Origin of the sequence: Sphingomonas sp. DC4900, assembly GCF_049896485.1 — a bacterium.
GTDB lineage: Bacteria > Pseudomonadota > Alphaproteobacteria > Sphingomonadales > Sphingomonadaceae > Sphingomonas > Sphingomonas aquatilis.
On the sequence record NZ_JAFCUK010000010.1, the window covers coordinates 57,672 to 114,593 of the forward strand.

The following is a 56,922-nucleotide window of genomic DNA, read 5'->3' on the forward strand; positions in this document are numbered from 1 at the left end:
GGACGCGGTCGGACAGCTTGCCCGCCATGAAGCCCGCATAATCGGCGAAGGCCTGGGCCGTATCGCGGTTCTGCCAACCGCCGGGCAGCGCTTGCGGCAGATCCCAGTGGAACAGGGTGACGTTGGGCTGGATCCCCGCCGCCAGCAAGCCGTCGATCACGCGGTTGTAATAGTCGATGCCCTTCTGGTTCGGCTTGCCGCGACCGTCGGGAAAGATGCGCGACCAGGCGATCGACAGGCGATAGGCCTTTACGCCAAGGGCCTTCAGGAGGGCGATGTCGTCCTTGTAGCGGTGATAGCTGTCACAGGCGACGTCGCCGGTGTCGCCATTGGCGACCTTGCCCGGCGTATGCGAGAAAACGTCCCAATTCGTCTGCCCTCTGCCGTCCTCCTTCACCGCGCCTTCGATCTGATACGAGGCAGTGGCGCAGCCCCACAGGAAATCCTTGGGAAAGCTGAGGTCTTGCGGCTTCATCGGATCGGCGCCCGCGACTGTCGCGAAGCCATTCGCCGCCAAGCCGGCCGCGCCGCCCAACATGCCCCTCGTCAGAAAATCGCGGCGATCCATGCTCCCTCTCCCATCGTGATATCGTTAGCATGCAGGTGTGTCAGAAGATTCGCCCGATGGGAAGCGGGCAACCGTTCGTCTGACTGTAGCCTTTTCTCGCTCCGATGATGGCGTTACCATTGCCGAAAGGGCGTCACCGTCGAGCGCCGATTATTGAGGGGGCCTGTCATGAAACCACTGTTTACCTTGCTGCTGACCGCCACGAGTGCCGCGGCCGGTGCCGCGCCCCGGCTCGATGGCGTCCTGACCGACCATGGTGTGATCCAACGCGGCCAACCCGTCGACCTGTCGGGCGATGCGGCACCCGGCGAAACGGTTATGGTGACGCTCGCCGGGCACAGCGTCACCGCCCGCGCCGACCGCAGCGGCCGCTTCGCTGCTCAGCTTCCCGCGCTGCCCGCCGGCGGCCCCTATGACCTGACCATCGCCGCTCCGAGTGGCGCCGTGGTCGTACGCGACCTGCTGGTGGGCGATGTGTTCCTCTGTTCGGGGCAGAGCAATATGGAGATGACGGTCTCGAGCGCGCAGGACATGATCGCCGACGCGCATGCCCCCGCCGACGACAGACTGCGGCTACTCACCGTAGCGAAGGTGTCTTCCGCGACGCCTCTGGCCCGCTTTGCCGACCAGCCCCGCTGGGTCGCGGCGACGCCCGAAAGCGTACCCGGCTTCTCGGCCGCCTGCTATTACATGGTGCAGGCGCTGCGCCGCACTGCCGACGTGCCGATCGGCGCGATCCATTCGAGCTGGGGCGGGTCGCGGATCAGCGCGTGGATGAGCGACGCCGCGCTGCGCCGTGCCGGCATGGCGGATGCTGCCGATCTGCTGGCGCTGTACGCGCGCGATTCCGCCGCGGCCAATGCGCGCGCGATGGCTGCGTGGGAGGCGTGGTGGCGGAAGGGATCGGGCGATGCCGCAGGACACGAGCCTTGGCAGCCGGGGGCGCGGCTCGACTGGCGGTCGGTGCCGTCGATGACCAACTTCGAACAGTGGGGGGTGCCCGAACTCGCCGATTATAACGGCATGCTCTGGTATAGCCGCGACATCGACGTCTCGGCCGAGCAAGCGCGGGGCGCGGCGACGCTGACGCTGGGCGCGATCGACGATGCGGATCGGACCTGGGTGAATGGCAAGGGAGTTGGCGGTAGCAGCCTGGCATCGCAGATGCGGGTCTACGCCTTGCCCGCCGGTACGCTGGCCGCTGGACGCAACGTCATCACCGTCAATGACGACGACGTCTATGCGCTCGGCGGGATGACCGGCCCGACCGAGGCGATGCGGATCACCTTTGCCGATGGCAGCAGCATTCCGCTGGGCTCTGGGTGGCGTTACGCGATCGCCAAGCGATTGAACGGTGCGGCGCCGCGCGTGCCCTGGGACGACATCAACGGTGCGGGCACGCTGTACAACGCAATGATCGCGCCGTTGGGGCAGACGCACGTCGCGGGCATCGCCTGGTATCAGGGTGAATCGGATACCGGCATTCCGGGATACGACCGGCGCCTTGCCGCCCTGTTTGCCGACTGGCGCACGCGGCTGGGCAGCCCGCAGGCGGCATGGGGCGTCGTGCAGTTGTCGTCCTACGGCGCGGTCCCTAGCGCGCCGAGCGAGAGCGGCTGGGGTGAGGTGCGCAATGCGCAACGCGTGGTTGCCGAGCGCGACGGACGTGCGGGCATCGCGGTATCGCACGATATCGGCGATCCGCTCGATATCCACCCCGGCGAGAAGCATGCCGTGGGGCAGCGGCTCGCCCGCGTCATGCGCGCCATCGTCTACAAGGACGCGATCGGCGCGTCCGGGCCAGCCATCGCGACGGCCCGTGCGAGTGGCACCGGCATGGCGTTGCGGTTCACTGGCGTGACCGGGGCGCTGCATGCGCGGGGCGCCGCGCAGGCGATCGGCTTTGAACTGTGTGACGCTGGCCCGGGCACGTGTCGCTTTGCCGCGGGCACGGTGGGTAACGACGGCGTGATGCTGTCGGGCGACGGCAAGCCCGTCACGCGCGTGCGCTACGCATGGGGGGACAGTGCGATCACCAACCTGACCGACGATGCCGGGCTGCCGGTCGGGGCGTTCGAGATACCGGTGTCCTGAACGCCGGTCCGCCATCCCGTCATTCGCACGATTGATGGCCCTATCGTCAATTCGGATTTGCGATTGGTGGCGCGAGCGGCTTTATCGGCGCGATGGATACTTCGACGACCAATCCGCTGCTCGATACCGATGCGCTGCCCCGTTTCGCCGAGATCACGCCCGAAATGATCGCGCCTGCGCTGGACGTCGCGCTGGCCGAGCATCAAGCGACGGTCGCCGCAATCAAGGCGGCGAAGCCCACCGATTTCGCGTCCGTATGGCTCCCCTATGAGCGGGCGAACACGCGCATCGACGCGATCTGGTCTGCGGTGTCGCACCTGCACGGCGTCGCCGACACGCCCGACATTCGCGCGGCGCACGCCGAAGCGCAGCGTCGGCTGACCGAACATAGCATCGCCGTCGGGCAGGACCGAGACTTCTATGACATCCTCGTCGGCCTGACGACATCGCCCGATTTCGCCGCCCTGCCGGTGGCCGATCGTGTCGCGGTAGAGCATGCGGTGCGCGATTTCCGCTTGTCGGGCGTGGCGCTGGATGCCGGGGATCGCGACCGCTTTCGCGACATCTCGGTCGAATTGTCGGCGCTGTCCAACGCCTTCGGCAGCGCGGTGCTGGATGCGACCGAAAGCTGGAGCGAGCACGTCACCGACGCGGCGCTGCTCGATGGCGTGTCGGACGCGGACAGGACGATGTTTGCCGCCGCCGCAAAGGCCAAGGGGCTCGACGGCTGGCTGGTCACGCTGCAGCAACCCAGTGTCAACGCCATCCTGACCTTCGCGACGAACCGCGATCTGCGGGCGCGCGTCTATCGCGCGTCGGCGACGCGCGCTTCGGATCAGGGGCCGGATGCCGGAAAGTTCGATAATTCGCCGCGCATCGCCCGCATCCTGGAGCTGCGGCATGAGGCTGCCCGGCTGCTGGGCTATGCCGATCCCGTCGAATGGTCGCTCGCCACCAAGATGGCACCCAATGCGGGCGAGGTGCTGGCCTTCCTGCGCGACCTGGCGCGCCGGGCCAAGCCGGCCGCGGAGCGGGACCTTGCCGAGTTGAGGGCGTTCGCCGCCGCGGAGCTGGGCATCGCCGACCTGCAGCCCTGGGACGTCGGCTTCGCCTCGAACAAGTTGCGCCAATCGCGCTATGCCGTCGACGAGCAATTGGTGCGCGCCTATTTCCCGGTCGAACGCGTCGTGGCTGGGTGGCAGGCGCTGCTGACCCGGCTGTTCGGCGTTACGCTGGTCGAGCGTCATGACGTGTCGCTTTATCACCCGGACGCACGCTACTTCGACGTGATCGACGAGGGCGGCACGGTGCTGGCGGGGATGTACCTTGACCTCCACGCACGCGCCGGCAAGCGGGGCGGCGCCTGGATGAGCGAGGCACGGCCGCGGCTGCATGACGGCAATACGATCGCCAATCCGGTGGCCTATCTGGTGTGCAACTTCCCGCCGGCGAGCGAGGGGGCGCCGGCGCTGCTAAGCCACAACGACGTCACCACCTTGCTGCACGAGACGGGCCACGTGCTCCACCTGCTGTTCACGCGGGTGAACCGGCCGAGTATCGCCGGCACCAACGGGTTCGAATGGGACGCGATCGAGCTGCCCAGCCAGCTGATGGAAGATTTCGCCTGGGATGCCGATGTGCTGACCGGCATGTCCGGCCATGTCGCGACCGGCGAGCGCCTGCCGCAGGACCTGTTCGACCGGATGGTGAAGGCGCGGCATTTCCAGGCGGGGCTGTTCATCGTCCGCCAGGTCGAATTCGCGTTGTTCGATCTGCTGCTCCACCTTGGCACGATGGGCTCGGACCCGATTGAGGTGATCGAGGCGGTGCGCGACGAGGTGGCGGTGATCCGCCCGCCGGCGTGGAATCGCTTTCCGCATGCGTTCAGCCACATCTTCGCGGGCGGCTATGCCTCGGGCTATTACAGCTATCTGTGGGCAGAGCTGCTGGCCGCCGACGGCTTCGACCGCTTCCGTGAGGCGGGCCTCGTCGACCGCGCGACCGGGGACCTGTTCCGCGAGGAAGTGCTGGCGCGTGGCGCAACCCGGCCGGCGGCGGACAGCTTCCGCGCGTTCCGTGGTCGCGACCCCGATCCGGTCGCGATGCTGGTGCGGCACGGCCTGCAATGATGCGGACGCGGACCGACCGAACCTGGCTGGCCGAGGCGGTGCGGAGGATCGAGGCGGACTTCAACCGCTCCGCCGATACGCATCTGATCCGCGTCGACCTGCCGCGCTTTCCGGGCATCACGCTGTATCTGAAGGACGAAAGCTCGCATCCGACCGGCAGCCTGAAGCATCGGCTGGCGCGTTCGCTGTTCCTCTACGCCCTGTGCAACGAGTGGATCGGGCCCGACACCTGCGTGATCGAGGCGTCGTCGGGCTCAACCGCAGTGAGCGAAGCCTATTTTGCGCGGATGCTGGGGCTGCGGTTCATCGCGGTGGTGCCCGCCAGCACCGCGGCGCCGAAGCTTGATGCGATCCGCTTCCACGGCGGCGAAATCCATACGGTCGACGACCCACGTGCGATCTACGAGGCATCGCACCGGCTCGCTGCGGAAACCGGCGGGCATTTCATCGACCAGTTCACCTATGCCGAGCGCGCGACCGACTGGCGTGGCAACAACAACATCGCCGAATCGATCTTCGCGCAGATGGCGGCGGAGGAGCATCCGGTGCCGTCCTGGGTGGTGTGCGGCGCGGGAACGGGCGGCACGTCGGCGACGATCGGGCGCTTCATCCGCTATTGTCGCTATGACAGCGAATTGTGCGTCGCCGACCCCGTGCATTCGGTCTTCCACCGCCATTTCGCGGATGCCACGGTAACCGCCTTGCCCGAAGGCTGCGGTTCGCGGATCGAAGGGATCGGCCGCCCCCGCGTCGAGCCGAGTTTCGTGCCGAGCGTCATCGACCGTATGATCGCGGTCGAGGATGCGGACAGCATCGGCGCGATGCGTGCGCTGTCGGATCGGCTGGGGCGGCGGGTCGGCGGATCGACCGGCACCAATTTGATCGCCTGCATGACGTTGATCGACGACATGGCGGCGGCGGGCCGCACCGGCAGCGTCGTCACATTGCTGTGCGACGGGGGCGAGCGGTACGGCTGCACCTATTATGACGATGCATGGCTCAGCGCCCATGGTGTCCATTGGGAAGCCGCAGCGGCGCGAACCGCTGCGTTCCTGGGGTCGTAAGGCGGCTTACACCTTGGCGGCGCTCGACCCGCCTTCGGCGTACAAGCTGGCATAGCGGCGGGTGATCGTCGGCAAAGCGTCGTCGATCCATGCCGCCATCCGCTCTTCCTCGCCGAGCGATTGCGACAGCAAGCTCGTCGCAGCGCTGAACCCACCATCGTCGGCGAGGGTCAGCAGCGACTTGTACGCTGCGATTTCGAAATGTTCGAAGGCGTAATTGGCGAAGCTGTTCTTCAGGATCTCGTCGCCCGCCGGAACGTGGGCGATCGCCGCCATGGTGCCGGACAGGCTGAGCGCCGCCTCCTTCAACAGCGAACCGCTGGTGTCGAACCCTTCGAGCAGTTCGTCGAGCCGGGCGATCTGCTGGTTGGTTTCCTCGATATGGCGGCGGAGCTGGTCGGCGATTTCAGGATAATGTTCGATGCGGCTGACCTGCGGCGTCATGATCGACAGCGCTTGCTTTTCCACGGCGTGCGCATTGCGCAGGCCGACGATGAAGAGGTCGCGCAGGCGGTCCGACTGGGCTGTCATGGCGTGCTGTCTTTCGATCGTTGAAGGGAACGATCGATCAACGGACGGATGCAGCCTAAGTCCCGGCGCGATATAGGTTTTTCTAGTTGATCAGGATCAGGACGGCGCCAGCAGAACCTGCCCGGCGCCGTCCCGAAAGCCTAGGCCGCGACCGGAGCCTCAGTCAGCGCCGCGCGGATCGCATCGACCGCGTCGGCGGCCTTGCTGCCATCGGGGCCACCGCCCTGCGCCATGTCGGGACGACCGCCGCCGCCCTGCCCGCCGAGCACCGCCACCGCCTTACGCAGCAGGTCGACCGCGCTGACACGCCCGACCAGATCGTCGGTCACGCCGACCGCGATCGAGGCGCGGCCATCGTTCACCGCGACCATCACCGCGGCGCCCGACCCGCCGAGGCGCTGCTTGGCCTCGTCGACCGCTCCGCGCAGCCCCTTGGCATCGAAGCCGTCGAGCACCTGGCCGATGAAGGCGACGCCGCCGACCTGCTCCGGCCCCGCCGGGCCACCGGCACCGCCGCCCATGGCGAGCGCCTTCTTCGCCTCGGCCAGCTCACGCTCCAACCGGCGTCGTTCGTCGAGCAGGGCTGCAACGCGGGCGGGCACCTCGTCGGGCGTGGTCTTGAGCGTCGCCGCCGCCTCGCGCAGGCGTTCGTCGCGGCCGACCAGATAGGCGCGCGCCGCCTCGCCGGTCAGCGCCTCGACTCGGCGGACGCCGGACGACACCGCGCCCTCGCCCACCACCTTGAACAGGCCGATGTCGCCGAGCGCGTTGACGTGGGTGCCGCCGCACAGCTCGATCGAATAGGTCTTGCCGCCATCCTCGGTGCCCATCGACACGACGCGGACTTCATCGCCATATTTCTCGCCGAACAACGCCATCGCGCCTTCGGCGATCGCCTCGTCCGGGGTCATCAGCCGCGTGGTGACGGTGCCGTTGCCGCGGATCTGTGCGTTGACCGCGGCTTCGGCGTCGGCGAGTTCGGCCGGCGTCATCGCGACCGGGTGCGACACGTCGAAGCGCAACCGCTCCGGCGCGACCAGCGAGCCCTTCTGCGCGACATGCGTGCCGAGACGCTGACGCAGCGCCTCGTGTAGCAGGTGCGTCGCCGAATGGTTGGCGCGGATCGCGGCGCGGCGGGCGACGTCAATCTGCAGCTTCACCGCATCGCCGACCGTGATCGACCCGGCCTCGACCACCGCATGATGGACGAAGATCCGGCCCAACTGTTTTGACGTTTCGCTGACGGTGGCGCGCAGCCCCGCATCGGTCGAGATCGTACCGCTGTCACCGACCTGGCCGCCGCTCTCGCCATAGAACGGCGTCTGGTTGACGATGATCGCGACGGTGTCGCCCGCATTCGCCGTGTCGACGCGTGCGCCGTCCTTGACTAGCGCGACGACTTCCGCCTCGCCGATATCGGCCGAATAACCGATGAATTCGGTCGAGCCGGTTTCCTCGGCGATGTCGAACCACAGATCGTCCGACGCCTTGGCGCCAGAGCCCTTCCATGCCGCCCGCGCCGCGCGCTTCTGCTCGGCCATCGCCGCATCGAAGCCCGCGCGATCGACGTGCAGGCCCTGCGTGCGCAGTGCGTCCTCGGTCAGGTCATAGGGGAAGCCATAGGTGTCGTAGAGCTTGAACGCAGTTTCACCGGCCAGCGTATCGCCCTCGCCCATGCCCGCGGTCGCCTCGTCGAGCAGCTTCAGCCCCTTGTCGAGCGTCTTGCGGAACTGCGTTTCTTCCTGGCGCAAGGTCGCCTCGATCAGCGGCTGGGCGCGGACGAGCTCGGGGTAGGCCGCGCCCATTTCGGCGACGAGCGCCGGCACCAGCCTGTGCATCAACGGCTCCTTGGCTCCGAGCAGATGCGCGTGGCGCATCGCACGGCGCATGATCCGGCGCAGCACGTAACCGCGCCCTTCGTTTGCCGGCAGCACGCCGTCGGCCACGAGGAAGCCCGACGAGCGCAGGTGATCGGCGATGACGCGATGCGACGCGCGCCGCTCGCCCTCGGCATCGGTGCCGGTCAGCGAGGTCGATGCGGCGATCAGCGCCTTGAACGTATCCGTGTCGTAATTGTCGTGGACGCCCTGCAGCACCGCGGCGATCCGCTCCAGCCCCATGCCGGTGTCGATCGACTTCTTGGGTAGTTCGCCAACGATCTCATTGGCGTCCTGCTCATATTGCATGAACACGAGGTTCCAGATCTCGACGAAGCGGTCGCCGTCCTCATCCGGGCTGCCGGGAGGGCCGCCGAAGATATGGTCGCCGTGATCGTAGAAAATTTCCGAGCACGGGCCACAGGGTCCGCTGTCGCCCATCGCCCAGAAATTGTCCTTGGTGGCGATGCGGATGATCCGCTCTTCGGGCAGGTACTTCGTCCAGAGGCCGTACGCCTCGTCGTCGGTATGATAGACGGTGGCGGTGAGCTTTTCGGCCGGAATGCCCCAGACGCTCGTCAGCAGCGTCCAGGCGTGGTGGATCGCCTGTTCCTTGAAATAGTCGCCGAACGAGAAATTCCCGAGCATTTCGAAGAAGGTGTGGTGCCGTGCGGTGTAGCCGACATTGTCGAGGTCGTTGTGCTTGCCGCCGGCGCGCACCGACTTCTGGCTGCTGGTCGCCGTGACGTAGGGGCGGGTTTCCAACCCCGTGAACACATTCTTGAACGGCACCATGCCGGCGTTGACGAACATCAACGTCGGGTCGTTCTGCGGCACCAGCGGCGCGGATGGCACGACGGTGTGGCCCTGCGACGCGAAGTAATCGAGGAAGCCGCGGCGAATATCGTTGGTCGAGATCATAGGCGTCGTGACTTAGGCGAGAGCGCCCCTCCCCTCAAGCATGATCGGCGGCCCAGCGCAGGCCGCCGGGCAGATCGATCGCGGCAAAGTCCATCTGCAAGACGCGGCGGCGAAGGCCGGGCGCGCTGCGCGCCGACGCGTGCAGAATCGGTGTGGCGTAGAACCAGACCCTGCCCGCCTCTGCGAGGCACGTCGCAGTGCCGCATCGGGCAACGACGTCGGAAACCGCGTCTTCGGCGACAAACCCCAGCCGGTGCGATCCCGGAGCGACCTCCAGCGGTGCATTGTCGGGCCCGACGGGATCAAGGTGCACGCGTACGGTCAGCATCGTGTCGAGCACATCGATCGGTGGCGAGACATGCAGCCGACCCTGTTTGACCGTCCATGGCCCATAGCCGGGAACATCGAGGCGCTCGGCAACCTCGATCGTGCGATCCTGATGCCAGCCGAGCGCCCAATTGCTCGCGTCGCGCTTGTCGAACAGCAGCGCCCGTACCGGTCGCGCCGCGGAACCGATCAAACGCCGGACATCGTCGTGGATCGCGCGGCAGGCGCTCAAGCGGGCTGCGTCGTCCGGTGCGATGCGCAAACCCGGACGATCGGCAGGCATGGCGTCGAACAGGCGCTCCAGTTCGGCGAGCGACGCAGCGTCGAGCCGTCCGGGCCATAGGGTGAAACCCTGCTCTGCCAGCGCCTGCTTCATCCGAACGGCTGCTCGATCGCGTGGGGCGGCGTGCTGAACCAGCGGGGGCCGTCGGTGGTCATGTGGAAGCAGTCTTCCAGGCGGACGCCGAACTTCCCGGGGAGGTAGAGGCCCGGTTCGTTCGAGAAGCACATGCCGGGTGCGAGGCGGGTCGTTTCGCCGCGGACCAGATTGACGGGTTCGTGGCCATCCATGCCGATGCCGTGGCCGGTGCGGTGCGACAGGCCGGGCAGCTTATAGTCGGGGCCGTAGCCCAGGCTGGTGTAATAGCGGCGGACGGCGTCGTCGACGCTGCCCGCGGTGGCGCCGAGCTTCGCGGCGGCGAAGGCGACCTGCTGGCCGCGGGCGACCTGATCCCACACCTTTCGGTGGTCTGCGCTGGGCGATCCCTTCGGCACCCAGGTGCGCGAGACGTCGGACTGATAGCCCTGCACGGTGCAACCGCAGTCCATGAGCAGGATTTCGCCCGGCGTGACGCGATATACCTCGCGGCTGCCGTGGGGCAGTGCCGCGGCAGGGCCGATCAGGGCGAGGGCGAATTCGGGATCGCCGCCCAGTTTCCGCGTCGCGGCGTTCATCAACGCGCCGATCTCCGTACCGGTCATGCCGGTTTCGACGCGGGGCGCGAGCCAGCGATAGGCCGCCAGCGTGACGTCCGTCGCGGTCTGCATTAGCGCGATCTCGGCCGCGGTCTTCACCATGCGGCAACCGCGGACGATTGGGTTGGCGCTGACTTGCCGTGCGGGGGGAGCGAAGCGGGCAAGGTCGGCGGGGATGAAGCTGCGGACGGTCTCCTCGATGCCGATCCTGGCGTTGGCGAGGCCGCGCTCCTTTAGCCAACCGGCGACGATGGCGAGCGCGTTGCCGTCCTCCTGCCAGACGCGCACCTCCGCGGGGACGGCGAGCGTCTGACGCACCGAGGGTTCTTCGAAAAACGGCGTGACGATCAGCGGCTGGCCTTCGCGGGGCAGGATAGCGAGCGTCGGCCGCTCGCTGCGACCCCAGCGCACGCCAGTGAAGTAGATCATTGAGGATCCCGGCTCGATCAGGACGGCGCCGATGTCGTTCTGCGCCATCAGCGCCTGAGCGCGGGCCAGGCGGCGGGCGCGCTCGTCGGGGCCGATCGGCTGGGCGCCGGTGGTGATGTCGCGGAGCGCGGACAGGTCGGGTTCGGCGGCGCGGAGGATGGCCGACGAGAGCAGCGGCGTAGCGGCAGCCGCGGCGAGAAACGTGCGGCGCGAAGGGGTGAAGGGCATCGCGAAACGATACGGCGCTTGACCCGGCGCTCGCAATCCCCTTCCCTTAAGCGCGAATCCGGGAGGGAATGAATGGCCAAGCGGCTGACTGTGTTTATTGTTATCGGCCTGTTGCTCGGCATCGTTACCGGCCTGGTTCTGAACGGCTGGCTGGACGACGGCACGCCGGAGGCCGCGGCGCGGCTGAAGGCGATCGCCGGCTATTTCACGATCGGCACGACGGTGTTCCTGCGGCTGATCAAGATGATCATCGCGCCGCTCGTCTTCGCGACTTTGGTCAGCGGCATTGCGCAGATGGGCGATACCGCGGCGCTGGGGCGCGTCGGGGCGAAGGCGATCGGCTGGTTCATCGGCGCGAGCCTGGTGTCGCTCGGCCTCGGCCTGGTGCTGGTCAATGCGATCCATCCGGGCGTCGGCATCAACCTGGCGCTGCCGCCGGCCGGCACCGATGCGGGTGTCGCGACCGCGGCATTCAGCCTCGACAAGTTCATCACGCATATCGTCCCCGCATCGATGATCGAGGCGATGGCGACCAACGAGATCCTGCAGATCGTCGTCTTTTCGATCTTCGTCGGGGTCGCGCTGACCGCGGTCGGCGAGCGGGGTGCGCCGCTGGTGCGGGCGGTCGACGGCCTCGTCGCCGTCATGCTGCGGATCACCGACTATGTGATGCGCGTCGCGCCGGTGGCGGTGTTCTGCGCCGTGACCGCGACGCTCGCCGAGCGCGGTGCCGGGGTGATCGGGCAGCTCGCCTTCTTCATGGGCAGTTTCTATTTCGCGCTCCTGTGCCTGTGGGCGGTGCTGCTCGGCGTCGGGTTCCTCGTCATCGGGCCGCGGATCAAGGATCTGATCCGCTACGTTCGCGAGCCGCTGCTGGTCGCCTTCACCACCGCCTCGTCGGAAGCGGCCTATCCGCGGATGCTGGAGGCGCTCGACAAGTTCGGGGTGCCGCCGCGGATCGCGAGTTTCGTTCTCCCCTTGGGCTATTCGTTCAACCTCGACGGGTCGATGATCTACATGACGTTCGCGTCGCTGTTCATCGCCCAGGCCTATGGCATCGACATGCCGCTGGGGACGCAGGTAGCGATGCTGCTGTTCCTGATGATCTCGTCCAAGGGCATTGCGGGCGTGCCGCGGGCCAGCCTGGTGGTGATCGCCGCGGTGCTGCCGGTGTTCGACATTCCGGAGGCGGGGCTGCTGCTGATCCTGGCCATCGACCATTTCCTCGACATGGGCCGCACCGCGACCAACGTAATCGGCAATGCGGTGGCGGCATCGGTGGTCGCCAAGTGGGAGGGCGGCTTCGACCCTCGCGAGCCGGCCGAGATCGACCCGGCGGTGGCGGAGGGGCCGGCGTTGCCGCCGGCCACCAGCTTCAGGCACTAAACGCCAGGATCAGGCGTAGGCGTAGGGCCCGCCCTGCGCCAGCGCGGCCTGGTAGGCCGGGCGGGCATGCACCTTTTCCAGCCAGGCGATCGTCGCCGGGCGAGCGGTATCGAGGCCGGCGCGGCTGCGCGCCGCCTCCAGTGGGAAGCTCATCATGATGTCGGCGGCGGTCATCGCGTCGCCGGCGAACCAGGGGCGCTGCTTCAGCTCCGATTCGACATAGTCGAGGTGGACGTCGATCATCGGCTGGATGCGCTTCATCGCGGGCTTGCCCATCAGCGGCACCTTGCTGAGGACGAGCTTCAGCAGCAGTGGCGGCATCAGCGAGCCTTCGGCATAATGCAGCCAGAAGCGGTAGCGGAGCGCCGAGTCGCGATGCGCGGGCGCTCCGAGGCGGCCGTCGGCCTTCTCGACCAGATATTCGACGATCGCACCGGTTTCGGCGATGACGTTGCCGCCGTCCGTATCCTCGATGACCGGCGACTTGCCCAAGGGGTGGACCTGCTTCAGCTCGGGCGGCGCCAGCATCGTCGTCTTGTTCCGCTCGTAGCGCTTGACCTGATAGGGCAGGCCCAGTTCCTCGAGCATCCACAGCACGCGCTGCGACCGGCTGTTTTCGAGATGGTGAACGATGATCATGGCTGTTCCCCTGTTGCGGTCGCGCGCCAGATCCAGGCGGAGGCCGGGAGCGCGACGATGCCGTCGGCTGTATAACGCTGCAATGCCGATTTGAGCCGATCGTCGAGCGATGGATCGGCGGCGTCCTTGAGCGCCGAGGCGAGCGGGCCGATGTGGTGGAAGAAATCGGCGGCATCGGCGACCGGATCGGGGCCGGCCCCGGCGACATATGCGAAGTCGATGCGGGTGGCGCTGTCGACGCTCCAGCCCGCCTGGGTGAGGATCGCGGCCGTGGCGGTCCGGTCGGCGAACCCGAAGGGTCCAGGGGCGTAACCGGCGGCGGATTGTGGGCGGGTGCCGGTGACCTGCTCGATCAGATCGGACGCCCAGACATTGTCACTGCGGTCGCGGAAGCAGGAGAAGACGAGGCGGGCGCCGGGGTTGGCCGCGGTGCGGAGCGTGGCGAAGGCGGCAACGGGATCGGCGAAGAACATGACGCCGTGGCGCGAGACGATGAGGTCGGCGGGTGGGAGTTGCGGGGTCATCGCAATGGCGTCGCCATGATGGAAGGCGACGGTGCCGCGGTCGCCGGCGCGGGTGCGCGCCGTCCGGATCAGGTCGGCGGACAGGTCCAGGCCGGTGACGGTGGCGTCGGGGCGGGCGTCGGCGAGCGCGAGGCTGGTGGCGCCGGCGCCGCAGCCGATGTCGATCGCGTGGAAGGGGCCGGCGGGGGCGGCGCTGCGGATCGCGGCGTCGAGATGCGGGGACAAATTGGCGAAGGAACGGTCGGTGCGCTGCCATTCGGCGGCCCAGGTGCGGCCGACGCGGCCGGTCCAGTCTGTGGCGGTGGTCATGGGGTGGGTCCGGTTTCGATGGGTTGGCTCTAGCTCAGTGACGCGTCGCCCTCACCCTTCCCACCCGGCTGCGCCGGGCGGGCCCCTTCCCTCTCCCAATGGGAGAGGGAGGGAGGCGCGAAGCGCCGGAAGGGTGAGGGTGATGCCATGATTGTTATCGCCGTCGTCCTTCTACCCACCCAACCCATTTCCGCCAAAACGAGCGTGGAAGTGGACGAAGTGGAGGATACGTCATCGTCCGAAGCGCCCCCATGCGAAAGGGGCCCGCCGTTGCCGGCGAGCCCCTCTCGTAGCATCCGATCGGATGGCGCGGCGATCACAGATCGTCGTCGGCTTCCGGGCCGGCCATCATTTCCTCGGCGACCTTTTCGGTGCGCTGACGGATCGCCTTTTCGAGGCGGTCGGCCATTTCGGGATTCTCGCGCAGGTAGTTCTTGGCGTTCTCACGCCCCTGCCCGATCCGTACCGAATCGTAGGAGAACCAGCTGCCCGACTTTTCGACGAGGCCCGCCTTCACGCCGAGATCGAGGATCTCACCGATCTTCGAAATGCCCTCGCCGTACATGATGTCGAATTCGACCTGCTTGAACGGCGGGGCGACCTTGTTCTTCACCACCTTCACGCGCGTGGTGTTGCCGGTAACTTCCTCGCGGTCCTTGATCGCGCCCGTGCGGCGGATGTCGAGGCGGACGGAGGCGTAGAACTTCAGCGCGTTGCCGCCCGTCGTCGTTTCCGGATTGCCGTACATCACGCCGATCTTCATGCGCAGCTGGTTGATGAAGATCACCATGCAGCGCGAGCGGCTGATCGAGCCGGTGAGCTTGCGCAGCGACTGCGACATCAGGCGCGCCTGCAGGCCGACGTGGCTGTCGCCCATCTCGCCCTCGATTTCGGCGCGGGGGACGAGCGCGGCGACCGAATCGACCACGAGCACGTCGATCGCGTTCGAGCGGACGAGCGTGTCGGTGATTTCGAGCGCCTGTTCGCCGGTGTCGGGCTGCGACACGATCAGTTCGTCGATGTTGACGCCCAGCTTCTTGGCATAGACGGGATCGAGCGCGTGTTCGGCGTCGACGAAGGCGGCGGTGCCGCCGTTCTTCTGCGCTTCGGCGATGACATGCAGCGCAAGCGTCGTCTTGCCCGACGATTCAGGGCCATAGACTTCGATCACGCGGCCGCGCGGCAGGCCACCGACGCCGAGCGCAATGTCGAGGCCGAGGCTGCCGGTCGAGATCGCCTCGACCTGCATCGTTTCCTTCTGGCCGAGCTTCATCGCGCTGCCCTTGCCGAAGGCGCGATCGATCTGCGCGAGGGCGGCGTCGAGCGCCTTTTGACGGTCTGCGTTTGCGGTTGCCATGCCGGTGTCGATCACTTTCAGATTGGCGGCCATCGGGAGGGTTCCTCGCTAGAGCAAGCGCGCGGCATGAGCAACGCGTCTGTTCTGTATGTACGATGTTTGTTCCATGAGAACAAGAGGGGAACTTTGGTTTTGGGCCATGGGGTTGGTGGATATGGTTCGCGCGAAGACGCGAAGACGCGAAGAGGTTTTGCGCGCGGAGGCGCGGAGGACGCGGAGGGGTTGCGCTTGTGGCAGCGGCGGCTTTTCGCAGCCTTTGGCGTCACCCCAGCGGAGGCTTGCGTCTTTCTCGGCGCTGGTGGCGCGCTATAAATATAAGATCCCAGCCTGCACTGGGATGACGGTTGGAGAGCGGGAGGGATAGCCCTTTTAGGTAAGGGTCGTGGCGAGGGTCCACCAGCCTTTGGCTGCCGCCGCGTCGCGGGCGGCGTCACGGGTCGTGTCGTCCGCGAACAAGGCGAAGCAGGTGGCGCCGCTGCCGGACATGCGGGCCAGATGGACGCCGGTTGCCCCTTCGAGAAGCGACAGGACGTCGGCGATGACGGGGGCGAGTGCGAGCGCGGCGGGTTGCAGGTCGTTGCGGCCGGCGGTGGCGCGGGTGAGAAGGTCGCCCTCCCCTGCAATGCCGCCGCGGTCGGTGCCGTCCCAGCGGGCGAAGACCGCGGCGGTGCTGACCGCGACGCCGGGGTTAACCAGAAGCAGCGGCATGCCGGCGAGGCCAGCGATGGGGATCAGCGCGTCGCCCTTGCCCGTGCCCAGGGTGGTGCGGCCATCGAGGCAGGCGGGCACGTCGGCGCCGAGCGTTTCGGCGAGGACGAAGAGGCGCGGGTCCTGCGAGGCGACGCCATGCAGGCGGGCGAGCGCGCGCAGCGTCGCGGCGGCGTCGGCCGATCCGCCGCCCATCCCTGAGGCGATGGGGAGATGCTTGTCGAGCGTGATCGCGTGATGCCCGGCGATGCCGAACGTCTCGCGGAAGGCGTCGGCGGCTTTTTGCACGAGGTTCGGGCCGGATGCCGTCTCGAGTGCCGCGGCGAACGGGCCGGTGATGGCGAAACTGTCGGTGTCGGCGGGTACGACGGTCACCGTGTCGCCATCGGCTGCGAAGGCGAACAGCGTTTCGAGCGCGTGATAGCCGTCCGGCCGGCGATGGCGGACGTGGAGCGCGAGGTTGATCTTGGCGGGGGCGGCTTCGACGATCATCGGGCGGGCGGGCCTTGTGCAATCCGGGTGGCGAGCGCCGCGGCGTCCTGGGCCGGAGCGGTCAACGCCGCGGCGCGCCACGCGTAGCGGGCTTCGTAGCGGCGGCCCAGCGCCCAATAGACGTCGCCGAGATGTTCGGCGATTTCGGCATTCGTCGGCTCCGCCTCGGCGGCGCGCTCGATCAGCGGCAGCGCGCGCGCGGTGTCGCCGTTGACGAACAGCGCCCAGCCAAGCGAATCGGCGATCGAGGCATCGTCGGGCTTGGCGGCGTGCGCGCGTTGCAGCATCGCGATCGAGGCAGGCACGTCGACGCGGCGTTCGGCCTGCGCGTAGCCGAGGTAATTGAGCGCGAGCGGCTCGGCAGGGGCGAGCGCAACCGCCTTTTGCAACGCGGCGCGGGCGGCGGGCCAATCGCCCGCCTGCTCCAGCGCGCCGCCATATTGCAGCCAGGCGTTCCACGCGGCGGGCTGCGCCTCGGCGATGCGGCGATACCAGCGGGCGGCTTCGGCGTTGTTGCCGGCGGTGCTGAGCTGATCGGCGTAGAGCTGCCAGGCGGCGGGGCCGGCGTCGGCGCGCTCGGCGTCGCGGCGGGCGAGTGCGAGGGCGTCGGCGGTGCGATCGGCGCGGGCGAGGATCGATATGCGCGCGGCAACGGCGGTGGAGGCAAAGGGGCTGGACGCGGGCACGGCGTCGAGCGTGACGAGCGCCTGATCGGTCGCATCCTCCCCCGCGAGCGCCTGGGCGAGCAGCAGGCGGGCGCGATCGTTGGCGGGCGAGGCGATGAGCGCGGTGCGGGTGAGCGCGATCGACAGCGGCGCGACGTCCTGATCGACGAGGTCGCCGGCGACGCGGGCGAGCAGGCGCGAGACGCCATAAGCGAGCGTCGGCTTGGCGGGGGAACCCTGGCGGAGGGCGGCGAGTGCGGGGTCGTCACCGGCGAGCAGCGCGCGCGCCTCGTCGGCATGGCCGGTGCCGAACAGCAATTGCGCGGCGGACAGGCGCAGATCGACGGGGGAGCCGGTTTCGCGGAGCGCCTGCACCCCGCGCAGGCCGCCCTGCACGTCGCCCATCGCGATTTGGAGCAAGGCCGCAGTCTCGGCCGCGAGGCGCTGGGCGACGGGCGTGCTGCCGACATTGGCGGCGACGATCGGGGCGCTCGGATTTCCGCCGCGGCTGTAGGCGATCCACGCTCTGAGTGCCGGGACCATCACCGACAGCGGCGTGCGGGCGAGCGCCTGTGTCGCGGCCTCGGCGCCTGCCGCGTCGTTGCGCGCGGCGGCGAGCGCGAGGGGGAGCAGCGCGAGGTCGGCAGGCGCGCCGGGCTGGTCGCGCAGCACCGCGGCGGCGCGGGTGGCGAGCGGGATATCGCCGGCCGCGAGCGCTTCGCGATACGCCCTCAGCGCCACCGTCGTATCGGTGGGCCGGGCGGCGAGCGCACGGGCGTAGCCGGCGATCGCCGTCGCCACATCACCGTCAGCATCGGCGACGCGGGCCTGCATATAGTCCGCGACCGGATCGGCACGGCGTGCCGCATCGGCCTGAGCTGGCGCGGCGACCGCGACGCTCAGAACCGATGCAAGGAACAGACGCTTACATATTGGGATAATTGGGGCCTCCACCGCCCTCCGGCACCACCCAGTTGATGTTCTGCGTGGGGTCCTTGATGTCGCACGTCTTGCAGTGGACGCAATTCTGCGCGTTGATGACGAACTTGGGATCGCCCGTCTCCTGCCCGACGATCTCGTAAACGCCGGCCGGGCAATAGCGTTGCGCGGGCTCGTCGTAGAGCGGCAGATCGTATTCGACGGGGACGTTGGGGTCCTTCAGCGTCAGGTGGACAGGCTGGTCCTCCTCGTGGTTGGTGTTCGACAGGAACACCGACGACAGGCGGTCGAAGGTCAGGACGCCATCGGGCTTCGGATAGACCGGAGCCTTCACCAGATCCTTGCGCCACAGCGTTTCGTGATCCGGGTGGTGCTTCATCGTGAAGGGCATCTTGAGGCCGAAATGTTCGAGCCACATCGTGATGCCGGCGAGGCCCGACCCCAGGAAATCGCCGAACTTCTTGACCAAGGGCACAACGTTGCGGACGATCGACAGCTCCTTCTTCACCCAGCTGTGCTCGAACGCTTCGGGGTAAGCGGCCAGTTCGTCATGCTGGCGCTGCGACAGGATCGCGTCGGCCGCGGCTTCGGCGGCCATCATGCCGCTCTTCATGGCGGTGTGCGTGCCCTTGATGCGCGGCACGTTGAGGAAGCCGGCGCTGTCGCCGATCAGCGCGCCGCCCGGGAAGACGAGCTTCGGGATCGACTGGAGCCCGCCGTCGCTGATCGCGCGCGCGCCATAGCTGACGCGCTTGGCGCCCTTCAGGATCGCGGCGATCTCGGGGTGGGTCTTCCACTTCTGCATCTCCTGGAACGGCGAGATGTAGGGGTTGGAATAGTTGAGCCAGGTGACGAACCCGAGGCTGACCTGGCCGTTCGCCTGATGGTACAGCCAGCCACCGCCATTGGCGTCGTCGCCCAGGGGCCAGCCCTGCGTGTGAATGACGCGGCCGGGCTGATGCAGCTCAGGATCGATGTCCCACAATTCCTTGACGCCCAGGCCATAGACCTGCGGGTCGCTGTCCTTCGCGAGGTCGAAGGTGCGGATCACTTCCTTTGTGAGGTGTCCGCGACAACCCTCCGCAAAGAAGGTATATTTTGCGTGGAGTTCGAGGCCGGGCTGATAATCGGGCTTGTGCGTGCCGTCGCGCGCGACGCCCATGTCGCCGGTCGCGACGCCCATCACCCGGCCCTGATCGTCGAACAGGATTTCAGCGGCGGCGAAGCCGGGGAAGATTTCGACGCCGAGTTCCTCGGCCTTGCCCGCGAGCCAGCGGCACAGGTTGCCGAGGCTGCCGGTATAGGTGCCCTTGTTGTGCAGGAAGGGCGGTGTCAGCGCGTGCGGCAGGATCGACTTCTTCTTTTCCGTCAGCACCCAGTGCAGGTTTTCGGTCACCGGCACTTCGGCGAGCGGGCAGTCCTGGCGCCAGTCGGGCAGCAGTTCGTCGAGGCTGCGCGGATCGATCACGGCGCCCGACAGGATATGCGCGCCGACTTCCGAGCCCTTTTCGAGCACGCAGACGCTGAGGTCCGCGCCCTTTTCGGCCGCCACCTGTTTGAACCGGATCGCCGCCGACAGGCCCGCCGGGCCGGCGCCGACGATCACCACGTCGTAAGGCATCGATTCACGTTGCGTCATTGTCATCCACTCCCGGATACGGTTGCGGTTGTCGGCGCCGGGGGATAGCGGTCAGGCGCAGGCCGACAACGTCTCGTCTCTGAACCGCGATCGGACAAGTTGACGAAAACGTCAACCTACAGAAAGAGAGAAACGTGGGGGCCGATCAGCATCACAGTTGGAATGAGAGCCTCGCGAGCGCGCTCGACTGGTGGCAGGAGGCGGGCGTCGACACGCTTGTCGAGGCGGATCCGCGCGACTGGCTGACCCAGCCGATGGTCGCGCCGGTCTTCGCGCGGGCGCCCTCCCCCGCCGCGCCGGTGGAGCTGGCCCCGGCGATGCCCGCCGAACTGGCCGACTTCATCGCATGGCGCGGCGGCGATGCCGTGCCCGAAGTGGCGTGGCGCGGCGTGTCGATCGCCGCGACCGGCCCCGCGGATGCCGCGGTGATGGTGCTGGTCGATTGCCCCGACAAGGACGACGATGCCGCCGGCATCCTGATGAGCGGCGAGACGGGGCGGCTGTTCGACCGCATGCTCGCCGCGATCGGCCTGTCGCGTGAGACGATCCATCTCGCCTCGGTCTGCGCGAAGCGGCCCGTGGCGGGGCGGATGCCGCGCGAGGTGGAAACGCAACTGGCCGATATCGCCAAGCACCACATCGGCCTCGTCGCGCCGAAACGGCTGTTGCTGATGGGCAATGCGGCGAGCCGTGCGATTTTGGGGGCAGAAATGCCCGGGACGCGCGGGTCTTTACACGCGTTTAACCATAGACGGGGAAAGACAGGCGTGGTCGCCAGCTTTCATCCGCGCTTCCTGATCGAGAAGCCCGCGGCGAAGGCGGAGGCCTGGAAGGACCTGCAATTGCTGATGGGGAATTTGTCCGCATGACCCGTATGCTGGCGCCAGGACTAGCGGCACTGGGGATGGCCGCGATCGTCGCGCTGACCGTGCCGCAGGCCGCTTCGGCCGCCGAGCCCGGCACATCCGCAGGCGGCGACGCCCGGATCACCGCCGCCAGCCGCAACGATCGCATTCCCGACCAGCTGGATAGCGCGCAGCGCGAGGGATATCGCGCGGTGTTCCAGGCGATCCGCGACGGCCGCTGGCAGGATGCGCAGATGGGCCTCGACGCGATGAAGCCGGGTCCGCTCCACGCCATCGCCCGCGCCGAACTCTATACCGCCAAGGGATCGCCCAAGGTCGAACTGGAGCCGCTGGTCGCGCTGCTCAACGAAGCGCCCGAGCTGCCCGAGGCCGCCGATCTGGCCCGGCTGGCCAAGGTACGCGGCGCGAGCGAGTTGCCGCCGCTGCCCGTCGCGCAACGGCTGATCTGGCAGGATGGCGCGCCGCGCCGCGTGCGCGCCAAGACGACCCGCAGCGACGAAATCGCCGCCGAGTTGGCGGTGAAGATGCAGCCCTATATCAAGGGCGATCAGGGCGCCGAGGCGCAGGTGCTGCTCGAATCGACCCCGGGCCTGACGCCCGAGGCGCAGACCGAATGGCAGGCGAAGATCGCCTGGATGTATTTCCTGACCGGCGACGACCTCAACACGCGGGCGATGGCGGCGAAGGCCGCGAACGGCGTGGGCGACTGGGCGGTGCAGGGTCGCTGGACGGGGGCGCTGTCCGCGTGGCGGCAGAATGACTGCGCCGCTGCGGGCACCGGCTTCGAAGGCGTCGCCGCGCGTGCGACCGACGTCGATCTGCGCGCCGCCGCGCTCTATTGGGCGTCGCGCGCGGACATGGTGTGCGGACGGCCCGACAAGGTGCAGCCGCGCCTGCAGAATGCCGCGCAATATTCCGAAAGCTTCTACGGCCAGCTGGCGCGGCAGGCGCTGTTGATCCGCGACAAGGGCCGACCGCAGACGCAGGTGGTCGCCGCCGACTGGGCACGGCTCGACAAGCGGCCCAACCTCCGCGTCGCCGCCGCGCTGACCGAGATCGGCGAGACCGACCTGGCCGACAGCGTCGTGCGCCAGCAGGCGCGGATCGGCGATCCGTCCGAGTTCGGCAGCCTGGTGCGCGTGGCGGAAGCGTTGAGCCTGCCGGCCACCACCGTATGGCTGGCACACAACTGCCCGCAGGGCGTCGTCGCCGCCGCCGAGGCGCGCTATCCGACGCCGAACTGGACGCCGACCAGCGGCTGGCGCGTCGACAAGGCGCTGGTCTATGCCCATACGCTGGAGGAAAGCGGCTTTCGCAACAAGGTCGTCAGCCCCGCCGGCGCCTATGGCCTGATGCAGATCATGCCGGCCGCCGCGACCGATTATATGCGCGAGAGCGGCTATACCGTCGACAAGAGCGCGCTGACCAAGCCGGCGACGAACATGGACATCGGCCAGCGCCATCTGGAGCGGCTGCGCGACATGGCGGGCGTGACCGGCGGACTGCTGCCCAAGGTGATCGCCGCCTATAATGCGGGCCCGCGCCCGGTGGGCGACTGGAATGCGATCGTCCACGATAACGGCGATCCGCTGCTCTATATCGAGAGCATCCCCTATTGGGAGACGCGCGGTTACGTGACCACCGTGCTGCGCAATTACTGGATGTATGAGGCGCAGGGCGGTCGCAAGGCGTCGGTGAGCCGGTCCGCGCTGGCGCAGGGCATGTGGCCGCGCTTCCCCGGCCTGCCCGGCGCCGCGGCGGTGCGAATGAACGCGCGGCCCGCGACGGCGATCGCGGTGAACGGGCGCGTGTCACCGCAGTCGACGACGGTGTCGGGGAATTAGGGTCTGCGGGGTCCTCCCCCGCCGGGGGGAGGTGGCGCCGCGTTAGCGGTGACGGAGGGGGCGGTACGCGGTGCGCTCGGTTAGGGGGGGCGTTGTTGCCGCCGATCTTTTCGGCTGACGCCAAACGGTTTCCCGGACGGGGTAAGACTTGCCATGCCTTGGCCGCAGCTATGCCCCGTCATCCCTGCCTAAGGCCGGCATCCCGCTTTCGCAGACGGTGTTAGCGGGACCCCGGATCAAGTCCGGGGTGACGGATATGTTGGGTGGCCATCGCCCCACCCCGCCCGTCGCCGGCAATTCTTCGTCACATCGGCCATCTTGCCCTCGCTCCTGTCTCGGGTATGGTCCGCTTCGGCAAGAGGCGCACGGATGTGCACGGACTGAGAGGAGCCACGGATGCTGGGCGGCATGCAGGATTTCGAACTCAGGGTATCGACGCTGCTGGATCACGCGGCGCGCGAACATCCCACACGCGAGATCGTGACGCATTGGGCGGACGGCAGGCAGACGCGGACCGACTGGCAGGGCGTCGCGCGCGACTCGCGGCGGTTGGCGCGGGCGCTGGAACGGCTGGGCATGCGCGCGGGCGACCGGATCGCGACGCTGGCGATGAACCATGCGCACCACCTGATCGCCTGGTACGGCACGATCGGCATGGGCGGCGTGGTCCATACGATCAACCCACGGCTGTTCGACGATCAGCTGGTCTATATCGCCAACCATGCCGAGGACCGGGTGCTGTTCTACGATCGCGCCTTCCAGCCGATCGTCGACCGGCTGCGCGGGCAATGGCCAACCATCGAACATTATGTGGTGATGGATGGCGACGGTCCGGACAGTTTCGCCGCGCTGATCGCCTCGGAAGACGACGACTATGCCTGGGCGACCGGATCGGAGCGCGACCCATGCATGCTCTGCTATACCAGCGGTACGACGGGTAACCCCAAGGGCGTGCTGTACGAGCATCGCTCGACCGTGCTGCATGCGATGCTGGCGTCGTCGCCGGCGGTGCTGGGATTGTCGTCGGCCGACGTGCTGCTACCGGTGGTGCCGCTGTTCCATGCCGCCGCCTGGGGCACGCCGTTCGCGGCGCCGATGGCGGGGACGAAGCTGGTTTTTTCCGCGGTCAATGACCCCAAGGTGCTGTGCGGGCTGATGAACGAGGAGCGCGTGACGATATCGTCGGGCGTGCCGACGGTGTGGCTGGCGATGTTCGCCTATGCCGATGCGACCGGCGAGAGCCCGCGCCATCTGCGCATGGCGACGATCGGCGGGTCCGCCGCGCCGCGCGCGATGATCGCGCGGCTGATGGGCATGGGCGTCGACGTCAAGCATCTGTGGGGCATGACCGAAACCTCGCCCGTCGCGACCGCCGCGGCGCCGCCGCCCGACTGGGACGACTGGTCGGAGGATGCCAAGCTCGACGTGCTGACCAAGCAGGGGCGCATCCCCTATGGCGTCGAATTGGCGGTGATCGACGACGAGGGGCGGCATCTGCCGCGCGACGGCGCCAGCGCCGGGCGGCTGCACATCCGCGGGCCGTGGGTGGTGAAACGCTATTATGGCGCGGAAGCGGATGCGATCGACGCAGACGGCTGGTTCGACACCGGCGACGTCGCGGTGCTGCATCCGGACGGCACGATGCAGATCACCGATCGGTCGAAGGACGTGATCAAATCAGGCGGTGAGTGGATCAGCTCGGTCGAGCTGGAAAATGCCGCGGTCGGCTGTCCCGGCGTGGCCGAGGCGGCGGCGATCGGCATCGCGCATCCGAAATGGGACGAACGCCCGCTGCTGGTCGTGGTTCGCAAGCCGGGCAGCGAGGTGAGCGAGCGCGAGATCGTCGAGCATCTGAAGTGCGCGGTGGCGAAATGGTGGCTGCCGGATGCGGTGGTGTTCGTCGACAGCCTGCCGCACACCGCGACGGGCAAGCTGCTGAAGACGGCGCTGCGGGAGCAGTTCAAGGATTTCAAGCTGGCGGCGTGAGGGGGGCCTCCTCGTCATCCCGGCGAACGCCGGGATCCATGGAGGCGGGCGGCCGACGATGCGCGCGACTCCGGCGTCATCGTGTCCATGGATCCCGGCGTTCGCCGGGATGACTAATGAGGGGGAGTGGCCTCCTGCCCTCACCCAACCGTCATTCCCGCGAAGGCGGGAATCCATAACCTTTGACGTTGGCGATGGAGCCTCACGGCCAGCCAGTCTGGATTCCCGCCTTCGCGGGAATGACGGCTTTCTTGGGAGGGGCGCAGCGCCAGAATGACGATATGTTGCCGGATGGTAGAAACGCCATCCGGGGGCTGACAAATGGCCCACGGTCCCTACAGTCGCCCTTATGGCGATCGGACTGGATAATGCGGGGTTCAGCGACGCGCTGGTGATCCTGGGGGCGGCGGGGCTTGTGATTCCCGCCTTTGCGCGATTTCGGGTGAGCCCCGTCATCGGCTTCATTCTGGTTGGGATGCTGGTCGGGCCGTTCGGGCTGGGGCAGCTGACCACACAGGCGCCGTGGCTGTATTATCTCACCATATCCAACCCGCATTCGATCGAGCCGTTCGCCGAATTCGGCATCATCCTGCTGCTGTTCTCGATCGGGCTGGAGCTGTCGTTCAAGCGGCTATGGGCGATGCGCGCGCAGGTGTTCGGCACCGGGCCAGCGGAGCTGATCGGATCGGCGGTGCTGATCGCGATCGCGGTGCATCTGCTGGGGCAGGATTGGGCGGGCGCGGCGGGGCTGGGCCTGGCGCTGGCGCTGTCGTCGACCGCGCTCGTGCTGCCGCTGGTGGGCACGACGAGCCCGGTCGGGCGCGGCGCGTTCGCGATGCTCTTGTTCGAGGATCTGGCGCTGGTCCCGATCATCTTTGCCCTCGGCGCGATGGCACCGACCGCGAGCGCGGAAGGCTGGGTCGGCATCGCCGGCGTCGCGCTGCGCGGGGCGGCGACGGTGGTCGTGATGTATTTGGGCGGGCGGCTGGTGCTGCCGCGCCTGTTCGCGCAGGCGGCGCGGACGAAGAGCCCGGAGCTGTTCCTCGCGGCATCGCTGCTGGTCGTCATCGTCGCCAGCGTCGCGACGACCGCGGCGGGGCTGTCGCCGATCGTCGGCGCGCTGCTCGCCGGGCTGCTGATCGCCGAAACCGAATATCACACCGAGGTCGAGGTGATGACCGCGCCGTTCAAGGGGCTGGCGCTCGGCGTGTTCCTGATCACGGTCGGCATGAGCGTGAACCTACGCGAGGTGCTCGACAATTGGCCGGCGCTGCTGACGGCGGTCGTTGCGGTGGTGGGCGTGAAGGCGGTCGTCACCTTCCTGCTGCTGCGCGTTGCCCAGACCGGGCGCGGGATCGCCGCCGAGACGGGGCTGCTGATGGGCAGCCCGTCGGAGACGACGCTGATCGTGCTCGCCACCGCGGCGCAGGCGCAGCTGATCCTGCCCTCGACCGCCGCCTTCTGGCAGACCGTGACCGCGATCGGGCTGACGATCACGCCGCTGCTCGCCAAGGCCGGACAGCGGCTGTCGCGCGGGATCGATCGCGCGCCGATCGACGCGGGGCCGATCGACGATGGCGAGGGGCCGGGGACGGTAGTGATCGGCTTCGGCCGCGTCGGGCGGATGGTCGCGGACATGCTGAAGATCCACGGCCAGCGCTATCTCGCGGTCGATGCGGACATCGACAATGTCGCCGATGCGCGGCGGGCGGGGCATCCGGTGCTGTTCGGCGACGTCGCGCGCGCCGAGCTGATCGACCGGCTCGACCTCGCCCGTGCCCGCGCGCTCATCCTGACGATGGACGATCCGGTGCTGACGGTGCGGCTGGCGCGGCGCATGCGCGCGCTGGCGCCCGAGCTGCCGATCATTGCCCGCGCCCGCGATCCGCAGCATGCCGCAGAACTGTACCGCGCCGGGGTAACCGACGCGGTGCCCGAGACGCTCGAAAGCTCGCTGCAATTGTCGGAGGCGGTGTTGGTCGATCTGGGCGTCGCGATGGGCCCGGTGATCGCCTCGATCCACGAAAAGCGCGACGAACTGCGCCAGTCGATCAAGGCCGAAGCGGAGATCGACCGCGAACCGCGCATCCGGCGGGTGAAACGGCTGCGGGAGGCGACGTAGCCTCAGGCGTAGAGATCGACCACCTCTACGCCCTCGCCCACAGCGTCGAGCAGCAAGGTGCGGTGGCAGTGGGTCGGTTCGCGTTCGTAGCAGAGGAGGGCGCTGGGCTTCTCCTGGGCGAGGTCGAGCATCTGGGCTGCCGCCGCCTGGGCCTCGGGGAGCGCGAGCTGGTCGTCGTAGACGGCGGTGAGGGTTGCGACGTCGCCCTTCTTGGCGGCGTCGCGGCCGCGCTTGGGGGTGCCGAGGGCTTTGAGATGGACGTAGTCGATGCCGGCCTCTTTCAGACTGGCGGCGAGCGAGGTTTTGGAGAAGCCGGGACGGCGCGATAGCGGCAATGCGCGGACGTCGATGACGCGCTTGACCCCCGCCTTGGTGAGCGCGGCGAGGAAGTCGGCCATGGTCGTCGCTTCGTAGCCGATCGTGTAGATGGTCGTCATGGCGGGACAACGCATGGAGCCCCTCCCGCGTTGCCCCACTGCCCGCTGCGGCCTAGAGGCATGGCGCATGACTCATGACATCCATATCGTCGGCGGCGGGCTCGCCGGATCGGAAGCGGCGTGGCAGCTGGCCGAGGCGGGGTTTCGCGTGCGCCTGTCCGAAATGCGCGGCAGCGGCGAGCGCACGCCGGCGCACCAGACCGATGGCCTGGCCGAACTCGTGTGCTCGAACAGCTTCCGGTCCGACGACGCGGAGGCGAATGCGGTGGGGTTGTTGCATCAGGAGATGCGGCGGCTGGGGTCGCTGATCATGGCGCAGGCGGATGCACATCGCGTGCCGGCGGGGTCGGCGCTGGCGGTGGATCGCGACGGCTATTCGGACGGCGTGACGCAGGCGCTGGCTAACCATCCCAACGTCACTTTGGTGCGCGAGCGGGTGGATGCCTTGCCGGAAGGGCCGGCGATCCTGGCGACCGGGCCGCTGACCGCGGCGTCTCTGGCACAGGAAATCGGCGGGGCAACGGGGGCGGAGGCGCTGGCGTTCTTCGACGCGCTCGCCCCGATCGTCCACTTCGACACGATCGACATGGATATCGCGTGGAAGGCGTCGCGCTGGGACAAGGGCGAGGCGGATTACATCAACTGCCCGATGGACAAGGAGCAGTATCTGGCCTTCCACGCCGCGCTGCTGGCGGGCGAGAAGACCGAGTTCAAGGAATGGGAAAAGGACACGCCCTATTTCGACGGCTGCATGCCGATCGAGGTAATGGCGGAGCGCGGTATCGATACGCTGCGCTATGGACCGATGAAGCCGGTGGGCCTCGACAATCCGCGCACCGGGCGCTGGCCCTATGCGGTGGTGCAGCTGCGCCAGGACAATCGGCAGGGCACGCTGTGGAACATCGTGGGCTTCCAGACCAAGCTGAAGCATGCCGAGCAGGTGCGATTGTTCCGGACGATCCCGGGCTTGCAGAATGCCGAGTTCGCGCGGCTGGGCGGCCTGCATCGCAACACCTTCATCCGATCGCCCGAACTGCTGGACGAGACGCTGCGGCTGAAGAATCGGCCGAACCTGCGCTTCGCCGGGCAGATCACGGGGTGCGAGGGCTATATCGAGAGTGCGGCGATCGGCCTGCTCGCCGGGCGCTTCGCCGCGGCCGAATTGCGGGGCCAGACGCTCAGCCCCCCGCCGGTGACGACCGCGCTCGGCGCGCTGCTAGGGCATATCACCGGCGGGGCGGAGGCGGAGACGTATCAGCCGATGAACGTCAATTTCGGGCTGATGCCGCCGATCCCCGGCCGCACGAAGAAGGCGGATCGCAAGCGGATGTACACCGACCGCGCGCGCGCCGCGTTCGAGCCGTGGCTCAGCTCTCTTCCGACGGAGCCTGCTGCGGCGGCGGACATTTCGCGCGAGACGGTGCCTTCCGCTTGACGGCGGTGGTGGCGAATTCGGCGGCGGTCATCGCGCCGGAGGCGTCCTTGTCGGCGGCGGCGAATTTGGTCGTCGCCTTGATCGCCCATTCGTCGAAGCTGAGCCGGCCGTCGCCGTTGGTGTCGAGCTTGGCGAAGGCCTTGCGGCGGGCGGCGAGATATTCGTCGCGGGTGATGCGGCCGTCGCGATCCTTGTCGTAGCGGTTGAAGCGTTTCTGTTCGCGCGTGGCGGGCGCGGCCTCCGGAACGGGCGCGTCTTCGGCGTCGGCGGTGGTCTGCGCGGCGGCCTGCTGGACCAGCGGTTGCGCGGGTAGCAGGTCGGGCTGGCCGCGATGCCCGGCGATTAGCACCCCTGCCCCGACCGCCGCTGCCAGCGCTCCGCCACCCGCCAGATATCGCCACATCGCCCGATCTCCCGATTGCGGCGGGAGGCTATCATGCGATGTAGCGCAGGCAATGCCGCTATCGCCCCGTGAAGCGGAAGCGCGCGACGCGCCACGCCTTGGCGAGCGGCGTGCCACCCTCCAGATCGAGCGATGCGAGCAACGCAAGGACGCCGACGGCTCGCACCGGCGCCGGCCATGTTGCGGTGAAGGCTTGCGAAAGCATGGCGCGGGCCTGCGCCGACGCGTGATCGGCCAGCGCGGCGACGGTAAGCTGGCGGGCGAGATCGGCATGGACCCAGCCCTGCCCCGCGATCCGCAGAACAGTGGGCTCGGCGCCGAGCAATCGTCCCGCCAGCGCGAACAGCGTGCCCCCGCGCGAATCGGCATGCCGCGCGAGCGCCTGATCATTGAGCGGATCGGTGACGACCAGCTCTTCCCACCCGTCGGTCATCGCCGCGAGCGCCGCGCCGCTCACGCCCCGCGGCAGCAGCAGGCGTGCGACATCCTGGAGCAGGGGTTCGGCGGGGGGCGCCGCGGTGTCGAGCCGCTCCAACGCATCGTGCCACCAGACGAGCCGCATCTGGCCGACCATCGGTTCGCGGGTCGTCCGGACGATTCCCGCGAGCCGATCGTCGAGGTCGAACAGCGTGCGCAGCGCATCCCGCACTGTCTGCGGGGCGGCGGCGAGCATCAGTTCGCGATCGGGCGGCGGGGCGGTGGAGGGATCGGCCATGGTGGCGGACCGCTGCCCGTCCGCATCGCGACTTGCAACCCCCGCGACCGCGTCTGGCGGATGAGGCGATAGGACCGGACCGGATACGGCATTTACGTAATCGTCAGTATTAAGCGCTTAGAATATCAGTCGATTATGGACAGGGCTCGCGCGGCGTGACGATCGATCGGCAACTGACGGATACCCACGGCCAGCCTTCGTTCCTGTCCCGCTTCGCCCGGGCGAAGGGCGGCAATACGCTCGCGATGCTCGCCGCCTTCCTGATCCCGATGTCCGCACTCACCGGATCGGCTGTCGATTTCGGACGCATGTATCTGGTGAAGGTGCGGTTGCAACAGGCGTGCGATGCGGGCGCGCTGGCCGGCCGCAAGGCGATGGCCGACAGTAGCAGCAGCACGCTGGACGCAGCCGCGGCGGCGACGGCGAAGACGTTCTTCGCCAACAACTTCCCCAGCGGGATCATGGGGACGCCAGCCTATACCAACGCGACCGTGCCCTTCACGCCGACCAAGACGAGCGACAATCAGGTCGCCGGCACCGCCTCCGTCCGGGTGCCGACGACGGTGATGAAGATGTTCGGCATGCCGGCGCGGACGATGACCGTGACGTGCGAAGCGCGCTTCGATGTCGCCGATTCGGACGTCATGTTCGTGCTCGACACGACCGGGTCGATGGCCTGCACGCCCGCCAACAGCTGCACGAACCAGACCAGTACCTACACCCGTCCCGATGGGACGACCGGTTATTATGCGGTCGAGGCGGATGGATCCAAGATTTCAGGCCTACGATCGGCGGTGCTCAGCTTCTACGACACGATGACGGCGAATGCGGATACGTCGACGCACGTGCGCTATGGCTTCGTCACCTATACGTCGACAGTCAATGCCGGGTTCGCGCTGCCATCGAGCGCGATCGTCGACAGTTGGACCTATCAGTCGCGGCGGATCGTCGGCGAAACCAACAATGGCGATGATACGTCGAGCACCAGCTACAATGTCTCGCAGAGAAACTGCAACAACCGCGCGACGGGACGTTCGCCGCAGAACGTAATCAACCCCGACGGATCGGTCGCGACGTACGTGTTCCGCGCCGACGGCACCGCGGAATATGTCACGTCGAGCTGGTCTAGTTATTCCGGCGGCACCTGCACCGTCACCACCGATCCCAAGATGCCGGTCTGGCAATATCAGCCGGTGTCGTATGACGTCAGCCAATTCAAGCTGGGCAATGCGGTGCCCGATCCCAGCAAGGTCACCGGGCAGACCGCCAAATGGCAGGGGTGCCTGGAGGAGCGCAATACCACCTACGGTGCGCTGAGCTTCGACCAGGGCAACCTGCCGCCCGACCTCGATCCCGATGCCGTCGCGGCCAGCGATGCGACGCGCTGGCGGCCGATGTGGCCGGAGGTCGTCTATTATCGCGGCTCGACGTCGAACCCCAATGCCGGCAATACCGCGCGGCCCTATTCGCCGACTTCGCCCTTCGTGTACGGCGACGTGTCGACCACGACGACCAACGCCACGGCGACCTGGACGTCGCTCGCCTACACCGCGAACCTGCGGGCGGCCTATGTGTCGTGCGGCAAGCCCGTGCGCCGGCTCGGCGTGATGACCCGCAGCGACGTGTCCGATTACGTCAACGCTGTCGATTTCAAGGCGCAGGGCGGCACCTATCACGACACGGGCATGATCTGGGGCACGCGGCTGCTGTCGCCGACCGGCCTGTTCGCGACCGATACCGCCGCCTGGCCGGGGCGTCAGGCGCCCAATCGGTATATCGTGTTCATGACCGACGGCGACATGGCGCCCAACCCGATGATCTACGGCATGTACGGGCTGCAGGCCTATGACGGCCGGGTCGCGAGCACCGGTACGGATGCCAATGGCCTGATCCCCTATCACAATGCCCGCTTCCTCGCCGAATGCACCGCGGCCAAGGCGCGCAACATCACCGTGTTCGTCATCGGTTTCGGCCAGACGCTGACGCCGCAGCTGACGCAATGCGCCTCGCCCGGCCAGGCCTTCTACGCCAGCGACAATGCGTCGCTCGACGCGGCCTTCCGCCGGATCGCGAACCAGGTGGCGCTGCTGCGGGTGTCGAAATGAGGATTGGCCGCGGACTGCTGTCGCGACTGGGTCGCGACCGGCGCGGCGTCACCCTCGTCGAGTTCGCGATCATCTTTCCGGTGATGGCGCTGATGATGATGGGTCTCGGCGACATGCTGTACCAGATGTACGTCAAGCAGCTGCTGTACGGCGCGATCCAAAAGGCGGCGCGCGATTCGGGGATCCAGGGCGGCGCGCAGCAGACCGCGACCATCGACGCACGCGTGCTACAGATGATGACGGGCGTCATGGCGATGCCGACCGCGTCCTGCGCCACCACGCCGATGCCGGGAACCTATTGCTCGACGCGGCTCAGCTACGCGACGTTCAGCGCGGTCGGCCCCGAACCGTTCGAGGATACCAACGGCAACAACCAGCGCGATCCGGGCGAATGCTATCGCGACATCAACGGTAACGGCAGCTGGGATGCGGAGCCGGGCACGACCGGCCAAGGCGGCGCGAACGACGTGACGCTGTATCGGATCCGTATCACCTATCCGCGGATCTTTCCGGTCGCGCCGCTGATCGGCGCCTCGCCCTATCAGACGGTGACCGCCGAGACGCTGCTGAAGAACCAGCCCTATGCGACGCAGGCGGCGCCGACGGTGAATCGTCTATGCAATTGACCCCCCAATACCAGACCCTGTGGCGGCGGCTGGCGCGCAACCGCCGCGGCGTGGCGATGATCGAATTCGCCTTCGCCGGGCCGGTCGTGCTGGCGCTGGGCCTGTATGGCGCGGAGATGGGCAATCAGGCGCTGACGCATATGCGGATCAGCCAGATCACGCTCGCCCTCGCCGACAATGCCTCCCGCATGGGGCAGATGGGGGCGAACAACATCGAGCAGATGCGCGACGGGGACATGAACGACGTGCTGCAGGCGGCGCGGTTGCAGGGTGCGCCGCTGAAGCTCGGGACGTACGGCCGGGTCACGATCTCCAGCCTGGAATATATCCAGCAAAGCTATGACAGCGCGCGGGTGCAGCGCATCCACTGGCAGCGATGCATGGGGATGAAGCGCGGGCCGGGATATGAATCGAGCTATGGCACGACGTCGGCGACCGCCGGATCGACCGCGACGTCGTCGGACGCCGGCACCTTGGCCCCCAACGGCATGGGCGATCCCGGCCGCATGGTCAGCGCGCCCGCGGATACGGGCGTCATCTTCGTCGAGGTGAATTACCAGTATCAGCCGCTGGTCAGCGCGTGGCTCGCGAAGCCGTTCCGCATGCATTACGTCGCGTCGATGATCGTCCGCAACAATCGCGACTTCCGGCAGATCTACAATCCGCTCAATTCGGCCCAGCCGTCGACCTGCGACCTGTTCGCGGCGTAAGCGGTCGAAGGGGACGGCGCAGCCGCCCCCTTCCCGTCCGTATCAGACGATCTTCTTGACGGTCGCGACGATCTTGGCGGCGTCGATCAGCGCCTTCTTTTCGAGGTTCGCGGCATACGGCAGCGGCACGTCCTCGTTGGTGACGCGCAGCACCGGCGCGTCGAGGTCGTCGAAGCCCTGTTCCATCACCACCGCGGCGATCTCGCTGGCGATCGAGCAGGTCGGCCAGCCTTCCTCGACCACGACGAGGCGGTTGGTCTTGGCGAGGCTCTTCAGCACCGTCTTGGTGTCGAGCGGACGCAGCGTGCGCAGGTCGATGACCTCCGCCTCGACGCCGTCCTTCGCCAGCGTCTCGGCGGCTTCGAGCGCCAGGCCGACGCCGATCGAATAGCTGACGAGCGTGACGTGCTTGCCTTCGCGCATGATCCGCGCCTTGCCGATCGGCAGGACGTGATCGTCCAGCTTCGGCACGTCGAACGAGCGGCCGTACATCAGCTCGTTTTCGAGGAAGACGACGGGGTCTTCGCTGCGGATCGCGGCCTTCAGCAGGCCCTTGGCATCGGCCGCGTCATAGGGCGCGATGACGATCAGGCCGGGGACGGATGCGTACCACGGACCGTAGTTCTGGCTGTGCTGAGCGCCGACGCGGCTCGCTGCGCCGTTCGGACCGCGGAACACGATCGGGCAGCGCATCTGGCCGCCGGACATATAGTTGGTCTTGGCCGCCGAATTGATGATGTGGTCGATCGCCTGCATGGCGAAGTTGAACGTCATGAATTCGATGATCGGGCGCAGGCCGCCCATCGCCGCACCGGTGCCGACGCCGGCGAAGCCATATTCGGTGATCGGCGTGTCGATGACGCGCTTGTCGCCGAATTCGTCGAGCAGCCCTTGGGTGACTTTGTACGCGCCCTGATACTGGGCGACTTCCTCGCCCATCACGAACACGCGCTCGTCGCGGCGCATTTCCTCGGCCATCGCGTCGCGCAAAGCCTCGCGGACGGTGGTCTTCACCATCTCGGTGCCTTCAGGGATCGCCGGGTCCTGCTTGCCCTCGTTCTCGGCCGCTTCGAACATCTGGCGCGTGCCGGTCTCGACCTTTTCCTGCGCGGGGTGAGCCGAATCCTCGACCTTGTCCGCCGGCTTGGCCTCGTCCGCCTTGGGGCTGTCGCTCTTCGTCGTGGCGACCGAATCGGCGCTCTCGCCGTCTTCGAGCAGCACGGCGATGACTTCGCCGACCTTCACATTATCGGTGCCTTCGGCGACGACGATCTTGCCGATCGTGCCTTCGTCGACGGCTTCGAATTCCATCGTCGCCTTGTCGGTTTCGATCTCGGCCATGATGTCGCCGGACTTCACCGTGTCGCCTTCCTTGACGAGCCACTTGGCGAGCGTGCCCTCTTCCATCGTCGGCGACAGCGCCGGCATCTTAATCTCGATCGCCATCTCAGTAGGTCTCCACCAGCACGTCGGTATACAGCTCGGCCTCTTCGGGCTCGGGCGTGCTTTCGGCGAAATCGGCGGCTTCGTTCACGATCTTGCGGATATCCTGTTCGAGCGTCTTGAGATCGGCCTCGGTCACACCGTGGCCCTCAAGCAGCTTCTTGACGTGGTCAATGGGGTCGGACTTGTCGCGAACGCCCTGCACTTCCTCGCGGCTGCGATACTTGGCGGGGTCGGACATCGAGTGGCCGCGGTAGCGATAGGTCTTCATCTCGAGGATGACCGGCCCCTTGCCCGCGCGCACCCAGGCGAGCGCTTCCTCGGCGGCGCCGCGGCAGGCGAGGACGTCCATGCCGTCGACCTGGATGCCGGGGATGCGGAAGCTTTCGCCGCGGCGATAGAGCTGGTCTTCCGACGAGGCGCGGTTGACGCTGGTGCCCATGGCGTACTGGTTGTTCTCGATCACGAAGATGATCGGGAGCTTCCACAGCTCCGCCATGTTGAAGCTTTCGTAGACCTGGCCCTGGTTGGCCGCGCCGTCACCGAAATAGGCGAGGCAGACGCCGCCGTCGTTGCTGTACTTGTGGCCGAAGGCGAGACCGGTGCCGAGCGACACCTGCGCGCCGACGATGCCGTGTCCGCCGTAGAACTTATGTTCGGTTGAGAACATGTGCATCGAGCCGCCCTTGCCGCGGCTGATGCCGGCGGCACGGCCGGTCAGTTCGGCCATGATCACCTTGGGATCAATGCCATAGGCGAGCATGTGGCCGTGGTCGCGATAGCCGGTGATCACCGAATCCTTGTCGCCGTCCAGCGCCGACTGCAGGCCGACCGCGACCGCTTCCTGGCCGATATACAGGTGGCAGAAGCCGCCGATGAAACCCAAGCCATAGAGCTGGCCCGCCTTTTCCTCGAACCGGCGGATCAGCAGCATCTGCTTGTAGAAGTCGAGCAGTTGCTCCTTCGTCGCCTCGAACGGCTTGGGATCGGCGGGACGCTCGCGATTGCTGAGCGGTACGGCGGGAGGAGCAGGCGATTTGGCCACGTATTACCTCAACGGTCCTGGGGATGTGACCGAGCCTATAGGCCGGGTTCACGGGGAACATCAATTCCCTGGGGTAAGATGGCTGTGACGTAGCGTTTCTGGTGGCTTCTTTCGTCATCCCGGCGCACGCCGGGATCCACGGACACGCGACGCTCGCGATGGCGCATCACCATCAGCCGCCCGCAACCATGGATCCCGGCGTCCGCCGGGATGACGAAGAGTGGGCAGAACATGAGGGGCACCAAAGCGCAACTATGTTGCCCTTCCCCTCGGCCCGCGCCAAAGCTCGTCCGACATGAGCACGCGCCCCGTCCATCCGTTCCGCATCGCCAACTTCCGCGCCTATTGGCTGTCGCGGTTCAGCGGGACGATCGCCGTATCTGCGATGTCGATCGTGATCGGCTGGCAGGTCTACAACCTCGCGCGTGTGACGATGGACGTGCGGCAGGCGGCGTTCATGCTGGGCATGATCGGCTTTGCTCAGTTCGTGCCGCTGTTCCTGCTGACCCCGGTCACGGGCCTGGTGGCCGACAGCGTCGACCGGCGTTGGATCGTGCGCAGCACCACCGCGCTGCTGGTCGCGACGGCGGGAATGCTGTGGTTCATGACCTGGTCGGGGCGCCTGACGCTGATCGCGCTGTTCGCCGCGGCGGTGGCGTTCGGCGTGGCGCGGGCATTTTCGGGTCCCGCCTATTCGGCGCTCGCGCCCAATCTGGTGCCGCGCGAGAGCCTGCCGACCGCGATCGCGGTCAGCTCGATCGCGTGGCAGGTGGGCACGATCGCCGGCCCCAGCGTCGGCGGGCTGCTCTACGCCATCCACCCCGAGGTCGCCTATGGCGTCGCCACCGTGCTGTTTGCAGTCGCGTTGACCTTCATGTTCCTGATCGGCCCCGTGCCGCAGCCGCCGTCGCAGCCCGACCACCGGCCGCTGGCGCGAATCGCAGAGGGCTTTTCCTACGTCCGCCGCAACCGGCTGGTGCAGGCGGCGATCACGCTCGACCTGTTCGCGGTGCTGCTCGCCGGTGCGACCTCGCTGCTGCCCGTCTATGCGCGCGACATCCTGCATGTCGGGTCGCAGGGGCTGGGCGTGCTGGCCGCGGGCATGGGGATCGGTGCGGCGACCACCGCGATCTGGTTCTCGTTCAAGCCGATGAGCACCAACGTCGGCGTCAAGATGCTCGCCGCGGTCGTTGTGTTCGGCCTGTCCATCCTGACCTTCGGCATCGCGAGCCATGTCACGGGCGCACTCGGCCTGGCGACGCGGACGGTTCAGCTCGGCAGCGTCGCGGTGTTTGTCCATCCGGCGTTCCTGCTCAGCCTCGTCGCGCTGATCGTCGCGGGCGGGGCGGACATGGTGTCGGTGTACGTCCGCCAGTCGCTGATCCAGCTCCACACCCCCGATGCGATGCGTGGGCGGGTGAGCGCGGTGTCGCAGCTGACGATCTCGGCGTCCAACGAACTGGGCGAATTCGAGAGCGGGGTGATGGCATCGCTGCTCGGCCCGGTGGGCGCGGTCGTGTTCGGCGGGCTGGGCGCGATCGGTGTGACCTTGCTGTGGGCGCGGCTGTTTCCGGAACTCGGCGCCGCGCGAACCTTTGACCCGCCAGAGATCCTGCAAACCGAACCTAGCCACGGAGACGCCAAGCCATGAAGGCCAACACCATCCTGGAAACGATCGGCAACACGCCGCACATCCGCGTGTCGAAGCTGTTCCCCGATTCGGAGGTCTGGATCAAATCCGAACGGTCGAACCCCGGCGGATCGATCAAGGACCGTATCGCGCTCGCCATGGTCGAGGCGGCGGAGGCGAACGGCGACCTGAAGCCCGGCGGCACGATTATCGAACCGACCAGCGGCAACACCGGCGTCGGCCTCGCGATGGTCGCGGCGGTGAAGGGCTATAAGCTGATCCTCGTGATGCCCGAATCGATGTCGCTGGAGCGGCGGCGGCTGATGCTCGCCTATGGCGCGACGTTCGATCTCACCCCGCGCGAGAAGGGCATGAAGGGCGCGATCGAGCGCGCGATCGAGCTGGTGCATGCGACGCCGGGTGCATGGATGCCGCAGCAGTTCGAAAATGGTGCGAACGTCGACGTGCATGTCCGCACGACGGCGCAGGAAATCCTGAACGACTTCCGCGATTCGCCGATCGACGTCATCATCACCGGCGTCGGCACCGGCGGCCATATCACCGGCGTTGCCGAGACGCTGAAGAAGGCATGGCCGAACCTGAAGGTCTTCGCGGTCGAGCCGGCGGCGTCGCCGGTGATCGCAGGCGGCCAGCCCGGGCCGCACCCCATCCAGGGGATCGGGGCGGGCTTCATCCCACGCAACCTGCATACCCAGGCGTTGGACGGGGTGATCGAGGTGGATGCCGCGGTCGCCAAGGACATGGCGCGACGCTCGGCGCGCGAAGAGGGCATTCTGGTCGGAATTTCGTCGGGCGCGACGCTGGCGGCGATCCTGCAGAAGCTGCCGGACCTGCCGGATAACGTGCGTGTGCTCGGGTTCAATTACGACACGGGCGAGCGCTATCTGTCGGTGCCGGACTTCCTGCCGGAGCAGTAAGCTCTCCCCGTCATTCCCGCGCAGGCGGGGATCCAGACTGGCTGCCCTGTCGGCTCGATCCGCCACGGTAGCGTGTCTGGATTTCCGCCTTCGCGGGGATGACGGACAAGGGGGAGCCGGATTGCCTAATGCGGCAATCGCAACCACACACAGCCGTAATGACTTCGGCGAATCACGGCGGCGCGGCCCCCTACCCCCTTTGGCTACGCCCCGTGCTGGCCGTCACCGCCTTGCTCGCGATCGGCGTGCCGGCGTGGGTGGTGGCGCACCCGCCGACGATCCCGAAGGCGCATAAGGCGGTCCGGCTTCCCCCGCGCCACGTCGTGCCTGCCGCCGAAGTGCCGGACGTCGAGCCGGTCGCGTTCGTCGACCTGTCGGCCGAGGATGCCAAGGCGTACAATGACGCCATCCCCTTCTCCACCCTGCCCAATCCCGCCGCGCGGCCGTTCCGCTTCGCCGGGGGCGCGGAAGACCGGGCGCGGGCGCTCGACTGCATGGCGGCAGGGGTGCTGTACGAGGCGGGCGACGATGCCGAGGGCGAGCGTGCGGTCGCGCAGGTGGTGCTCAACCGGCTGCGGCATCCGGCGTTTCCGAAGACGATCTGCGGCGTGATCTTCGAAGGGCAGGAGCGCAGCACCGGCTGCCAGTTCAGCTTCGCCTGCGACCATGCGCTCAGCCGCTGGACCCCGACCGCCGACCAATGGCGGCGCGCGCGCAGCGCGGCGAACGCCGCCCTATCCGGCGCGGTCTATCGGCCGGTGGGCTATGCGACGCATTACCACACCGACTGGGTCGTCCCCTATTGGCAGGCGAGCCTGGACAAGGTGGTCGCGGTGCACAGCCATCTGTTTTTCCGCTGGACGGGATGGTGGGGCACGCCGCCCGCGTTCAACCGGCAGGTGAGTTCCGCGGAGCCGGTGATCGCCCAGCTCGCCTCCGTGTCCGATGCGCACAAGACCGGCGCGGCGCTCGCCGAAGCGGATACGGCGCTGCTCGATGCGGCGGAGGCATTGGGGATGCTGGGCGACGATGGTGCGGCCGCGACGGTCGCAGCGACGACGCCGGTGGCGGACGGGACGAACGAGACGATCCTCGCGACGCTGCCCAAGGGCGTGATGCCGGACCTGTATCCCGCGGTGGCGATGAAGGCCTGCGGGGAGCGCAAGACCTGCCGTTTTTCGGGCTGGACCGAAGCCGCCGCGACGCCCGCCGCGACGCCGCTGACGACCGAGCAAGTGGCGGCGATGGCGTTCAGTTACTGGCGCGATCGGGATGCGGGGATTGAGCGACCGTTGTGGAATTGTGCGCTGACCAAACGCGCGGACCGGCGGCAGTGTATGAAGCAGCAGGTGTTGCTGAGCGCCGTGCCGGTGACTGCGGCGACGACGGTGCCTGTTCCAGCCTTGAAGGGGCCGGAGGACCTAGGCGGCGTGCGGCGCAAGGGTGATGCCGTGTCGGGCGGCCGGTAGGCATCCGCAAACGCGCCGTCACCCCGGACTTGGTCCGGGGTCCACCGGGCCGCCAGGGGTCGGCTAGAGCCTCTTGCCGTCCCCCCGGCCGCGAAGTGGACCCCGGACCGAGTCCGGGGTGACGGGGAGTGGTGGGGCAGCCGCAGTGCATGAATTAGCAGGCCTTGCAGGGCGCGGTGCCATTGGCTGCGAGGACGGCAGTGTGGGTGCTGGTTCCCGTGGCGAAGGGGCCGGAAGATCTGGGCGGCTTGCGGCGTAAGGGGAACGTAGCGGGCCCGTGATAGGGGTCCCCCCCCCGTCACCCCGGACTTGGTCCGGGGTCCACTGGGCCGCGGGGGGTCGGCTAGAGCCTCTTGGCATCCCCCCAGCCGCGGAGTGGACCCCGGAACAAGTCCGGGGTGACGGGTGAAGTGGGGCGACGTTCGCGCGCCTCTAGCACTTACCCTCACTTATGCCCGCGGATCGCCTTAATCAGCGCGGGCTTGTCCATCGTCGATCGGCCTTCGATGCCGATCTCGCGGGCTTCCTTCATCAGGTCGGCCTTGGTGCGATCTTCCAGGTGTGTCGCCTTGTGGTCGAGCGATCCGTTCGCCTTGGCATTGGCGATGCGCGCGGCCTTTTCCTTCGAATTGCCCTGTTTGCGAAGCTCTTCGTACAGGCCGTCGTCCTTGATCTGTGCGCCGTGATCCTTTGCCATCGTCCGACTCCACTCCCGAAAGCGCCATAACGAGCGGACGGGGGAAACGGTTCGATCGGTCATGACAAATGCGCGACAAAGCCGGATTGCGCTCCTATATGGCCACCCGCCGTCATGTGAGCCCCCTCCCCATGCTGACTACCAATCCGTTCGAAACCACGACCGAAGACGGCGATACGCTGCGCGAGGAATGCGGCGTGTTTGGCGTGTCCGGCAGCGATAGCGCCGCGGCGCTGGTCGCGCTGGGGCTGCACGCCCTGCAGCACCGCGGACAGGAAGCCGCCGGGATCAGCAGCTTCGACGGCACGCTGTTCCACACGCATCGCGCGATGGGCCATGTCGCGGGCAATTTCGATCGCGACGACGTGATCCGCGCGCTACCCGGCACCACCGCGGTTGGCCACGTCCGCTATTCGACGACCGGCGAGACGGCGCTGCGCAACGTCCAGCCGCTGTACGCCGACCTGTCGACCGGCGGCTTTGCGGTCGCGCACAATGGCAATATTTCCAACGCGATGAAGCTGCGGCGTGAGCTGGTGCGGCGTGGATCGATCTTCCAGTCGACCAGCGACACCGAGACGATCATCCACCTGGTGGCGACGTCGAACTACCGTACGCTGCTCGACCGGTTCATCGATGCGCTGAAGCAGGTCGAGGGCGCCTATAGCCTGGTCGTGATGACGCCCGAGGGCATGATCGCCTGCCGCGATCCGCTGGGGATTCGGCCGCTGGTGATGGGGCGCCTGGACGGCGCGGTGATCTTCGCGTCCGAAACCGTGGCGCTCGACGTGTGCGGCGCGACGTTCGAACGGCAGGTGGAGCCGGGCGAACTGGTGATCGTGCAGGGTACGGACATCCGATCGATCAAGCCGTTCGAAGCGGTGGCGCCCCGGCCGTGCATCTTCGAATGGGTGTATTTCAGCCGCCCCGATTCGATCGCGGGCGACCAGTCGGTCTATTCGGTGCGCAAGGCGATCGGCGCGCAGCTGGCGATCGAGGCGCCGGTCGAGGCCGACCTCGTCATCCCGGTGCCCGATTCGGGCGTGCCGGCGGCGATCGGCTATGCGCAGGAATCGGGCATTCCGTTCGAGCTGGGCATCATCCGTTCGCATTATGTCGGCCGCACCTTCATCCAGCCGGGCGACAAGGTGCGCCATCTGGGCGTGAAGCTGAAGCACAACGCCAATCGCGCGCTGATCAAGGGCAAGCGCATCGTGCTGATCGACGATTCGATCGTCCGCGGCACGACCAGCCTGAAGATCGTGCAGATGATGCGCGATGCCGGCGCGGCCGAGGTGCATATGCGCATCGCATCACCCCCGACGCGGCACAGCTGCTTCTACGGTGTCGACACGCCGGAGCGGGCCAAGTTGCTCGCGGCCAAGCATGACGTCGGTGGCATGACCGACTTCATCCATGCCGACACGCTCGCCTTCGTCTCGATCGACGGCCTGTACAAGGCGCTGGGCGAGGAACAGCGCGCGTCGCGCCTGCCGAAATATTGCGACGCCTGCTTCACCGGCGACTATCCGACGACGCTGACCGACCATGACGACGTGGCGGACGTCGACCAGTTCGCGATGCTCGAAGAGCGGGTGAACTGATGGCCAAACCACTCGACAACCAGCTCGCGCTCGTCACCGGCGCCAGCCGCGGCATCGGCGCCGCGACCGCCATCGCGCTGGCGGCGGCGGGCGCGCATGTCGTGCTGACCGCGCGGACGGCAAAAGACCTGGAGGCGGTTGAGGAAACGATTTTCGACGCGGGCGGATCGGCGACGATCGCCCCGCTCGACATGACGCAGACCGACAGCATCGCCCGGCTGGCAAGCGCGGTCGGCGAACGCTGGCAGGCGCTGGACGTGCTGGTTCTCAACGCCGGCATGCTGGGCACGCTGGCGGCAGTGCCGGCGATCGATCCCAAGGAATTCGCGCAGGTGCTGACGCTGAACGTTAGCGCGCAAGTGGCGATGATCCAGGCGTTCGATGCGATGCTGCGCAAGGCGCCGGCGGCCAAGGTGATCGGCGTTACCTCCAGCGTCGGGCGCAACCCGCGTGCCTATTGGGGTGCCTATGGCGCGTCCAAGGCGGCGTTCGAGACGCTGATCGGCGCCTATGGCGACGAGACAAGCGAGATCAGCGGCATCCGAACGGTGATCCTCGATCCCGGCGCGACCCGGACCAAAATGCGCGCGCGCGCCTATCCGGGCGAGGCGCCGGAGTCGGTGAAGCCGCCGGAAGTGGTGGCGGAGCGGATCGCGGCGCTGGCGATCGCGGGCTTCCCGGCGGGGCATCGCGAGCGGGTGGGCTGAGGCTCCCCGCTTCGCGACGGGAAACAAAGCCTTTCTGCGGCTGTGCTTGATCCGCAGCCGCACGCGGTCCACATGGCCCCCATGCTGATCGAGACCGAAGCCACACCCAATCCGGCGACCCTCAAGTTCCTACCGGGCCGCATCGTCATGGACGCGGGCACGCGCGATTTCGCGACGCCCGAGGAAGCGGAGGCGAGTCCGCTCGCCGAGATGCTGTTCGCGCTGGGCGATGTGACCGGCGTGTTCTTCGGCCGCGACTTCGTGTCGGTGACAGCGGCGCCGGGCGTCGACTGGGTCGGCCTGAAGCCTGACGTGCTGGCGATCCTGCTCGATCATTTCGCCGCCAACATGCCGCTGTTCCGCCAGGGCAGCGCGGGCTTCAGCGTGCCGGCGGGCGACAGCGACGAAGTGACGACCGACGATCCCGCCGATGCCGAGATCGTCGCGCAGATCCGCGAGCTGATCGACACGCGCGTGCGCCCGGCGGTGGCGAACGACGGTGGCGACATCGTCTATCGCGGATTCGACAAGGGCAAGGTGTACCTGCGCATGCAGGGCGCCTGCGCCGGCTGCCCGTCGTCCAGCGCGACGCTGAAGAACGGTATCGAGCAGCTGCTGAAATATTATGTTCCCGAAGTCACCGAAGTGAGGGCCGTCTGATGAGCGAAGCCGTGAACGACGCCGCGCTCGACACGCTGTTCCGCACCGCACGCACCTTCAACGGCTATACCGATCGCCCGGTGAGCGACGAGCAACTGCGCCAGATCTGGGATCTGATGAAATGGGGTCCGACCTCCGCCAACCAGCTGCCCGCGCGGCTGGTCTGGTGTGTCAGCGACGAGGCCAAAGCGAAGCTCGCCGCCTGCGCATCGGAGGGCAATCGCGACAAGATCCTGAAGGCGCCCGTCACCGTCATCATCGGCATGGACGTCGAGTTCCACGAGCATCTGCCCGAACTGTTCCCGCATACCGACGCCAAGTCTTGGTTCGACGGCAATACCGAATTGCGCGTCGCGTCTGCGTTCCGCAATTCGTCGTTGCAGGGCGGCTATCTTATCCTGGCGGCACGGGCGCTGGGGCTGGATACCGGGCCGATGTCTGGCTTCGACCAGGGCGCAGTGGACAAGGCGTTCTTCGCCGACCAGCCGGGCGTGCGCAGCAACTTCATCGCCACCTTGGGCTATGGCGATCCCGCCAGCCTGCACCCGCGCTCGCCGCGGCCGGCGTTCGAGAAATTCAACACGGTCGCGTAAATCCGTCGCCGATCGGGGATTGTGAGCGTCCTTCCGCATATCCGTCGTCACCCCGGATTTGGTCCGGGGTCCACCATCCCGCGGGGGTGGAGCTGGAGCCTCTTGCCGTTCCCCTCGCCGCAGAGTGGACCCCGGACTAAGTCCGGGGTGACGGGGGGCATGTGGTAACCGCCACTCGCATCTTGCCCCGGCGCGCGGGCTGCCGCAAAGCAGGCGCTTCATCATGACTGCCCGCACTCTCGTCATCGACACCGCCACCGCCGCCTGCTCGATCGCGCTGATCGAAGGCGGGCAGGTCATCGCCGCCGAGCATCGCGAGGTCGGGCGCGGCCATGCCGAACAGTTGCTGCCGATGATTGCCGCTTTGCCCGATGGCGGACGCGCCGGGCATATCCTGGTCGACGTCGGCCCCGGCAGCTTTACCGGCCTGCGCGTCGGCATCGCCGCGGCCCGGGCGCTGGCGCTTGGCTGGGGCAGCACCGTCGCCGGCTATTCCAGTCTGTCGCTGCTCGCCGCGGCCGCCTTTGCCGGCGGGCGTGAGGGCCAGATCGCCGCGATGCTGGAGGGCGGGCATGGCGAGGTGTTCGTGCAGAGCTTCGCGGCCGGACCGGTGCCGCTCGATGCACTCGCCTCGCTGAAGCCGGAGGCAGCAATCGCCGCTTTGGGCGAACGCTATCCGGTCGGCAACGGCCTGCGCTGGCTGCAACAGGTCGCCCCCGACCTCACCGGCCAGCCCGCTTTGCCCGATGCGCGCGACGCTCTGCTGCTGCCCGAGGCGTTGCAGACGCTGCCCGCGCGTCCGGTCTATGGCCGTGCGCCCGATGCCAAGCTGCCCGGCGGCCGCGTGCCGGAGCCGGCGGCCTGATGGCGACGCACCAGATCCTGCTGCGCACCGGCGACCCGCGCGACGTCGCGACGGTCGACGCGCTGATGACCGCCGCCTTCGACCCACGCTATGGCGAGGCGTGGACCCGCAACCAGTGCCTGGGGGTGCTCGCGATGCCGGGCGTGCGACTGACGCTGGCGCTGGTCGACGATCGGCCCGCCGGATTCGCGATGGTGCGCAGCGTGATGGAAGAGGCGGAGCTGCTGCTGCTCGCGGTCGATCCCGCCTTTCGTCGGCGGGGCATCGGCACCGCCCTGCTGCGCGCGGTGATCGCCGAGGCGCAGATGAGCGGCATCGCGGACCTGCATCTGGAGGTGCGGGCGAACAATCCTGCGGTGGCGCTGTATACCGAGCAGGGCTTTGCCAAGGTGGGCGAGCGGCGCGGCTATTATCGCGGACGTGGCGGCGAGGCGTTCGACGCGCATACGTATCGGCGGGCGGTGTAAGGCGACCGGGCTCGATCGATCGTCGCACCCGATCACTGTTGCGAGTCGGTTTCGCTTTTCGCAACAAGCGCACTGTTCTACACGGTGCTCATGCCTCGCAAGATCGACCTCGAAGCCCTGTGCAATCAAAAGGGCCTGCGCATCACCGAACAGCGTCGCGTCATCGCGCGCGTCCTGTCGGAAGCTGAAGACCATCCCGACGTCGAAAAGGTGTATGAGCGCGCGTCGCTGATCGATCCCGGCATTTCGATCGCCACCGTCTATCGCACCGTGCGCCTGTTCGAAGAGGCCGGCATCCTGGATCGCCATGACTTCGGCGACGGCCGCGCGCGCTACGAACCGTCACCGGAAGCGCATCACGATCACCTGATCGACGTCGAGACGGGCAAGGTCATCGAATTCGTCGATCCGGAACTGGAGCAGCTGCAAAAGGCGATCGCCGAGAAGCTGGGCTTCCGCCTGGTCGATCATCGCATGGAATTGTACGGCGTCAGCCTCGATCGCAAGGCATAAGCGCGGGCGCGTGATCGCCAACCTGCGCCTCGCGATCCGGTTGGCGACGCTGGTGATCGCCCTGATCGCAGCGCTCTGCATCCACGGCCTGTGGCGGGTGTTCCGCCTGCCCTCGCCCTGGCCGCGGCTGTTCCTGGGCAGCGTCGCGTGGATCGTCGGTGCGCGCGTGCGCGTGATCGGCCGGCCGCTGAAGCGCGACGTCGTATTCCTGGCCAATCATTTGAGCTGGATCGACATCCTCGCCATCGCCGGCGCGACCGGCAGCGCCTTCGTCGCCAAGGCGGAGCTGCGCGCGGCGCCGCTGGTCGGCTGGCTGTGTACGCTGAACCGCACGATCTTCGTGACGCGCGAGGACCGGTTGCAGGTGTCGGCGCAGATCGCCCGGCTGCGCGATGCGCTGGCCGAAGGCTGGGCGGTGACGATCTTTCCAGAAGGCACGACCAGCGACGGCACGACGCTGCTGCCGTTCAAGGCGGCGCTGCTCGCCGCGCTCGATCCGCCGCCGCCGGGTGGCCGCGTGCAGCCGGTGCGGGTCGATTACGGTCCGGCGACCGCCGAGCTTGCGTGGGTCGGCGACGAACCGGGACAGGTCCATGCACTGCGCGTGCTGCGGCGCCGCGGCACGTTTCCGGTGACGCTGCATATGCTCGATGCCTTCGACCCGGCCGAGATCGGCGGCCGCAAGGCGATCGCCGCGCGGGCGCGGGAGGCGATCGGCGCGGCCTGACCGTCAAGCGGGGGGCGCTAGCGACGCCGAGCCCATTCCTGTATGGCCCGCGGCCATGACCCCCGCCGACAGCCCCAAGCCTGCGCCCAAGACCTTCCACGTCAAGTCGTTCGGTTGCCAGATGAACGTCTATGACGGCGAGCGCATGGCCGAACTGATGACCGCGGAAGGCATGACCGCCGCCGCCGACGCGGCCGACGCGGACCTGGTCGTGCTCAACACCTGCCATATCCGCGAAAAGGCGACCGAGAAGGTCTATTCGGACATCGGCCGGCTGCGCAAGGACGCGCGGCTCGCCGAGCGGGCCGCGCCGATGATCGCCGTCGCCGGCTGCGTCGCGCAGGCGGAGGGCGAAGAGATCGTCCGCCGTGCGAACGTCGATGTCGTGGTGGGGCCGCAGGCGTATCACAACCTGCCGGGCCTCGTTGCGCAGGCGGCGAGCGGCGCGCCCGGGCTCGACACCGACATGCCGTTGCTGTCGAAGTTCGGTGCCTTGCCCGCGCGGCGTCGCGTCGGGCCGTCGGCTTTCCTGACGGTGCAGGAAGGCTGCGACAAATTCTGCACCTATTGCGTCGTGCCCTACACGCGCGGCGCCGAGGTGAGCCGTCCGTTCGCGGCGGTCGTCGACGAAGCGAAAGCGCTGGTGGATGCGGGTGCGCGCGAGATCACGCTGCTGGGCCAGAACGTCAACGCCTGGGACGACGACGGGCGGGGCCTGCACGACCTGATCCGCGTGCTCGACCGCATCCCCGGCCTCGCACGGATCCGCTACACGACCAGCCATCCCAACGACATGGCGCAGGGCCTGATCGACGCGCACGGCGACGTCGAGAGCCTGATGCCGTTCCTGCACCTGCCGGTGCAGGCGGGCAGCGACCGGGTGCTGAAGGCGATGAACCGCAGCCACGATTCCGACAGCTACCTGCGCCTGCTCGACCGCGTACGCGCCGTGCGCCCCGACATCGCGCTGTCGGGCGACTTCATCGTCGGCTTTCCGGGTGAGACCGAGGCGGAGTTCGCCGAGACGCTCGCGCTGGTCGATGCGGTCGGATACGCGCAGGCCTATTCGTTCAAATACAGCCCCCGCCCCGGCACCCCCGCCGCCGACATGGCCGGCGCCGTGCCGCCGGAGGTGATGGACGAACGGCTGCAGCGCCTGCAAGCCGCGCTGGGCCGCGACCAGCAGGCGTTCAACCAGGCGAGCGTCGGCCGGACGTGCGACGTCCTCATCGAGCGCAAGGCCAAGCTGCCCGGCCAAATGCTCGGCAAGTCGCCCTGGCTGCAATCGGTGCACATGATGACCGACGCGGCGATCGGGGACATCGTGACGGTCGACCTGCTGTCCGCCGGCCCGGTCTCGATGGCAGGCGCGGTGCGGGTGAAGCAGGCCGCATAGATCGGCACGTTTGCCGCTTCCCTTTCGCGCGCGGGCATCCCACATTCGGTGCATGCCATTTCGGCACGAAAGGATTGCATGAGTCGCAAGCCCGTCCCCGCCCGCTCCGGTGAACGCAGCCGGGCGGAGGTGTTGTTCGACAAGCCGCAGCTGCTCGCCACGCTGTTCGGCCAATATGACCAGAATCTGGTGGCGCTCGAAAACCGGCTGGGTGTCTACATCACCGCACGCGGCAACCGCGTCGGGCTGGAGGGCGCCGCCGAGAATGTCGCGCTGGCGCGCGACGTGTTGCAGGACCTGTACCAGCGCATCCAGCGCGGCGAAGAGATCGACACCGGTTTGGTCGATGCCTCGATCGCGATGGCGGCCGAACCGACGCTCGACGGCATCGTCAGCACCGAACGTAGCGCGATTCCGTCGATCATGATCCGCACGCGCAAGAAGACGATCGTGCCGCGCACCCCGGCGCAGGCGCATTACATGCGCGAATTGAGCACGCACGACATGATCTTCGCGCTGGGGCCCGCGGGTACGGGCAAGACCTATATCGCCGTCGCCCAGGCGGTGTCGCAGCTGATCACCGGCAGCGTCCAGCGGCTGATCCTGTCGCGCCCCGCGGTCGAGGCGGGCGAGAAGCTGGGCTTCCTGCCCGGCGACATGAAGGATAAGGTCGATCCCTATCTGCGCCCGCTCTACGATGCGCTGCACGATTGTCTGCCTGCCGAGCAGGTCGAGCGGCGGATCGCGAGCGGCGAGATCGAGATCGCGCCGATCGCCTTCATGCGCGGTCGCACGCTCGCCGATGCCTTCGTCATCCTCGACGAGGCGCAGAATACGACGCCCGCGCAGATGAAGATGTTCCTGACCCGCTTCGGACAGAACAGCCGGATGGTGATCTGCGGCGATCCCAACCAGACCGACCTGCCCGGCGGCGTCGCGGCAAGCGGCCTGGCCGATGCGACGATGCGGCTGGAGGGCGTCGAGGGTATCTCGATGACGCGCTTCAGCAGCGCCGACGTCGTCCGCCATCCGATTGTCGGGCGGATCGTCGAGGCCTATGAGGGGGCCGGTTGACGGAAGCGTATATCCTCGCCACCTTGGCGGGATATACCGGAGGTGACGATGGCGTCGCTCTACATCAAGAATGCGGACACCGCCGATCTGGCGCGCGAAGTCGCCGAGTTGCTCGGTACGAGCAAGACGGCGGCGGTCCACGATGCCCTGCTCCACCGCAAGCGTGAGCTGGAGCAGGAGCGTCGGTCCCCCGGCGTGCCGCTGCGCGAGCGCATGAAAGCCTGGCGCGAGGCACATCCGCTGGGTCGCTCGACCGGCCTCGTTGCGGACAAGGCGTTCTACGATTCGCTCAACGACGAGAACGACGATTGACCATCTTCGTCGACGCCTCGGCGATCGTCGCGATCGTCTATGGCGAACCCGAGGCCGACGACTTGGCCGATGCGATCGAGGCGCATAACGACCGGCTGTATTGTGCGGTCGGCGCGTGGGAAGCTGCCCACGCCATCGCCCGTCTGCGGGAGGTGAGGCTGCACGAAGCAGCGGAAGCCGTAAGCGGTTTTGCCTATGAGGCCGGCTTGCGCGTCGTGTCGATCGGCGAACCGGAACGGGATGAAGCGATCCGTGCGGCGGCGCGTTACGGCAAAGGCTCACGCCACCCCGCCCGCCTCAACATGGGCGATTGTTTCGCTTATGCCTGTGCCAAGACCAATGACGCCCGCCTGCTGTACAAGGGCGACGATTTCTCGAAGACGGACCTTGCATGATCCACATCGAACTCGCCCATGAGACGCCCTGGCCCGACGCCACCGATTGGGACGCGCTCGCCGTCCGGGCCGCGCGCGCGGCGATCGAGCGGACGCCGCATGGCGAATTGCTCACCACGCCCGCGACTGTCGAGATCAGCGTCCGTCTGACCTCTGATGACGAGGTCCACGCGCTTAACCGTCAGTATCGGCAGAAGGACAAGCCGACCAACGTCCTGTCCTTTCCGATGGTGCAGCCGGATCTGATCGATACGGTCAGCCAGAATAGCGACGATGGCGAGCTGTTGCTGGGCGATATCGTGCTTGCGCATGGGGTATGCGAACGCGAGGCGGCCGAAAAGGGCGTTGGCGTCGAAGAACATGCCACGCACCTGCTGGTACATGGCACGCTGCATCTGCTAGGCTACGACCACATGGGGGACGACGAGGCCGAGGCGATGGAGGAGATCGAGCGTCAGGCTCTGGCCACGCTCGGCATCGCGGACCCTTATCTCGTGCGTGAGGACTGACACAGACTGCCATGGCAGAGGACCGAAGTAGCGCCGGTTACGGCGACTCCAACGAATCGAGTATCTGGCGCGGGCTGCGCACGCTGATCTTCGGCGGCGGGCAGGAGGAATCGCTCCGCGACCAGCTGGAAGAGGCGATCGACCGGCATGAGGACGATCCCGGTCCCGACGCCAAGGGCGACCTGACACCGCTGGAACGGCAGATGGTGCGCAACCTGCTGCATTTCGGCGAGCGCGACGCGGGCGATGTCGGCGTGCCGCGTGCGGACATCATCGCGGTCGAGGAAAACACCACCTTCGCGCATCTGGTGCAGATCTTCGCGGAGGCGGGGCATAGCCGCCTGCCCGTCTATCGCGGGCAGCTGGATACGATCATCGGCATGGTCCACATCAAGGATGTGTTCAACATCCTGGCGACCGGCGCCGACCATCCGACGAGCATCGCCGGACTGATCCGCGAACCGCTGTACGTGCCGATGAGCCGCGGCGCGCTGGACCTGCTCGCCGACATGCGCCAGCGCCATGTCCACCTCGCCATCGTGCTCGACGAATATTCGGGCACCGAAGGCCTGGTGACGATCGAGGATCTGATCGAGGAGATCGTCGGCGAGATCGAGGACGAGCATGACGAGGCGCCGAGCGCGCTACTCGTGCCGATCGACGGCGGCGCGTGGGACGCGGATGCCCGCGCCGAGCTGGAAGATGCGGCCGAGCTGATCGACCCTCGCCTGGGCGAAGCCGAGAGCGACGTCGATACGCTGGGCGGCCTTGCGGCGGTGCTGGCGGGGCATGTGCCGCACGTCGGTGAGTGCGTGGATCACCCGTCGGGCTGGAAGTTCGAAGTGCTCGATTCGGACGAGCGGCGTATCCATCGCCTGCGGCTGCATCCGCCGGTGGCACGCGAGGTGGAAGACGCCTGAGGGTTGGGCCGAGCTTTGGTTCGGGCTGATCGACAGTCTGGACAGCGCGTTATTCCTCCCCCTGCCAGGGGGAGGAGGCGGTGACGGGGGCGGACAGCAGATCCTCCATAACAGGGCGATACCCTGACCTCCCCTCCGTCATGCCTGCGGCATGCCACCTCCCCCTGGCGGGGGAGGACTTTGTCTAGCTCTGCTTGACCAGCGTGACCTGCGCGACGTCGATGCCGCCGCCGCGGAAGCCGCCTTCGCAATACATCAGGTAATAGCGCCACAGGTCGCGGAAGCGGGCATCGAGCCGTTCGGGCAGGCGGCCCGCCTTGTCGGCATTGTCGAACCGTTCGCGCCAGTGGCGCAGCGTCTGCGCATAATCGAGGCCGAAGGCGTGGTGATCGGTCCAGGCGAGGCCGCGCGCTTCGCACAAGGCGCGGAAGCGGCTGTCCGACAGCAGCATGCCGCCGGGGAAGACGTATCGCTGGATGAAATCGACGCTGGAGGCGTAGCGTTCGAACACGTCGTCGGCGATGCTGATATATTGGATCGCGGCGCGGCCACCGGGCTTCAGGACGCGGGCGAGCGTGTCGCAATAGGCGGGCCAATAGGCCTGGCCCACCGCCTCCACCATCTCGATGCTTGCGACCGCGTCATAGGTGCCGGTGATGTCGCGATAATCGGTGAGCGAGACGGTGACGCCGGGAAGCGCGCGGGCGTCGACCTCCGCTTTTTGCTCGGTGGACAGGGTGAGGCCGTGGACGCTGCGGCCCGCCGCCGATGCCGTGGCGGCAAAGGAGCCCCAGCCGCAGCCGATTTCTAGAATGGTGTCGCCGGGCACGGTGCCGGTGCGGTCGAGGATTGCCGTGAGCTTGCGGCGCTGGGCCTGCGCCAGCGTATCGCCCGAACCGTAGATGCCGCTGGAATAGGTGAGGCTGGGGTCGAGCCATTCGCGGTAGAAATCGTTGCCGAGATCGTAATGGTCGGCGATGTTGCGGCGCGAGCCCTTGCGGTCGTTGCGCCGTAGCGCGTGCCAGCCGCGTAGCAGCAGCTTCGGGATACCGCCGGCGCGAGCGACATTGGCGAGCGGCACGCGGTTGCGCATGAACAGGTCGAACAGCGGCACCGGATCGGGGCTGGACCAGTCGCCGTCCGCCCAGGCTTCGTACCAGCCCACCGAACCGCCGGTGGCGAGGCGCACGAGCGCGCGCCAGCGGTGAATGGTGACGAGCGGCACCGGCCCCGGCTTGCGCCCGCCGAGCAACCGATGCGTGCCATCGGGCAGCCGCGCCTCAATCCCACCGCGCACCAGCCCGGTGTCGATCCGGTCGAGAAAGCGGTGAAATGCGGGCGCGAAAAGGCGTTGCTGAAATGTGTCCCCGGGCATGTCGGGCGCGCTCATGCCGCAGCTTGGCCGCAGTGGAAAGGGGTCAGACGATCGCGGCTCCGCGCGCCATCGCCTCGCCCAGGGTCAGGATCGCGGTGACGTGGCGGCGAGCGATCTCCAACGTGTCGTCGCCATAGCCGCCACCGACGGTGCTCGCGAGCGGCACGCCGTCCGCAAGGCGGGCGATCAGCCGTTCGCGCGCGACCAGCCCATCGAGGCTGAGCGACAGGCGCCCGAGCCGGTCGCCGACAAACGGATCGACGCCTGCCTGGTACAGGATCAGCTGCGGCCGGTGTTCGGCGACAAAGGGCGCGAGCGTCGCCTCCAGCGTGGCGAGATAGCCGGCGTCATCCACGCCATCGGCGAGCGGCACGTCGAGCGTCGAGCGCGCCTTTCGGGCGGGGAAATTCTTTTCGGCATGGATCGAATAGGTGGCGATCCCTGGTCGCCCGGCGAGCAAGGCCGCGGTGCCGTCGCCCTGATGGACGTCGCAGTCGACCACGACGAGGCGTTCGACCGTGCCCTCGTCGATCAGACGCACGGCGGCGAGCGCGAGATCGTTGAACACGCAATAGCCGGCACCGGTATCGGCGAGCGCGTGGTGGCTGCCGCCCGCGGTATTGGCGGCAAAGCCGTGGCGGAGTGCAAGCTGCGCGGCGAGCCACGTACCGCCGGGCACCGCCGCGGCACGGGCCGCAACTTCGGGGGTGATCGGAAAGCCGATGCGGCGGGCCTTGGGCGCGGGGACGCGTGCTTCCAGCACCTCGGCGACGTAATCGGGATCGTGGACTGCCTCCAGCCAGCGCCGGGGCATCGCTTCGGGTTCGTGCCACGTCACGAAGTCACCCGCCTCGCGCAGCAGGTCGCGGATCAGGCCATTCTTGTTCCAGCGGTAGGTGGAGCGCGCCGGTGCGGGCGCGACATAGGCGGGATGATGGACGACGGCGATCACGCTGCCTAGGTAGGAGCGATCGAGCGCCGCCCCAAGCGGTGCGGCGCCGGAGAGAGCCGAATGACCGAAGCGACCGCCGACCCTACTCCCGCCGACCCTACTCCCTACGTCCGGCCGGACGTGCGCGGATTCCTGGACTATCTGAACGCGATGCCGGGGCCGCGCACGCACCAGATGACGCCCGAGGCGGCCCGGCAGGTGTTCACCGCGATGAAGGACGTCGCCGATCTGCCGGTGGGCGAGCTGGCGGTGATCCGCGACCTGTCGATCCCCGGACCCGGCGGCACCATTCCCGCGCGACTGTTCGACGCACGCGAGACGCGCCAGCCGGGGCCGGCGCTGGTCTTCTACCATGGTGGCGGCTTCGTGATCGGCAATATCGACACGCATGCGGGCTTCTGCGCCGAGATGGCGCGGGTGCTCGACGTGCCGGTCGTCTCGATCGACTATCGGCTGGCGCCCGAACATCGCTGGCCCGCCGCGCCCGACGATTGCGAGGCGGCGGCGCGTTGGGTGGCGGAGAGCCCGGCTGAACTGGGGCGCAGCGTTACCGGGCTGATCCTATGCGGGGACAGCGCGGGCGGTACGCTGACGATCGTCGCGGCGATGGACCTGCGCGACCGGCCGGCGGCGGTGCCGGTGATCGTCCAGGCGCCGATCTATCCGGCGGCCGACTCGTCGCGGCCCTATCCGTCGTTCGACCAGTTTGCCGACGGCTATCTGCTGACGCGCGACACGATGCTGTGGTTCGTTGACGCCTATGCCGCCGACATCGCGCATAGCCGCGGATCGCCGCTGCTCGGCCGGCTGGAGGGCCTGCCACCCGCGGTGATCGTCACCGCCAGCCTGGACCCGATCCGCGATCAGGGCCGGGCCTATGCCGCCGCGTTGATTCAGGCGGGTGTGCCGGTGGTGTTCCGCGAGGCGGTGGGGACCGTCCATGGCTTCATCACGCTGCGCAAGGCGATCCCGTCGAGCCAGGGGGACGTCGCCGGCTATCTGGCGGCGCTGAAGGACATGATCGTCGAGGCGGAGGCGACGCGCGTCATGGCGCAGGCGGCGGGACAGGAGGCCGTACGATGACCGATCCCAGCACACTGCCCTACCGCCCCTGTGCCGGCGTGATGCTGCTGAACCGCGAGGGCAAGGTCTTCGTCGGGCAGCGGATCGATACGACGCTGGAGGCGTGGCAGATGCCGCAGGGCGGGATCGATCCGGGCGAAGAGGCCTATGACGCCGCGGTGCGCGAACTGGGCGAGGAAACCGGCGTCGCGCCCCACCATGTCGAGCTGATCGTCGAGGCGCCGCAGGACTTTCTGTACGACCTGCCGCCGGACATGATCGGCAAGGTGTGGAAGGGCAAGTGGCGCGGGCAGCGGCAACGCTGGTTCCTGTTCCGCTTCCTGGGCGACGACCGCGACATCGATATCGCGACCGAGCATCAGGAGTTTCGCGCCTGGCGATGGAGCGACCCCGCCGACCTGCCGACGATGATCGTGCCGTTCAAGCGCGCGCTGTACGAGGACGTGCTCGCCGCGTTCGCGCCTCATCTCGCCGCAGTGGGCCCGCGCTGACCCGCGTTGGGGGGTGTCAGGCGCGCGACGAACGGCTAGAGCGCCGGATGTGCGCGCTACCTTGCTCCTCTCGCTGTGCCTTGCCCCCCTGCTGATCGCCAATGCGCCGGTCGCCGATGGCGGCCAGCCGGACGACACCAAGGTGCCGATCCCCGCGGCGATCCGATCGATGCTGGATGCCGCGATCGAAAGCGGCAACGACGGTGACGTGTCGGTGGTGGTCAAATATGCGCGGCTGGCCGATCCGGCGAGCGCCGATGCGGTGCTCGCCATAGCGCAGAAGTGGCGCAACGATCGGGCGCAGGCGCGACAGACCACGATCAGGCAGGCGAGCATATTCGACCTGTGGAGCGGCCGGGCGGAACTGGGCGGCTACATCACCACCGGCAATACCGACAGCAAGGGCGGGTCGGCGATCCTCGACCTGACGCGCGAAGGGCTGCAATGGCGCCACAAGTTCCACGTGCAGGCGGATTATCAGGAAAACGCCAACATCACGACGCGCGAACATTACCTCGCGAGCTACGAACCGAACTACAAGATCAACGACCGTCTGTATGCCTATGGCGCCGCGCAATATGAATCGGATCGGTTCCTGGGCTATTACAACCGCTATTCGGCGTCGGCGGGTGCGGGCTATAGCGCGATCAAGAGCCCCAAGGTGCGGCTCGACGTCGAGCTTGGGCCAGCGTTCCGGCAGACGCATTTCACCGACGAAACCCGGCAGAGCAATATCGCCGCGCGCGGGACGCTGGCGTTCAACTGGCGCGTGCTGCCCGGCCTTTCGGTGACGCAGAACGCCTCCGCCTATGTGCAGAGCGCCAATTCAACGCTGAGCGGCACAAGCGCGCTGAATGCGAAGCTGATCGGGCCGCTGTCCGCGGCGTTTTCGTATAATGTCCAATATGAAAGCGAGCCGCCGGTGAAGTCCAAGAACACCGACACGATCGGCCGGGCGTCGCTGGTCTATACGTTCTGAACCTGGTTTCATCGGAGACCATATTCGACTAGCCTCCCAGGTATGAGAGGGATGTCGAACGACGAACGCGCCTTGGTCGAGCAGATCGATCAGGCGGTGATGCTGGCGCAGGTCGAGCGCTGGGCGGCGGTGAACAGCGGCACGCGTAATATGGCCGGAGTCGGGAACATGGCCGCGCTGCTTGCCGATGCCTTTGCGGTGCTGCCCGGCGAAATCGTGATGGTGGAGCCGGAGCCGGTCGAGGCGGTGGCGGCGGACGGCTCGGTCGCCGCGCTGACGCATGGCCATCACCTGCACTTGCGGGTCCGGCCAGAGGCGCCCGTTCGCATGCTGTTCACCGGGCATATGGATACAGTCTATCCCGTCGATCATCCGTTCCAGACGCTGACTCACCGCGACGACGGCACGATCAACGGGCCGGGTACGGCGGATATGAAGGGCGGGCTTGCCGTGATGCTCGCCGCGCTGACCGCCGTGGAGGCGGCGGGCGCCGATAGCTTCGGCTATGACGTCGTGATCAATTCGGACGAGGAGACGGGGTCGCTCTCGTCCGCCGGCTTGCTCGCGACGGCGGCACGGGGGGCGGTCGCGGCGCTGACCTACGAGCCGGCGCTCGCCGATGGGACATTGGCCGGCGCGCGGGGCGGCACGGGCAACTTTTCCATCGTGATCCGCGGGCGGAGCGCGCATGCGGGCCGCAACCCCGAAGAGGGGCGCAATGCGATCGTCGCCGCCGCCGCGCTGGCGGTACGGTTGGCGGAGGCGGGCGGGCCGGGCCTATCGGTCAACCCGGCGCGGATCGATGGCGGTGGGCCGAACAACGTCGTGCCCGACCTCGCCATCCTGCGCGTCAACTTCCGCCCTGCCGCCGCGGATGCGATCGCGCGGGCGCAGGCGGCGATCGACGACAGTGTCGCCACCGTTGCGGCGGCGCACGATGTACGGATAGAGGTGCATGGCCGCTTCAATCGCCCGCCCAAGCCGATCGACCCCGGTGCCGAACGCCTGTTCGCCTGCGTCGCGGACGC

Annotated in this window: 52 protein-coding genes (2 of these 52 running past the window's edge); 33 read left to right on the forward strand and 19 right to left on the reverse strand. The window is 67.7% G+C overall.

Translation table 11 applies throughout. The features are described from left to right. Positions 1–568 carry the 5' end (the start) of a GH1 family beta-glucosidase gene (locus tag ACP690_RS12215; RefSeq protein WP_426261292.1) on the reverse strand. Its footprint begins 875 nt before the window's first position, so 568 of the gene's 1,443 nt are visible here — the first part of the coding sequence; its start codon is at positions 566–568; the stop codon falls past the left edge of the window. Between the two features lie 168 nt (positions 569–736). Between ACP690_RS12215 and ACP690_RS12220 the strand changes: the two genes are divergently transcribed. From ACP690_RS12220 to ACP690_RS12230, 3 genes are all read left to right on the forward strand, one after another. After that, positions 737–2,662, forward strand: coding sequence for a sialate O-acetylesterase (locus tag ACP690_RS12220; RefSeq protein ID WP_426261291.1), 1,926 nt, complete (start codon positions 737–739; stop codon positions 2,660–2,662). Between the two features lie 92 nt (positions 2,663–2,754). Continuing rightward, on the forward strand, positions 2,755–4,791 hold the full coding sequence (locus ACP690_RS12225; protein WP_426261290.1) for a M3 family metallopeptidase: 2,037 nt from the start codon (positions 2,755–2,757) through the stop codon (positions 4,789–4,791). Beyond that, positions 4,788–5,855, forward strand: coding sequence for a PLP-dependent cysteine synthase family protein (locus ACP690_RS12230; RefSeq protein WP_426261289.1), 1,068 nt, complete (start codon positions 4,788–4,790; stop codon positions 5,853–5,855). The genes ACP690_RS12225 and ACP690_RS12230 overlap by 4 nt, the downstream gene beginning before the upstream one ends. 6 nt (positions 5,856–5,861) lie before the next feature. Here the strand turns inward: ACP690_RS12230 and ACP690_RS12235 are convergent, their stop codons facing one another. The 4 genes from ACP690_RS12235 to ACP690_RS12250 form a co-directional block, all read right to left on the reverse strand. After that, on the reverse strand, positions 5,862–6,386 hold the full coding sequence (locus ACP690_RS12235) for a ferritin-like domain-containing protein (RefSeq protein WP_426261288.1): 525 nt from the start codon (positions 6,384–6,386) through the stop codon (positions 5,862–5,864). 140 nt (positions 6,387–6,526) lie between these two features. Next, entirely contained in the window at positions 6,527–9,184 is a 2,658-nt protein-coding gene (gene alaS / locus ACP690_RS12240) for an alanine--tRNA ligase (RefSeq protein ID WP_426261287.1), read from the reverse strand. A 34-nt stretch (positions 9,185–9,218) separates the two neighbouring features. Beyond that, positions 9,219–9,887 carry a phytanoyl-CoA dioxygenase family protein gene (locus ACP690_RS12245; RefSeq protein WP_426261286.1) on the reverse strand — a complete coding sequence of 223 codons (669 nt, stop codon included), beginning with the start codon at positions 9,885–9,887 and terminating at the stop codon, positions 9,219–9,221. Beyond that, on the reverse strand, positions 9,884–11,143 hold the full coding sequence (locus ACP690_RS12250; RefSeq protein WP_426261285.1) for a M24 family metallopeptidase: 1,260 nt from the start codon (positions 11,141–11,143) through the stop codon (positions 9,884–9,886). Before ACP690_RS12250 ends, ACP690_RS12245 begins: the two co-directional genes overlap by 4 nt. Positions 11,144–11,215: 72 nt before the next feature. Here ACP690_RS12250 and ACP690_RS12255 point away from each other — a divergent pair, with 72 nt between their 5' ends. Continuing rightward, positions 11,216–12,529 (forward strand): dicarboxylate/amino acid:cation symporter, encoded by a 1,314-nt coding sequence (locus ACP690_RS12255; RefSeq protein ID WP_294314264.1) that lies wholly within the window; start codon positions 11,216–11,218, stop codon positions 12,527–12,529. A gap of 9 nt (positions 12,530–12,538) precedes the next feature. Here the strand turns inward: ACP690_RS12255 and ACP690_RS12260 are convergent, their stop codons facing one another. From ACP690_RS12260 to ACP690_RS12285, 6 genes are all read right to left on the reverse strand, one after another. Beyond that, positions 12,539–13,168, reverse strand: a complete 630-nt coding sequence (locus ACP690_RS12260) for a glutathione S-transferase family protein (protein WP_426261284.1) — start codon at positions 13,166–13,168, stop codon at positions 12,539–12,541. After that, entirely contained in the window at positions 13,165–14,001 is an 837-nt protein-coding gene (locus tag ACP690_RS12265) for a class I SAM-dependent methyltransferase (protein ID WP_426261283.1), read from the reverse strand. The genes ACP690_RS12260 and ACP690_RS12265 overlap by 4 nt, the downstream gene beginning before the upstream one ends. 316 nt (positions 14,002–14,317) lie before the next feature. After that, positions 14,318–15,391, reverse strand: coding sequence for a recombinase RecA (gene recA / locus ACP690_RS12270; RefSeq protein ID WP_017978889.1), 1,074 nt, complete (start codon positions 15,389–15,391; stop codon positions 14,318–14,320). Positions 15,392–15,727: 336 nt separating this feature from the next. Next, the gene (locus ACP690_RS12275; protein WP_426261282.1) at positions 15,728–16,558 is read right to left on the reverse strand and encodes a 4-(cytidine 5'-diphospho)-2-C-methyl-D-erythritol kinase; all 831 of its coding nucleotides are present in this window, start codon (positions 16,556–16,558) and stop codon (positions 15,728–15,730) included. Beyond that, positions 16,555–18,177, reverse strand: coding sequence for a tetratricopeptide repeat protein (locus tag ACP690_RS12280; RefSeq protein ID WP_426261281.1), 1,623 nt, complete (start codon positions 18,175–18,177; stop codon positions 16,555–16,557). Before ACP690_RS12280 ends, ACP690_RS12275 begins: the two co-directional genes overlap by 4 nt. Next, a complete protein-coding gene (locus tag ACP690_RS12285) occupies positions 18,149–19,801 on the reverse strand; it encodes an electron transfer flavoprotein-ubiquinone oxidoreductase (protein WP_017978892.1) in 1,653 nt (550 codons plus the stop codon). Before ACP690_RS12285 ends, ACP690_RS12280 begins: the two co-directional genes overlap by 29 nt. 134 nt (positions 19,802–19,935) lie before the next feature. Between ACP690_RS12285 and ACP690_RS12290 the strand changes: the two genes are divergently transcribed. The 4 genes from ACP690_RS12290 to ACP690_RS12305 all read left to right on the forward strand — a co-directional run bounded on the left by ACP690_RS12290 (position 19,936) and on the right by ACP690_RS12305 (position 26,619). Beyond that, the gene (locus ACP690_RS12290) at positions 19,936–20,670 is read left to right on the forward strand and encodes a uracil-DNA glycosylase (RefSeq protein WP_017978893.1); all 735 of its coding nucleotides are present in this window, start codon (positions 19,936–19,938) and stop codon (positions 20,668–20,670) included. A 35-nt stretch (positions 20,671–20,705) separates the two neighbouring features. Further along, positions 20,706–22,511, forward strand: coding sequence for a lytic transglycosylase domain-containing protein (locus ACP690_RS12295; protein ID WP_408022252.1), 1,806 nt, complete (start codon positions 20,706–20,708; stop codon positions 22,509–22,511). A gap of 396 nt (positions 22,512–22,907) precedes the next feature. Then, a complete protein-coding gene (locus ACP690_RS12300) occupies positions 22,908–24,497 on the forward strand; it encodes a long-chain fatty acid--CoA ligase (RefSeq protein WP_426261280.1) in 1,590 nt (529 codons plus the stop codon). A gap of 349 nt (positions 24,498–24,846) precedes the next feature. Continuing rightward, a complete protein-coding gene (locus ACP690_RS12305) occupies positions 24,847–26,619 on the forward strand; it encodes a cation:proton antiporter (protein WP_294213025.1) in 1,773 nt (590 codons plus the stop codon). A gap of 2 nt (positions 26,620–26,621) precedes the next feature. Here ACP690_RS12305 and ACP690_RS12310 read toward each other — a convergent pair whose 3' ends face one another. Further along, the gene (locus tag ACP690_RS12310; protein ID WP_426261326.1) at positions 26,622–27,056 is read right to left on the reverse strand and encodes a DUF488 family protein; all 435 of its coding nucleotides are present in this window, start codon (positions 27,054–27,056) and stop codon (positions 26,622–26,624) included. A 67-nt stretch (positions 27,057–27,123) separates the two neighbouring features. Between ACP690_RS12310 and trmFO the strand changes: the two genes are divergently transcribed. Beyond that, a complete protein-coding gene (trmFO, locus tag ACP690_RS12315; RefSeq protein ID WP_426261279.1) occupies positions 27,124–28,491 on the forward strand; it encodes a methylenetetrahydrofolate--tRNA-(uracil(54)-C(5))-methyltransferase (FADH(2)-oxidizing) TrmFO in 1,368 nt (455 codons plus the stop codon). On the opposite strand, the gene ACP690_RS12320 is transcribed toward trmFO, so the two are convergent. Both ACP690_RS12320 and ACP690_RS12325 read right to left on the reverse strand, forming a co-directional pair. After that, complete coding sequence (locus ACP690_RS12320; RefSeq protein WP_426261278.1) at positions 28,424–28,894, reverse strand: EF-hand domain-containing protein; 471 nt, start codon at positions 28,892–28,894, stop codon at positions 28,424–28,426. The two genes, trmFO and ACP690_RS12320, sit on opposite strands and share 68 nt — an antisense overlap. Positions 28,895–28,952: 58 nt before the next feature. Then, positions 28,953–29,609 (reverse strand): squalene/phytoene synthase family protein, encoded by a 657-nt coding sequence (locus ACP690_RS12325; RefSeq protein WP_426261277.1) that lies wholly within the window; start codon positions 29,607–29,609, stop codon positions 28,953–28,955. 155 nt (positions 29,610–29,764) lie between these two features. Between ACP690_RS12325 and ACP690_RS12330 the strand changes: the two genes are divergently transcribed. Genes ACP690_RS12330 through ACP690_RS12340 form a run of 3 tightly spaced genes read left to right on the forward strand, consistent with a single transcriptional unit; the run spans position 29,765 to position 33,050 of the window. Continuing rightward, a complete protein-coding gene (locus ACP690_RS12330; RefSeq protein WP_426261276.1) occupies positions 29,765–31,714 on the forward strand; it encodes a pilus assembly protein TadG-related protein in 1,950 nt (649 codons plus the stop codon). Beyond that, complete coding sequence (locus ACP690_RS12335) at positions 31,711–32,340, forward strand: TadE/TadG family type IV pilus assembly protein (protein WP_426261275.1); 630 nt, start codon at positions 31,711–31,713, stop codon at positions 32,338–32,340. Before ACP690_RS12330 ends, ACP690_RS12335 begins: the two co-directional genes overlap by 4 nt. Continuing rightward, positions 32,331–33,050 (forward strand): TadE/TadG family type IV pilus assembly protein, encoded by a 720-nt coding sequence (locus ACP690_RS12340; RefSeq protein ID WP_426254606.1) that lies wholly within the window; start codon positions 32,331–32,333, stop codon positions 33,048–33,050. The genes ACP690_RS12335 and ACP690_RS12340 overlap by 10 nt, the downstream gene beginning before the upstream one ends. A 42-nt stretch (positions 33,051–33,092) precedes the next feature. Here the strand turns inward: ACP690_RS12340 and ACP690_RS12345 are convergent, their stop codons facing one another. Together ACP690_RS12345 and pdhA are read right to left on the reverse strand one after the other, a co-directional pair. Beyond that, a complete protein-coding gene (locus tag ACP690_RS12345; RefSeq protein WP_017978904.1) occupies positions 33,093–34,496 on the reverse strand; it encodes a pyruvate dehydrogenase complex E1 component subunit beta in 1,404 nt (467 codons plus the stop codon). 1 nt (position 34,497) lies between these two features. Continuing rightward, on the reverse strand, positions 34,498–35,538 hold the full coding sequence (gene pdhA, locus ACP690_RS12350) for a pyruvate dehydrogenase (acetyl-transferring) E1 component subunit alpha (RefSeq protein WP_017978905.1): 1,041 nt from the start codon (positions 35,536–35,538) through the stop codon (positions 34,498–34,500). Positions 35,539–35,833: 295 nt separating this feature from the next. Between pdhA and ACP690_RS12355 the strand changes: the two genes are divergently transcribed. From ACP690_RS12355 to ACP690_RS12365, 3 genes are all read left to right on the forward strand, one after another. After that, positions 35,834–37,189: an MFS transporter gene (locus ACP690_RS12355; RefSeq protein ID WP_426261274.1), complete on the forward strand. Its 1,356-nt coding sequence runs from the start codon at positions 35,834–35,836 to the stop codon at positions 37,187–37,189. Next, entirely contained in the window at positions 37,186–38,106 is a 921-nt protein-coding gene (gene cysK, locus ACP690_RS12360) for a cysteine synthase A (RefSeq protein WP_017978907.1), read from the forward strand. Before ACP690_RS12355 ends, cysK begins: the two co-directional genes overlap by 4 nt. Before the next feature lie 212 nt (positions 38,107–38,318). After that, the gene (locus ACP690_RS12365; RefSeq protein ID WP_426261273.1) at positions 38,319–39,575 is read left to right on the forward strand and encodes a cell wall hydrolase; all 1,257 of its coding nucleotides are present in this window, start codon (positions 38,319–38,321) and stop codon (positions 39,573–39,575) included. A 445-nt stretch (positions 39,576–40,020) separates the two neighbouring features. On the opposite strand, the gene ACP690_RS12370 is transcribed toward ACP690_RS12365, so the two are convergent. Beyond that, positions 40,021–40,272, reverse strand: coding sequence for a DUF7218 family protein (locus ACP690_RS12370; protein WP_426261272.1), 252 nt, complete (start codon positions 40,270–40,272; stop codon positions 40,021–40,023). A gap of 131 nt (positions 40,273–40,403) precedes the next feature. On the opposite strand from ACP690_RS12370, the gene purF reads away from it, so the two are divergent. The 14 genes from purF (at position 40,404) to ACP690_RS12440 (ending at position 51,014) form a co-directional block, all read left to right on the forward strand. Then, on the forward strand, positions 40,404–41,876 hold the full coding sequence (gene purF, locus ACP690_RS12375; protein WP_043059267.1) for an amidophosphoribosyltransferase: 1,473 nt from the start codon (positions 40,404–40,406) through the stop codon (positions 41,874–41,876). Next, positions 41,876–42,583, forward strand: coding sequence for an SDR family NAD(P)-dependent oxidoreductase (locus ACP690_RS12380; protein ID WP_426261271.1), 708 nt, complete (start codon positions 41,876–41,878; stop codon positions 42,581–42,583). Before purF ends, ACP690_RS12380 begins: the two co-directional genes overlap by 1 nt. 81 nt (positions 42,584–42,664) lie before the next feature. After that, on the forward strand, positions 42,665–43,243 hold the full coding sequence (locus ACP690_RS12385; RefSeq protein ID WP_024310548.1) for a NifU family protein: 579 nt from the start codon (positions 42,665–42,667) through the stop codon (positions 43,241–43,243). Further along, a complete protein-coding gene (locus ACP690_RS12390; RefSeq protein WP_426261270.1) occupies positions 43,243–43,836 on the forward strand; it encodes a malonic semialdehyde reductase in 594 nt (197 codons plus the stop codon). Before ACP690_RS12385 ends, ACP690_RS12390 begins: the two co-directional genes overlap by 1 nt. 223 nt (positions 43,837–44,059) lie before the next feature. Next, positions 44,060–44,701 (forward strand): tRNA (adenosine(37)-N6)-threonylcarbamoyltransferase complex dimerization subunit type 1 TsaB, encoded by a 642-nt coding sequence (tsaB, locus tag ACP690_RS12395; RefSeq protein ID WP_426261269.1) that lies wholly within the window; start codon positions 44,060–44,062, stop codon positions 44,699–44,701. After that, positions 44,701–45,168, forward strand: coding sequence for a GNAT family N-acetyltransferase (locus ACP690_RS12400; protein ID WP_426261268.1), 468 nt, complete (start codon positions 44,701–44,703; stop codon positions 45,166–45,168). The genes tsaB and ACP690_RS12400 overlap by 1 nt, the downstream gene beginning before the upstream one ends. A 90-nt stretch (positions 45,169–45,258) precedes the next feature. Continuing rightward, a complete protein-coding gene (locus tag ACP690_RS12405; RefSeq protein WP_017978916.1) occupies positions 45,259–45,681 on the forward strand; it encodes a Fur family transcriptional regulator in 423 nt (140 codons plus the stop codon). 10 nt (positions 45,682–45,691) lie between these two features. Beyond that, entirely contained in the window at positions 45,692–46,408 is a 717-nt protein-coding gene (locus ACP690_RS12410) for a lysophospholipid acyltransferase family protein (RefSeq protein WP_426261267.1), read from the forward strand. 55 nt (positions 46,409–46,463) lie between these two features. Further along, positions 46,464–47,804: a tRNA (N6-isopentenyl adenosine(37)-C2)-methylthiotransferase MiaB gene (miaB, locus tag ACP690_RS12415; protein ID WP_426261266.1), complete on the forward strand. Its 1,341-nt coding sequence runs from the start codon at positions 46,464–46,466 to the stop codon at positions 47,802–47,804. 78 nt (positions 47,805–47,882) lie between these two features. Further along, positions 47,883–48,878, forward strand: a complete 996-nt coding sequence (locus ACP690_RS12420; RefSeq protein ID WP_043059261.1) for a PhoH family protein — start codon at positions 47,883–47,885, stop codon at positions 48,876–48,878. 48 nt (positions 48,879–48,926) lie between these two features. Beyond that, on the forward strand, positions 48,927–49,190 hold the full coding sequence (locus ACP690_RS12425; RefSeq protein ID WP_426261265.1) for a type II toxin-antitoxin system VapB family antitoxin: 264 nt from the start codon (positions 48,927–48,929) through the stop codon (positions 49,188–49,190). After that, positions 49,187–49,585: a type II toxin-antitoxin system VapC family toxin gene (locus ACP690_RS12430; RefSeq protein ID WP_426261264.1), complete on the forward strand. Its 399-nt coding sequence runs from the start codon at positions 49,187–49,189 to the stop codon at positions 49,583–49,585. Before ACP690_RS12425 ends, ACP690_RS12430 begins: the two co-directional genes overlap by 4 nt. Beyond that, positions 49,582–50,094, forward strand: a complete 513-nt coding sequence (ybeY, locus tag ACP690_RS12435; protein WP_426261263.1) for an rRNA maturation RNase YbeY — start codon at positions 49,582–49,584, stop codon at positions 50,092–50,094. Before ACP690_RS12430 ends, ybeY begins: the two co-directional genes overlap by 4 nt. Positions 50,095–50,105: 11 nt before the next feature. Then, the gene (locus tag ACP690_RS12440) at positions 50,106–51,014 is read left to right on the forward strand and encodes a hemolysin family protein (protein ID WP_063689446.1); all 909 of its coding nucleotides are present in this window, start codon (positions 50,106–50,108) and stop codon (positions 51,012–51,014) included. 184 nt (positions 51,015–51,198) lie between these two features. Here ACP690_RS12440 and ACP690_RS12445 read toward each other — a convergent pair whose 3' ends face one another. Both ACP690_RS12445 and ACP690_RS12450 read right to left on the reverse strand, forming a co-directional pair. Next, on the reverse strand, positions 51,199–52,404 hold the full coding sequence (locus ACP690_RS12445) for a class I SAM-dependent methyltransferase (RefSeq protein ID WP_426261262.1): 1,206 nt from the start codon (positions 52,402–52,404) through the stop codon (positions 51,199–51,201). A 28-nt stretch (positions 52,405–52,432) separates the two neighbouring features. After that, positions 52,433–53,341, reverse strand: a complete 909-nt coding sequence (locus ACP690_RS12450) for a histone deacetylase family protein (RefSeq protein WP_426261261.1) — start codon at positions 53,339–53,341, stop codon at positions 52,433–52,435. Positions 53,342–53,401: 60 nt separating this feature from the next. On the opposite strand from ACP690_RS12450, the gene ACP690_RS12455 reads away from it, so the two are divergent. The 4 genes in view from ACP690_RS12455 to ACP690_RS12470 are tightly spaced (at most 51 nt apart) and all read left to right on the forward strand, a layout consistent with a single transcriptional unit that may run on beyond the window. Beyond that, the gene (locus ACP690_RS12455) at positions 53,402–54,424 is read left to right on the forward strand and encodes an alpha/beta hydrolase (RefSeq protein WP_426261260.1); all 1,023 of its coding nucleotides are present in this window, start codon (positions 53,402–53,404) and stop codon (positions 54,422–54,424) included. Beyond that, positions 54,421–54,915: an RNA pyrophosphohydrolase gene (locus ACP690_RS12460; RefSeq protein ID WP_426261259.1), complete on the forward strand. Its 495-nt coding sequence runs from the start codon at positions 54,421–54,423 to the stop codon at positions 54,913–54,915. Before ACP690_RS12455 ends, ACP690_RS12460 begins: the two co-directional genes overlap by 4 nt. Positions 54,916–54,964: 49 nt before the next feature. Next, positions 54,965–55,894, forward strand: a complete 930-nt coding sequence (locus ACP690_RS12465) for a DUF481 domain-containing protein (RefSeq protein ID WP_294314204.1) — start codon at positions 54,965–54,967, stop codon at positions 55,892–55,894. Positions 55,895–55,945: 51 nt separating this feature from the next. Further along, on the forward strand, positions 55,946–56,922 hold the 5' portion of the coding sequence (locus ACP690_RS12470; RefSeq protein WP_426261258.1) for a hydrolase. It continues 220 nt past the right edge of the window; only the first 977 of its 1,197 coding nucleotides appear in the window; the start codon lies at positions 55,946–55,948; its stop codon lies off the right edge, out of view.

Bases quoted from the DNA above. Each gene is read 5' to 3' on its own strand.
- ACP690_RS12345 (WP_017978904.1), bottom strand. From the start codon at position 34,496: ATGGCGATCGAGATTAAGATGCCGGCGCTGTCGCCGACGATGGAAGAG.
- ACP690_RS12245 (WP_426261286.1), bottom strand. From the start codon at position 9,887: ATGAAGCAGGCGCTGGCAGAGCAGGGTTTCACCCTATGGCCCGGACGG.
- ACP690_RS12255 (WP_294314264.1), top strand. From the start codon at position 11,216: ATGGCCAAGCGGCTGACTGTGTTTATTGTTATCGGCCTGTTGCTCGGC.
- ACP690_RS12445 (WP_426261262.1), bottom strand. From the start codon at position 52,404: ATGAGCGCGCCCGACATGCCCGGGGACACATTTCAGCAACGCCTTTTC.
- ACP690_RS12265 (WP_426261283.1), bottom strand. From the start codon at position 14,001: ATGACCACCGCCACAGACTGGACCGGCCGCGTCGGCCGCACCTGGGCC.
- miaB (WP_426261266.1), top strand. From the start codon at position 46,464: ATGACCCCCGCCGACAGCCCCAAGCCTGCGCCCAAGACCTTCCACGTC.
- ACP690_RS12440 (WP_063689446.1), top strand. From the start codon at position 50,106: ATGGCAGAGGACCGAAGTAGCGCCGGTTACGGCGACTCCAACGAATCG.
- ACP690_RS12275 (WP_426261282.1), bottom strand. From the start codon at position 16,558: ATGATCGTCGAAGCCGCCCCCGCCAAGATCAACCTCGCGCTCCACGTC.
- ACP690_RS12355 (WP_426261274.1), top strand. From the start codon at position 35,834: ATGAGCACGCGCCCCGTCCATCCGTTCCGCATCGCCAACTTCCGCGCC.
- ACP690_RS12425 (WP_426261265.1), top strand. From the start codon at position 48,927: ATGGCGTCGCTCTACATCAAGAATGCGGACACCGCCGATCTGGCGCGC.
- ACP690_RS12305 (WP_294213025.1), top strand. From the start codon at position 24,847: ATGGCGATCGGACTGGATAATGCGGGGTTCAGCGACGCGCTGGTGATC.
- alaS (WP_426261287.1), bottom strand. From the start codon at position 9,184: ATGATCTCGACCAACGATATTCGCCGCGGCTTCCTCGATTACTTCGCG.
- ACP690_RS12310 (WP_426261326.1), bottom strand. From the start codon at position 27,056: ATGACGACCATCTACACGATCGGCTACGAAGCGACGACCATGGCCGAC.
- ACP690_RS12370 (WP_426261272.1), bottom strand. From the start codon at position 40,272: ATGGCAAAGGATCACGGCGCACAGATCAAGGACGACGGCCTGTACGAA.
- ACP690_RS12400 (WP_426261268.1), top strand. From the start codon at position 44,701: ATGGCGACGCACCAGATCCTGCTGCGCACCGGCGACCCGCGCGACGTC.
- ACP690_RS12420 (WP_043059261.1), top strand. From the start codon at position 47,883: ATGAGTCGCAAGCCCGTCCCCGCCCGCTCCGGTGAACGCAGCCGGGCG.
- ACP690_RS12250 (WP_426261285.1), bottom strand. From the start codon at position 11,143: ATGCCCTTCACCCCTTCGCGCCGCACGTTTCTCGCCGCGGCTGCCGCT.
- ACP690_RS12300 (WP_426261280.1), top strand. From the start codon at position 22,908: ATGCTGGGCGGCATGCAGGATTTCGAACTCAGGGTATCGACGCTGCTG.
- ACP690_RS12385 (WP_024310548.1), top strand. From the start codon at position 42,665: ATGCTGATCGAGACCGAAGCCACACCCAATCCGGCGACCCTCAAGTTC.
- ACP690_RS12455 (WP_426261260.1), top strand. From the start codon at position 53,402: ATGACCGAAGCGACCGCCGACCCTACTCCCGCCGACCCTACTCCCTAC.
- ACP690_RS12335 (WP_426261275.1), top strand. From the start codon at position 31,711: ATGAGGATTGGCCGCGGACTGCTGTCGCGACTGGGTCGCGACCGGCGC.
- ACP690_RS12225 (WP_426261290.1), top strand. From the start codon at position 2,755: ATGGATACTTCGACGACCAATCCGCTGCTCGATACCGATGCGCTGCCC.
- recA (WP_017978889.1), bottom strand. From the start codon at position 15,391: ATGGCCGCCAATCTGAAAGTGATCGACACCGGCATGGCAACCGCAAAC.
- ACP690_RS12235 (WP_426261288.1), bottom strand. From the start codon at position 6,386: ATGACAGCCCAGTCGGACCGCCTGCGCGACCTCTTCATCGTCGGCCTG.
- purF (WP_043059267.1), top strand. From the start codon at position 40,404: ATGCTGACTACCAATCCGTTCGAAACCACGACCGAAGACGGCGATACG.
- ACP690_RS12295 (WP_408022252.1), top strand. From the start codon at position 20,706: ATGGCCGCGATCGTCGCGCTGACCGTGCCGCAGGCCGCTTCGGCCGCC.
- tsaB (WP_426261269.1), top strand. From the start codon at position 44,060: ATGACTGCCCGCACTCTCGTCATCGACACCGCCACCGCCGCCTGCTCG.
- ACP690_RS12405 (WP_017978916.1), top strand. From the start codon at position 45,259: ATGCCTCGCAAGATCGACCTCGAAGCCCTGTGCAATCAAAAGGGCCTG.
- ACP690_RS12380 (WP_426261271.1), top strand. From the start codon at position 41,876: ATGGCCAAACCACTCGACAACCAGCTCGCGCTCGTCACCGGCGCCAGC.
- ACP690_RS12220 (WP_426261291.1), top strand. From the start codon at position 737: ATGAAACCACTGTTTACCTTGCTGCTGACCGCCACGAGTGCCGCGGCC.
- ACP690_RS12325 (WP_426261277.1), bottom strand. From the start codon at position 29,609: ATGGCCGATCCCTCCACCGCCCCGCCGCCCGATCGCGAACTGATGCTC.
- ACP690_RS12320 (WP_426261278.1), bottom strand. From the start codon at position 28,894: ATGTGGCGATATCTGGCGGGTGGCGGAGCGCTGGCAGCGGCGGTCGGG.
- ACP690_RS12285 (WP_017978892.1), bottom strand. From the start codon at position 19,801: ATGACGCAACGTGAATCGATGCCTTACGACGTGGTGATCGTCGGCGCC.
- ACP690_RS12390 (WP_426261270.1), top strand. From the start codon at position 43,243: ATGAGCGAAGCCGTGAACGACGCCGCGCTCGACACGCTGTTCCGCACC.
- ACP690_RS12460 (WP_426261259.1), top strand. From the start codon at position 54,421: ATGACCGATCCCAGCACACTGCCCTACCGCCCCTGTGCCGGCGTGATG.
- ACP690_RS12230 (WP_426261289.1), top strand. From the start codon at position 4,788: ATGATGCGGACGCGGACCGACCGAACCTGGCTGGCCGAGGCGGTGCGG.
- trmFO (WP_426261279.1), top strand. From the start codon at position 27,124: ATGACTCATGACATCCATATCGTCGGCGGCGGGCTCGCCGGATCGGAA.
- ybeY (WP_426261263.1), top strand. From the start codon at position 49,582: ATGATCCACATCGAACTCGCCCATGAGACGCCCTGGCCCGACGCCACC.
- ACP690_RS12260 (WP_426261284.1), bottom strand. From the start codon at position 13,168: ATGATCATCGTTCACCATCTCGAAAACAGCCGGTCGCAGCGCGTGCTG.
- ACP690_RS12340 (WP_426254606.1), top strand. From the start codon at position 32,331: ATGCAATTGACCCCCCAATACCAGACCCTGTGGCGGCGGCTGGCGCGC.
- cysK (WP_017978907.1), top strand. From the start codon at position 37,186: ATGAAGGCCAACACCATCCTGGAAACGATCGGCAACACGCCGCACATC.